The organism is Paenibacillus sp. FSL F4-0125, from assembly GCF_038008565.1.
Lineage (GTDB): Bacteria > Bacillota > Bacilli > Paenibacillales > Paenibacillaceae > Paenibacillus_AQ.
In genome coordinates, this window is the sequence record NZ_JBBOZJ010000001.1 from 1 (window position 1) to 57,671 (window position 57,671).

Annotated in this window: 46 protein-coding genes, 6 rRNA genes and 1 riboswitch (1 of these 53 running past the window's edge); of the genes, 48 read left to right on the forward strand and 4 right to left on the reverse strand. The window is 45.7% G+C overall.

Annotated elements, in window-relative coordinates; translation table 11 throughout:
* The 6 genes from dnaA (at position 1) to gyrB (ending at position 6,328) form a co-directional block, all read left to right on the forward strand.
* Positions 1-1,347, forward strand: a complete 1,347-nt coding sequence (gene dnaA, locus NST74_RS00005) for a chromosomal replication initiator protein DnaA (protein ID WP_042123043.1) — start codon at positions 1-3, stop codon at positions 1,345-1,347.
* 197 nt (positions 1,348-1,544) lie between these two features.
* Positions 1,545-2,687, forward strand: a complete 1,143-nt coding sequence (dnaN, locus tag NST74_RS00010) for a DNA polymerase III subunit beta (protein WP_042123045.1) — start codon at positions 1,545-1,547, stop codon at positions 2,685-2,687.
* A gap of 48 nt (positions 2,688-2,735) precedes the next feature.
* Positions 2,736-2,966 carry a S4 domain-containing protein YaaA gene (gene yaaA, locus NST74_RS00015; RefSeq protein WP_042123047.1) on the forward strand — a complete coding sequence of 77 codons (231 nt, stop codon included), beginning with the start codon at positions 2,736-2,738 and terminating at the stop codon, positions 2,964-2,966.
* Between the two features lie 20 nt (positions 2,967-2,986).
* Entirely contained in the window at positions 2,987-4,105 is a 1,119-nt protein-coding gene (gene recF, locus NST74_RS00020; protein WP_042123050.1) for a DNA replication/repair protein RecF, read from the forward strand.
* Between the two features lie 16 nt (positions 4,106-4,121).
* Complete coding sequence (remB, locus tag NST74_RS00025) at positions 4,122-4,370, forward strand: extracellular matrix regulator RemB (protein ID WP_036677731.1); 249 nt, start codon at positions 4,122-4,124, stop codon at positions 4,368-4,370.
* Positions 4,371-4,417: 47 nt separating this feature from the next.
* Positions 4,418-6,328, forward strand: coding sequence for a DNA topoisomerase (ATP-hydrolyzing) subunit B (gyrB, locus tag NST74_RS00030; protein ID WP_042123053.1), 1,911 nt, complete (start codon positions 4,418-4,420; stop codon positions 6,326-6,328).
* Between the two features lie 124 nt (positions 6,329-6,452).
* Here gyrB and NST74_RS00035 read toward each other — a convergent pair whose 3' ends face one another.
* Positions 6,453-7,328: a YheC/YheD family protein gene (locus tag NST74_RS00035; RefSeq protein ID WP_341109937.1), complete on the reverse strand. Its 876-nt coding sequence runs from the start codon at positions 7,326-7,328 to the stop codon at positions 6,453-6,455.
* 354 nt (positions 7,329-7,682) lie between these two features.
* On the opposite strand from NST74_RS00035, the gene gyrA reads away from it, so the two are divergent.
* From gyrA to NST74_RS00115, 16 genes are all read left to right on the forward strand, one after another.
* A complete protein-coding gene (gene gyrA / locus NST74_RS00040; protein WP_341109938.1) occupies positions 7,683-10,223 on the forward strand; it encodes a DNA gyrase subunit A in 2,541 nt (846 codons plus the stop codon).
* 269 nt (positions 10,224-10,492) lie between these two features.
* Positions 10,493-11,593, forward strand: a complete 1,101-nt coding sequence (locus tag NST74_RS00045; RefSeq protein WP_341109939.1) for an HD-GYP domain-containing protein — start codon at positions 10,493-10,495, stop codon at positions 11,591-11,593.
* 431 nt (positions 11,594-12,024) lie between these two features.
* Positions 12,025-13,582: ribosomal RNA gene (locus NST74_RS00050) — 16S ribosomal RNA — on the forward strand.
* 260 nt (positions 13,583-13,842) lie between these two features.
* A 23S ribosomal RNA gene (locus NST74_RS00055) occupies positions 13,843-16,771 on the forward strand.
* Between the two features lie 133 nt (positions 16,772-16,904).
* Positions 16,905-17,021: ribosomal RNA gene (gene rrf / locus NST74_RS00060) — 5S ribosomal RNA — on the forward strand.
* The 16S, 23S and 5S rRNA genes sit together here, the layout of an rRNA operon.
* A 155-nt stretch (positions 17,022-17,176) precedes the next feature.
* Positions 17,177-18,793 carry an ABC transporter substrate-binding protein gene (locus NST74_RS00065; protein WP_341109940.1) on the forward strand — a complete coding sequence of 539 codons (1,617 nt, stop codon included), beginning with the start codon at positions 17,177-17,179 and terminating at the stop codon, positions 18,791-18,793.
* On the forward strand, positions 18,790-19,779 hold the full coding sequence (locus NST74_RS00070) for an ABC transporter permease (RefSeq protein ID WP_341109941.1): 990 nt from the start codon (positions 18,790-18,792) through the stop codon (positions 19,777-19,779). The genes NST74_RS00065 and NST74_RS00070 overlap by 4 nt, the downstream gene beginning before the upstream one ends.
* The gene (locus NST74_RS00075) at positions 19,776-20,642 is read left to right on the forward strand and encodes an ABC transporter permease (protein WP_341109942.1); all 867 of its coding nucleotides are present in this window, start codon (positions 19,776-19,778) and stop codon (positions 20,640-20,642) included. Before NST74_RS00070 ends, NST74_RS00075 begins: the two co-directional genes overlap by 4 nt.
* Positions 20,639-21,406 carry an ABC transporter ATP-binding protein gene (locus tag NST74_RS00080; RefSeq protein ID WP_341109943.1) on the forward strand — a complete coding sequence of 256 codons (768 nt, stop codon included), beginning with the start codon at positions 20,639-20,641 and terminating at the stop codon, positions 21,404-21,406. The genes NST74_RS00075 and NST74_RS00080 overlap by 4 nt, the downstream gene beginning before the upstream one ends.
* Positions 21,397-22,170: an ABC transporter ATP-binding protein gene (locus tag NST74_RS00085; RefSeq protein WP_341109944.1), complete on the forward strand. Its 774-nt coding sequence runs from the start codon at positions 21,397-21,399 to the stop codon at positions 22,168-22,170. The genes NST74_RS00080 and NST74_RS00085 overlap by 10 nt, the downstream gene beginning before the upstream one ends.
* A complete protein-coding gene (locus tag NST74_RS00090; protein ID WP_341109945.1) occupies positions 22,167-23,231 on the forward strand; it encodes a pyridoxal-phosphate-dependent aminotransferase family protein in 1,065 nt (354 codons plus the stop codon). Before NST74_RS00085 ends, NST74_RS00090 begins: the two co-directional genes overlap by 4 nt.
* A 2-nt stretch (positions 23,232-23,233) precedes the next feature.
* Positions 23,234-24,385, forward strand: coding sequence for an amidohydrolase family protein (locus tag NST74_RS00095; protein WP_341109946.1), 1,152 nt, complete (start codon positions 23,234-23,236; stop codon positions 24,383-24,385).
* A 532-nt stretch (positions 24,386-24,917) separates the two neighbouring features.
* A 16S ribosomal RNA gene (locus NST74_RS00100) occupies positions 24,918-26,475 on the forward strand.
* Positions 26,476-26,735: 260 nt separating this feature from the next.
* A 23S ribosomal RNA gene (locus tag NST74_RS00105) occupies positions 26,736-29,664 on the forward strand.
* A 132-nt stretch (positions 29,665-29,796) separates the two neighbouring features.
* A 5S ribosomal RNA gene (rrf, locus tag NST74_RS00110) occupies positions 29,797-29,913 on the forward strand.
* Positions 29,914-30,168: 255 nt separating this feature from the next.
* Positions 30,169-30,582: a hypothetical protein gene (locus tag NST74_RS00115; RefSeq protein WP_042123070.1), complete on the forward strand. Its 414-nt coding sequence runs from the start codon at positions 30,169-30,171 to the stop codon at positions 30,580-30,582.
* Between the two features lie 75 nt (positions 30,583-30,657).
* Here NST74_RS00115 and NST74_RS00120 read toward each other — a convergent pair whose 3' ends face one another.
* Positions 30,658-31,182 carry a hypothetical protein gene (locus NST74_RS00120; protein WP_042123072.1) on the reverse strand — a complete coding sequence of 175 codons (525 nt, stop codon included), beginning with the start codon at positions 31,180-31,182 and terminating at the stop codon, positions 30,658-30,660.
* 208 nt (positions 31,183-31,390) lie between these two features.
* Between NST74_RS00120 and NST74_RS00125 the strand changes: the two genes are divergently transcribed.
* The 10 genes from NST74_RS00125 (at position 31,391) to rsmI (ending at position 39,103) form a co-directional block, all read left to right on the forward strand.
* A complete protein-coding gene (locus NST74_RS00125) occupies positions 31,391-31,576 on the forward strand; it encodes a sigma factor G inhibitor Gin (RefSeq protein WP_042123074.1) in 186 nt (61 codons plus the stop codon).
* Positions 31,577-31,785: 209 nt separating this feature from the next.
* The gene (locus tag NST74_RS00130; RefSeq protein ID WP_341109947.1) at positions 31,786-33,327 is read left to right on the forward strand and encodes an aminotransferase class I/II-fold pyridoxal phosphate-dependent enzyme; all 1,542 of its coding nucleotides are present in this window, start codon (positions 31,786-31,788) and stop codon (positions 33,325-33,327) included.
* Entirely contained in the window at positions 33,328-33,969 is a 642-nt protein-coding gene (tmk, locus tag NST74_RS00135) for a dTMP kinase (RefSeq protein ID WP_042123078.1), read from the forward strand. It begins immediately after the preceding gene.
* 123 nt (positions 33,970-34,092) lie between these two features.
* Positions 34,093-34,422, forward strand: a complete 330-nt coding sequence (locus NST74_RS00140) for a cyclic-di-AMP receptor (protein ID WP_042123080.1) — start codon at positions 34,093-34,095, stop codon at positions 34,420-34,422.
* A gap of 49 nt (positions 34,423-34,471) precedes the next feature.
* Positions 34,472-34,915 carry a YaaR family protein gene (locus tag NST74_RS00145; RefSeq protein WP_042123083.1) on the forward strand — a complete coding sequence of 148 codons (444 nt, stop codon included), beginning with the start codon at positions 34,472-34,474 and terminating at the stop codon, positions 34,913-34,915.
* A gap of 17 nt (positions 34,916-34,932) precedes the next feature.
* The gene (holB, locus tag NST74_RS00150) at positions 34,933-35,907 is read left to right on the forward strand and encodes a DNA polymerase III subunit delta' (protein ID WP_341109948.1); all 975 of its coding nucleotides are present in this window, start codon (positions 34,933-34,935) and stop codon (positions 35,905-35,907) included.
* A gap of 139 nt (positions 35,908-36,046) precedes the next feature.
* Entirely contained in the window at positions 36,047-36,847 is an 801-nt protein-coding gene (locus NST74_RS00155) for a PSP1 domain-containing protein (RefSeq protein WP_042123087.1), read from the forward strand.
* A gap of 31 nt (positions 36,848-36,878) precedes the next feature.
* Positions 36,879-37,244 (forward strand): DNA replication initiation control protein YabA, encoded by a 366-nt coding sequence (gene yabA, locus NST74_RS00160; protein WP_042123089.1) that lies wholly within the window; start codon positions 36,879-36,881, stop codon positions 37,242-37,244.
* 177 nt (positions 37,245-37,421) lie between these two features.
* Positions 37,422-38,195, forward strand: coding sequence for a tRNA1(Val) (adenine(37)-N6)-methyltransferase (locus NST74_RS00165; protein ID WP_042123091.1), 774 nt, complete (start codon positions 37,422-37,424; stop codon positions 38,193-38,195).
* On the forward strand, positions 38,192-39,103 hold the full coding sequence (gene rsmI, locus NST74_RS00170) for a 16S rRNA (cytidine(1402)-2'-O)-methyltransferase (protein ID WP_341109949.1): 912 nt from the start codon (positions 38,192-38,194) through the stop codon (positions 39,101-39,103). The genes NST74_RS00165 and rsmI overlap by 4 nt, the downstream gene beginning before the upstream one ends.
* Positions 39,104-39,264: 161 nt before the next feature.
* Here the strand turns inward: rsmI and NST74_RS00175 are convergent, their stop codons facing one another.
* Positions 39,265-39,519 carry an AbrB/MazE/SpoVT family DNA-binding domain-containing protein gene (locus tag NST74_RS00175; protein ID WP_042123095.1) on the reverse strand — a complete coding sequence of 85 codons (255 nt, stop codon included), beginning with the start codon at positions 39,517-39,519 and terminating at the stop codon, positions 39,265-39,267.
* Between the two features lie 303 nt (positions 39,520-39,822).
* Between NST74_RS00175 and NST74_RS00180 the strand changes: the two genes are divergently transcribed.
* The 13 genes from NST74_RS00180 (at position 39,823) to NST74_RS00240 (ending at position 52,720) form a co-directional block, all read left to right on the forward strand.
* Positions 39,823-41,106 (forward strand): HD domain-containing protein, encoded by a 1,284-nt coding sequence (locus NST74_RS00180; protein WP_042123097.1) that lies wholly within the window; start codon positions 39,823-39,825, stop codon positions 41,104-41,106.
* A gap of 149 nt (positions 41,107-41,255) precedes the next feature.
* Positions 41,256-42,026 carry a TatD family hydrolase gene (locus NST74_RS00185; RefSeq protein WP_042123099.1) on the forward strand — a complete coding sequence of 257 codons (771 nt, stop codon included), beginning with the start codon at positions 41,256-41,258 and terminating at the stop codon, positions 42,024-42,026.
* Positions 42,027-42,223: 197 nt separating this feature from the next.
* Positions 42,224-42,453: riboswitch (cyclic di-AMP (ydaO/yuaA leader) on the forward strand.
* 281 nt (positions 42,454-42,734) lie between these two features.
* Positions 42,735-43,898 (forward strand): 3D domain-containing protein, encoded by a 1,164-nt coding sequence (locus tag NST74_RS00190; protein ID WP_042123100.1) that lies wholly within the window; start codon positions 42,735-42,737, stop codon positions 43,896-43,898.
* 276 nt (positions 43,899-44,174) lie between these two features.
* The gene (gene rnmV / locus NST74_RS00195; RefSeq protein WP_042123102.1) at positions 44,175-44,726 is read left to right on the forward strand and encodes a ribonuclease M5; all 552 of its coding nucleotides are present in this window, start codon (positions 44,175-44,177) and stop codon (positions 44,724-44,726) included.
* Positions 44,723-45,607, forward strand: coding sequence for a 16S rRNA (adenine(1518)-N(6)/adenine(1519)-N(6))-dimethyltransferase RsmA (gene rsmA, locus NST74_RS00200; protein ID WP_042123104.1), 885 nt, complete (start codon positions 44,723-44,725; stop codon positions 45,605-45,607). Before rnmV ends, rsmA begins: the two co-directional genes overlap by 4 nt.
* A gap of 71 nt (positions 45,608-45,678) precedes the next feature.
* On the forward strand, positions 45,679-46,581 hold the full coding sequence (yabG, locus tag NST74_RS00205; RefSeq protein WP_076121194.1) for a sporulation peptidase YabG: 903 nt from the start codon (positions 45,679-45,681) through the stop codon (positions 46,579-46,581).
* Between the two features lie 393 nt (positions 46,582-46,974).
* Positions 46,975-47,250, forward strand: a complete 276-nt coding sequence (gene veg / locus NST74_RS00210) for a biofilm formation stimulator Veg (protein ID WP_019914493.1) — start codon at positions 46,975-46,977, stop codon at positions 47,248-47,250.
* Between the two features lie 182 nt (positions 47,251-47,432).
* Positions 47,433-47,609, forward strand: a complete 177-nt coding sequence (locus tag NST74_RS00215) for a small, acid-soluble spore protein, alpha/beta type (RefSeq protein WP_042123112.1) — start codon at positions 47,433-47,435, stop codon at positions 47,607-47,609.
* Between the two features lie 140 nt (positions 47,610-47,749).
* Positions 47,750-48,604: a 4-(cytidine 5'-diphospho)-2-C-methyl-D-erythritol kinase gene (gene ispE / locus NST74_RS00220; protein ID WP_341109950.1), complete on the forward strand. Its 855-nt coding sequence runs from the start codon at positions 47,750-47,752 to the stop codon at positions 48,602-48,604.
* Positions 48,605-48,680: 76 nt separating this feature from the next.
* Positions 48,681-49,508, forward strand: coding sequence for a pur operon repressor (gene purR, locus NST74_RS00225; protein ID WP_042123117.1), 828 nt, complete (start codon positions 48,681-48,683; stop codon positions 49,506-49,508).
* Between the two features lie 210 nt (positions 49,509-49,718).
* The gene (gene spoVG, locus NST74_RS00230; protein ID WP_020425826.1) at positions 49,719-50,006 is read left to right on the forward strand and encodes a septation regulator SpoVG; all 288 of its coding nucleotides are present in this window, start codon (positions 49,719-49,721) and stop codon (positions 50,004-50,006) included.
* A 281-nt stretch (positions 50,007-50,287) separates the two neighbouring features.
* Positions 50,288-51,679, forward strand: a complete 1,392-nt coding sequence (gene glmU, locus NST74_RS00235; protein ID WP_445668164.1) for a bifunctional UDP-N-acetylglucosamine diphosphorylase/glucosamine-1-phosphate N-acetyltransferase GlmU — start codon at positions 50,288-50,290, stop codon at positions 51,677-51,679.
* Positions 51,680-51,766: 87 nt separating this feature from the next.
* Positions 51,767-52,720, forward strand: coding sequence for a ribose-phosphate diphosphokinase (locus tag NST74_RS00240; protein WP_036678796.1), 954 nt, complete (start codon positions 51,767-51,769; stop codon positions 52,718-52,720).
* Between the two features lie 90 nt (positions 52,721-52,810).
* On the opposite strand, the gene NST74_RS00245 is transcribed toward NST74_RS00240, so the two are convergent.
* Positions 52,811-53,011 (reverse strand): hypothetical protein, encoded by a 201-nt coding sequence (locus tag NST74_RS00245; RefSeq protein WP_341109953.1) that lies wholly within the window; start codon positions 53,009-53,011, stop codon positions 52,811-52,813.
* A gap of 124 nt (positions 53,012-53,135) precedes the next feature.
* On the opposite strand from NST74_RS00245, the gene pth reads away from it, so the two are divergent.
* The 3 genes from pth to mfd all read left to right on the forward strand — a co-directional run.
* Positions 53,136-53,696 carry an aminoacyl-tRNA hydrolase gene (pth, locus tag NST74_RS00250; RefSeq protein WP_341109955.1) on the forward strand — a complete coding sequence of 187 codons (561 nt, stop codon included), beginning with the start codon at positions 53,136-53,138 and terminating at the stop codon, positions 53,694-53,696.
* 142 nt (positions 53,697-53,838) lie between these two features.
* Positions 53,839-54,069 (forward strand): anti-sigma-F factor Fin family protein, encoded by a 231-nt coding sequence (locus NST74_RS00255; RefSeq protein WP_076121189.1) that lies wholly within the window; start codon positions 53,839-53,841, stop codon positions 54,067-54,069.
* 131 nt (positions 54,070-54,200) lie between these two features.
* A protein-coding gene (gene mfd / locus NST74_RS00260) for a transcription-repair coupling factor (protein WP_339288717.1) crosses the window boundary here: on the forward strand, positions 54,201-57,671 show its 5' portion. The gene runs 54 nt beyond the window's last position; the window shows 3,471 of its 3,525 coding nt (coding positions 1-3,471); it begins with the start codon at positions 54,201-54,203; its stop codon lies off the right edge, out of view.

Sequence of the window (57,671 nt, forward strand, 5' to 3'; positions counted from 1 at the left end):
GTGGACAGCCATACTTCCGAATTATGGCAGCAAATTTTATCGATTATTCAAACCAAATTAAGCAAGCCGAGCTTTGATACCTGGTTTAAGGCTACCAAAGCTGTAACCTTCAACTCCCAGGTTCTCATTATTTCGGCACCTACAACGTTCGCAGTAGAATGGCTGGAAAGTCGCTACACCAAACTAGTAGGAGCTACGGTCTACGAAGTTACAGGGAAACAAGTGGATGTAAAATTCGTCATTGAAGAAAGCAAGCCGCCTGAGCTTGTGGTTCAACAATCGGCTCCCACTCCCGTAGTATCACGAGAAGAAGCGCAAACGCATCTACTCAATCCCAAGTACACCTTTGACACTTTTGTAATTGGCTCTGGCAACCGTTTTGCGCATGCAGCCTCACTGGCAGTAGCCGAGGCACCCGCCAAAGCATACAATCCCTTGTTTTTATACGGTGGTGTAGGACTGGGCAAAACCCATTTAATGCACGCCATTGGGCACTATGTTCTGGAACATAACCCAAATAACAAGGTTATTTACATCTCTTCAGAGAAATTCACGAATGAATTTATCAATTCAATCCGTGATAACCGCGGTGAAAGCTTCCGCAATAAGTATCGTAACGTTGACATTTTGCTTATTGACGATATTCAATTCCTCGCTGGAAAAGAGTCCACGCAGGAGGAGTTTTTCCATACGTTCAATGCGCTCCACGAAGAACGCAAGCAAATTATCATCTCCAGCGACCGACCGCCAAAGGAAATTCCCACACTGGAAGAACGCCTACGTTCCCGGTTTGAATGGGGCTTGATTACGGATATTCAACCACCTGATCTAGAAACCCGAATTGCGATTTTGCGCAAAAAGGCGAAGGCAGAGAACCTTGATATCCCTAATGAGGCCATGATGTATATTGCTAACCAGATTGACACCAATATTCGTGAACTCGAGGGTGCATTAATCCGGGTTGTTGCTTACTCATCGCTAACCAACCAGGATGTAACCACTCATTTGGCAGCTGAAGCACTCAAGGATATTATTCCTTCAAGCCGGCCTAAGATGATTACCATCGCTGATATTCAGCAAAAAGTCGGTGAATACTACAATTTACGCCTTGAAGACTTCAAAGCACGAAAACGTACGAAAGCCGTAGCATTTCCACGTCAAATCGCAATGTATCTCTCCCGTGAACTAACGGATTATTCGCTTCCTAAGATTGGCGAGGCATTCGGTGGACGTGACCATACGACCGTAATTCATGCGCATGATAAAATTACACAGTCATTAAAGGTCGATCAGGAGTTGTACAAAGTGGTAAATAATCTTGCGGAGAAAATTAAAAATCCTTCCTAAGAGGAACAAAGAGCCTATACACAATCTATACACATGTGGGTAGGCTTAATTTTATGCTATTTGATAGGGTTATCCACATATTAGACGCCCCTACTACTAATACTATTAAATAACTATAATAATTCATCATGTAAAGACGCGTAATAAAGATCAGCAAATACAACGAAATCCCCAATTTTTCAGCTAGGAGTGAAATCATGAAAATAAGCATTCTTAAAAACGAGCTCAACGAATCCATTCAACACGTATCCAAAGCTATCTCCAGTAGAACAACGATCCCAATTCTGACCGGTATTAAGCTGGAAGTTAGCCATCAAGGCGTCACACTAACTGCAAGCGACACCGATATTTCCATCCAATCGTTTATTCCAGCAGAGAATGACAGCCATACGATCGTGAAGATAGACCAGCCAGGAAGTGTAGTTCTTCCCGCTAAGTTTTTCGTCGAGATTATTAAGAAGCTGCCCTCCAAAGAGATTCACATGGAAGTTAAAGAAGGGTTCCAAACGTATATTTCTTCTGGATCCACGGAGATTCAGATCGTAGGTTTAGACCCTGAAGAATTCCCGGTGTTACCGAGTATTGAGGAGAACGATACTATCTCCCTGCCAGGTGATTTGCTGAAAAATATGATTAAACAAACCGCTTTTTCTATTTCTACCCAAGAGACAACTCCGATTTTAACAGGTATACTGTGGAATCTGGCTGATAATGAGTTTAAGTTTACAGCGACAGACCGTCACCGCTTAGCTACAAGAGCAGCAAGACTAGAAGGTACGGAGAATGTCCAATTTGCAAATATCGTAATCGCCGGTAAAACCCTTAATGAGCTAAGTAAAATTATCCCTGATCAAAATATGCTCGTTGATATTGTGGTTGCGGACAATCAAGTTCTCTTTAAAATCGACAAAGTACTGTTCTATTCACGGATCCTTGATGGAATTTATCCGGATACTTCTAGAATTATTCCAACAACCTACAAAACAGAACTAACTTTGGACACAAAAAAATTAAGCGAATCAATTGATCGCGCTTATTTGCTGTCCCGTGAAGAAAAAACCAATATTGTTCGCATGCAGACGCTTGAGCAAGGCGGCATTGAAATTTCTTCTAGCTCTTCTGAGCTTGGTAAAGTTCGTGAGGAACTTGAAGTCATCGATTTCAAAGGTGAACCGCTCAAAATATCCTTCAACTCCAAATATATGCTCGATGTCTTAAAAGTTATTGAGAGTGAGCAGCTTGTCATAGCATTTACAGGGATGATGAGTCCGATCATTTTGAAGCCACTTGACCAAACGAATAGCTTGTATATCATTTTGCCTTACCGTACAACAAATTAATGCCAACATTCATGAACATGTGGATAAGTGGCTGAAAGGATAAAAACCATGAAAAAAATACTTATCCACAGTGGATATATCAAGCTGGATCAATTCCTGAAACTTTCTGATTGTGTATCCACAGGTGGAATGGCTAAAGCTTTACTGCAAGAAGGACATGTACTGGTTAACGGAGAAGTAGAGGAACGACGTGGAAGAAAGCTGTATCCGGGTGACCAAATTGAAGTGCAGGATAACGGCACCTTTCAGGTTGAAGGTGGAGGAGTTAAAGAGGAGTAGGCTAGGGGAGGAACCATTTCGTGTTTGTTAAAAATATCGGTCTGCAGCATTATCGAAATTACGGGCTGCTGCGTCTGGAGAGCCTGGGCGATGTCAATCTGATTCTGGGTCAGAACGCCCAAGGCAAAACAAACCTCATGGAGGCATTGTTCGTCCTGGCGATGACCAAAAGCCACCGCACCTCGAAAGATCGCGAACTTATTTCATTCGATGCCCCTGGAGACGCTGCTCAGATCATTGCCGAGGTAGAACGTAAGTACGGCGATCTCAAGCTAGAGCTCACCCTTTCTGCCAAAGGTAAAAAAGCTAAGATTAACGGTTTAGAACAACGGCGCCTTAGTGAGTTTGTAGGATCACTCAATGTGGTCATGTTTGCACCGGAAGACTTAGAAATCGTAAAAGGCACACCTGGCATCAGACGGCGTTTTCTCGATATGGAGATTGGCCAAGTCCAGCCCAGTTATCTATTTCACCTCCAGCAGTATCAAAAGATTCTCTTACAAAGGGGCAATTTGCTGAAGCAGTTGTGGGGCAAAGAGGCAGCGGGAAAAGACCTTTTGGAAATCTGGGATGCTCAACTTGTGGAGCACGGTGTTAAAATCGTAAAAAAAAGGAAACAATTCATAAAGAAGCTGCAAATATGGGCTGAAAGCATACACCGGGGGATTACGAACGGCGGAGAAGAACTGAAATTGCTCTATGTCCCCTCTTTCGGCGATCGGGATGAGGAAGATGAAGCTGTCTTATTAGACAATTTTATGTTAAAGTTATCACAAACGAGAGAACAAGAAATCAGGCGCGGCATGACGCTGACGGGTCCCCATCGGGATGACCTGTCCTTTTTTATCAACGGAAGGGAAGCTCAGGTCTACGGTTCTCAGGGACAGCAGCGTACCACGGCTTTATCGCTCAAGCTGGCGGAAATCGAGCTGATCCATGAAGAAATCGGAGAATATCCTGTGCTGCTTCTTGATGATGTTTTATCCGAGCTTGATCCTTACCGACAGACCCAGCTTATTGAAACCTTTCAAAGCAAGGTACAGACATTCATTACCGCTACCGGAATTGAGGGTCTGAATGCCGATAAATTAAAAGGCGCCAGCCTATATCATGTTCATGATGGAAAAGTGGAGTTATAAAGAGCGGAGGAAGATCATGTATATTCATTTGGGCGGGGAGAAGATTATTCGCTCTTCGGAGTTAATTGCAATATTTGATATTTCAATTGAGAAATCTTCCAAGGTGTCTAAGCAATTCGTCATTCACTCTGAGCAGGACAAGAAGCTTGAGCGGATTGGTGAAGAGGAAGCAAAATCTATTGTCGTAACTAAAAATATCGTGTATTACTCCCCCATTTCCTCCTCCACTCTCAAAAAAAGAGCCAAAATTTTGCTCGAGATATAACTTGCGTTTAGTAACAAAGAGATAATCTGAAAGAAGTAGGTGAAGGCATGTCAATGAATCAACCGACATATGATGAGAGCCAGATTCAGGTACTAGAAGGGCTAGAAGCTGTCCGGAAACGTCCGGGCATGTATATTGGTTCCACTAGTTCTAAAGGTCTCCATCACTTGGTGTGGGAGGTCGTAGATAATAGTATCGATGAAGCCCTAGCAGGTTATTGTGACCGGATTCAAGTGATTATTCATGAGGATAACGGGATTACTGTTATCGATAATGGACGTGGCATACCTGTAGGTGAAAATGAAAAACTTAAAAAGTCGACGCTTGAAGTTGTAATGACAGTACTGCATGCAGGCGGTAAATTCGGCGGCGGCGGATATAAAGTATCAGGCGGCTTACACGGTGTGGGTATCTCCGTAGTAAATGCCTTGTCTGAGAAGGTTGTTGTTAATGTTAAGCGTGATGGGCATGTTTATCAGCAGGAATACAGACGTGGTGCACCACAGTATGAGATCAAGGTTGTTGGAGATACGGACGAGACAGGTACGACTACAACTTTTCATCCAGACCCTGAAATCTTTACTGAAACCACAGTCTTTGAATATGCGACATTGCTTACACGTATTCGTGAGCTAGCTTTTCTTAACAAAGGAATCGAGCTTTCACTGCATGATGAGCGCACCGATGTTACCAACGTGTTCAAATACGAGGGTGGTATCGTTGAATATGTGAAATATTTGAATGAGAAAAAAGAAGCGCTGCACGAGGAACCAATCTACGTGGAAGGCTCACGAGATATGATCCAGGTTGAAGTAGCTCTCCAATACAATGATTCGTATACAGAGAACATCTACTCTTTTGCGAATAATATTAATACTCATGAGGGCGGAACGCATGAATCCGGCTTCAAAAGTGCGCTAACACGTATCATCAACGATTATGCCCGTAAAGCGGGTGTGCTGAAGGATGGTAATTCAAATCTGACTGGTGACGACGTGCGTGAAGGATTGACAGCGATTATTTCTGTCAAAATTCCAGAGCCTCAGTTCGAAGGTCAAACGAAGACTAAGCTCGGAAATAGTGAAGTACGCGGAATTGTAGAATCACTGTTCGGAGAGAAATTGCAGGAGTTCCTGGAAGAGAATCCAGCAGTATCTCGCCGTGTCCTTGAAAAGTCGCTTTCAGCTTCACGTGCACGAGAAGCCGCTCGTAAGGCTCGTGAGTTAACACGCCGTAAGAGTGCGCTTGAAGTCAGTGCACTACCTGGTAAACTTGCAGACTGTTCATCCAAGGATGCGTCTATCAGCGAATTGTATATCGTCGAAGGTGACTCTGCGGGGGGATCGGCTAAGCAAGGTCGGGATCGTCATTTCCAAGCGATTCTACCACTACGTGGTAAGATCCTAAACGTAGAAAAAGCTCGCTTAGACCGTATTCTATCCAACGCGGAAATCCGGGCGATCATTACGGCTCTGGGTACAGGGATCAGCGATGATTTTGACCTATCAAAGGCTCGTTACCATAAAGTCGTTATTATGACGGATGCCGACGTCGATGGAGCTCATATTAGAACTCTATTGTTAACATTCTTCTACCGTTACATGCGGAAGCTAGTAGATGCAGGTTATATCTATATTGCACAACCGCCATTGTTCAAGATAGAGCGCAACAAAGTGATCCGTTATGCAGGAAGCGAGAAGGAACGCGATGAGATTATCGCTTCTTTTGGAGAAAATGTTAAAGTCAATGTCCAGCGCTATAAAGGTTTGGGTGAAATGAATGCTACCCAGCTGTGGGACACGACGATGGATCCTGAGGCGCGTATGATGTTACAAGTAACGATTGAAGATGCGATGCTCGCTGATAGTATTTTTGATACGCTGATGGGCGATAATGTTGAACCAAGACGTGATTTTATCCATGAGCATGCGAAAGACGTCAGATATCTTGATGTGTAAGAATAAAATATAAGGATAATGTATAACGTGAAACTTATACTTACTTATATTTTTAACAAAACCTCCGGCTTCTGTTCCTAATGGAATTAGAATGCTGGAGGTTTTTTGATTTCAGAGCTGTTTTTTAGGCCTTGGTGATTTGTTTGTGGCGGGTAGTGTATGGAGATTTTCTAGCTTTTACACGCCCGTATGCTACAGCATAGCGGTGTATTTTACGATAGATAGATTTATCAGGAAATAACTTAAATATAACTATGGATGGAAGGGTGTTGACCTCAAGCAGCCACATATCCATATGCTGATCCATGGCAATATCCAGACCGATTTCTTTAATCCCTGGATAAGTAGTTTCCAATTGGCCTGCAATTTGTACGCCTAAAGATTTTAATTGATTAACGGTGGAGAGTGTTTCAGAAGGGTTCATATGACTTTTTAATAATGTATTTACTGACACAATACTGCCTCCGTTATGATAATTGGTGACAATTTTCTGAGGGGCAGCTACTCTTCCGAGCATTCCTGTCGTTTCCCATACGCCTGACGGACTTTTTTGAGCAAGAACTCGAAGGTCGAAGGGGCGGTCTTGATAACGTAGAAGGTCAATTCCCTTTTGGATCAGGTAGGTACGGTTCTGAATTCGTTTCTGTAAGGCTTCATGCAGCTCTTCGGGGGAGAAGAAAACTTCTGCCGTTTTTGCATATCTTAAAATATATAGGAGCTGTGTTTCTTGTTGTTCTATCTCCTCGTTATCGGTGGTGGCATTTTTTTCAGACTTCCGCTGGCTAGGGCTCAAAATCACCGTACGCTGCTCGGCTCTCATTACACCAATGCCAAAGCTTCCGCGGTCAGGTTTAATATAGACCATTGTATATAACACAAGCATTTCTTTAAGAACACTTAAATCGTATTTACGAGTATCTGGCACATATAGAGATAGAGATTGATTTTGAAGAATGACTTTTGTTTTTGCCCATTTACTTGGGACACGTTGAATCTTCATTATCTTCCTCCTTAACAATTTTTTACAGCGTGTGGTCTTTTGAATTCCTTTGTACAAATCTTGCTTTGGAAGCATAATCTTTGACGGCTGAAAATCAGGACAAGCTACCTAAACAATGGTATAATATAAGGATATGGGGTTTGCCTTATGAAACGATACTAGGATAATAAAACCGTGTTTCTTGTCTTTACAGTCTATGTACTAAAGACATTTGCGGAAAGGGCGAATACCCTAACCAACGCAAAAGAAATCAATATTAGAAGATAAAAGGCTATCATGTTTAATTGTGCTACTTTTGTGAAAGTAATATAATTAAGGGTAGCGGTTTTTTAACTGAAGGAGGTCCAGCAATTCATGGCTGAACAAAATAACCCACAAGTCAAAGATCGGGACATTGGCGTGGAAATGCGTGAATCCTTTATGGATTACGCAATGAGCATCATTGTTAGTCGGGCTTTGCCAGATGTGCGGGACGGACTCAAGCCGGTTCACCGACGCATTTTGTTTGCGATGTCGGAACTTGGAATGTCTGCGGATAAGCCTCATAAGAAATCGGCAAGAATCGTCGGTGAGGTTATCGGTAAGTACCACCCTCACGGTGACTCAGCCGTCTATGAAACAATGGTACGGATGGCTCAGGATTTCTCTATGCGCTATATGCTTGTGGACGGTCACGGGAACTTTGGTTCGATTGATGGTGATATGGCTGCAGCGATGCGTTATACAGAAGCCCGTCTTTCCAAGATTGCAGGCGAAATGCTTCGAGATTTGAACAAAGAAACAGTTGATTTCGCACCCAACTATGATGGTGAAGAGCATGAGCCAGTTGTATTGCCAGCTCGTTATCCGAACCTGCTCGTGAACGGGGTATCTGGTATTGCTGTAGGTATGGCTACTAATATCCCACCGCATAACCTAGGTGAAGTTATCGATGGTGTGCAGGCGATGATTAAGAATCCCGATATCACACCTATGGAATTGATGGAGTATATCCAAGGCCCTGACTTCCCTACGGCTGGATATATTTTGGGTCGTGAGGGCATTCGTCAGGCTTATCGTACGGGGCGTGGTTCCGTGACCATGCGTGCCAAGGCAACAATTGAAGAGAACAACGGTAAGGCTCGCATCATTGTACATGAGCTGCCATATCAGGTAAACAAGGCAAGACTGGTTGAAAAAATCGCAGAATTAGTACGTGAGAAACGGATCGAGGGTATAACGGATCTTCGAGATGAGTCTGACCGTAACGGTATGCGTGTAGTTGTTGAGATGAGGCGTGATGTGAATCCAAATGTTGTGTTGAACAATCTATATAAACACACATCAATGCAATCCACATTTGGGATCAACATGCTTGCCATCGTCAACAACGAGCCGAAAATTCTTAATCTGCGTGATGTGCTCTATCATTATTTGCAGCACCAGATTGAAGTTATTCGTCGTCGTACAATATTTGATCTTAAAAAAGCTGAAGCACGCGCTCATATTCTAGAGGGTCTGCGTATTGCGCTGGATCATCTGGATGAAGTGATTGCTTTAATCCGCGCTTCGCGGACAACGGATATAGCCCGTGACGGATTGATGAGCACCTTTAGCCTCAGTGTAGAGCAGGCTCAAGCAATCCTCGACATGCGGATGCAGCGTCTGACTGGTCTGGAACGGGAAAAAATCGAGAATGAATATAACGAATTGTTAGCTAAAATTGCAGAGTACCGTGAAATTTTGGCGAATGAGCATCTCGTACTGGAAATCATCAGCAACGAGTTGCAGGATATTCGTGATAGATATTCTGATGATCGCCGGACAGAGATTACGGTTGGTGAAGAAAGTATTCTCGATGAAGACCTTATTCCACGTGAAGAGGTTGTTATCACTATTACGCATACGGGATACATCAAACGTCTGCCTGTCAGCACTTACCGCAGCCAGAAGCGTGGGGGCCGCGGAGTAATGGGGATGGACACCAAGGACCAAGATTTTGTGGAGCATCTCTTCGTGAGTAACTCTCATAACTATCTGATGTTCTTTACCGATAAGGGTAAGGTGTACCGGATTAAGGCTTATGAGATCCCAGAGCTGGGTCGTACTGCACGTGGGACACCAATCATCAACCTGATTCAAATTGAACAAGGTGAGAAGATTAGTGCCGTTATCCAGGTGGAAGAGAGCGATAGTGACAAGTACTTGTTCTTTGCTACCCGCGAAGGTATCGTGAAGAAGACTCCACTTGAGGATTACAATAACATCCGCAAAGGCGGACTTATTGCTATTAATCTTCGTGAAGAGGATTCCTTGATTGAGGTTAAGCTGACAGATGGCCAGCAAAATCTTATTATCGGTACGGCACGCGGAATGTCGATTACGTTCTCAGAGAATGATGTTCGTTCTATGGGTCGTAGCGCAACTGGCGTGAAGGGTATTACACTCGATAGTAATGACCATGTCATTGGTATGGACTGTGTCGATAAGGAGCTTGAGGTTCTGATTGTTACTAGCAAGGGTTATGGTAAACGGACACCAGCCGGCGACTATCGTTCCCAGACTCGTGGCGGTAAAGGAATCAAGACCATTAATCTCACTGAGAAGAATGGACCTGTAGTTGGTCTTAAAGTTGTTAAGAACGACGAAGACTTAATGATCATTACTACAAGCGGTACCTTGATTCGTACCAGCATGGATGGAATTTCTACTATGGGTCGTTATGCGCAAGGGGTTAAGCTAATTAACATCCGCGAGGATGATGCTGTGGCTACCCTGTGCAGAGCCGATAAGAATGAAGAGGACGAAATGTCTGAAGATATAGAAGGCCTCGAGAACCAAGTAACAGTTGATGAATCTGGCGATATAGATCAGCCGGAAACAATCGCTGAAGATCAAGAGGATAACTTAGAATAGTTTATATTCAATAAAGAGCAAGGGGTTCTGTAATAGAACCCCTTGCTCTTTTTACTGTGATTAATTAATAGTTAGTTATTTTATGAAATGTAATGAGTAATTTTTAAAAGAATAGTTTTCATTGCACTAGTCGCTTCCTTTTATCCGTACTATAATTAGCCGATAGAGTATAAATCAGTATATAAAGTACTATTTTCTCAGAAATTATCTGTCATATTAGATTTGGGTAATCCTGAGCTTATTGTTATAGAAATTAAGGGGCTGAGTATATGCCAAATGTATTGGTTGGAGAAGTTAAAGCGGGCTCAAAGATAATCAAAGATGTAATTACACCTTTGGGTGGGATTTTGTTTACCAAGGGAAAAATACTACTCCCCCGTGATCTAGAAATTTTGGAAGCTTTCTTAGTTGGGCAAGTGGAGATCGAGGGTGTTCAAGGAGAGGGCAACTCTGATGCTGCCAAAAAAAACTCGAAGCAGACATCACTTAAAGCCGGAGCCATTATAAATGAATCAATGCTGATTAAGAACAATTCCCCACTACACGATGAATATGACAAAATGATCGGACTTATTAGGACAAGCTATCGTTCGGTAACGGCAGCCTCTCTTCCTATTTTTGAGTTGCGGAGTCAGTTAGAGGTACTAATTAGTCATCATTTGAAGGATTATCATGTCTTGAAGTTTTCTCCACGTACGCTAAAAGACGAGGATTACAACTATCACAATGCCGTATTGTCCGCGCTAACATCATATAAGATTGCTCAGTGGTGCGGGTACCCGCAAAAGGATTGGATGCAGATCGCTTTTGCTGGATTGCTGCATGATATCGGAAACGCAAAAGTAGATAGTTCTCTTTTACATAAGCCGGAGTCACTTAATAGTGCCGAAATAGAAGAGGTTCGCAGACATACTACATATGGCTATCAATTATTACGTAATGTCACAGCGATTAATGAAGGGGTAAGACTAACGGCATTGCAGCATCATGAGAAGGTTGATGGGTCTGGTTATCCACTTAAGTTAGAAGGTAGCCAGATTCACTTTTACGCTAAAGTAGTTGCGGTTGCAGATATATTCCATGCTATGACTTTGGAAAGAGCCTATAGAAAGGCACAGTCCCCTTATCTAGTATTAGAGCAGATTATGACAGAAAGCTTTGGTAAGCTTGACCCAGTCGTTGTACAGACCTTTATACAGAAGAGCACTGATTTATTTAATGGAACCAGAATACGTTTGAGCGATGGGCGTCACGGGGAGATCATATTCACTGATCGTGCGAATCCTACACGTCCTATGATTAAGGTAGAGGGTACAATTGTTAACTTAATGTTGGAGCGGGATCTATATATTCAAGAGATTATTGCTTAGTGTAGTAAGTATTGAGAGACTTCAGAGCTGAGGCTGTGCTGCCTAGTGCGTAAGAGTATATTTAGGATCATTGGTAGCACAGTCTCTTATTTATAGATTATATTAAAAAAAAGTGTTGCAATCAATCTCTATACATGATATATTCTAAGTCCGGCCAAGAAATACACATGCCGAGTTCGAAAAAGAACTTAAAAAAGAGCTTGACATTAAATAGCCGAACATGATATAGTATAAGAGTTGCTGCTGAGACATTAAACGGCGCCAACGAGAACTTGATCTTTGAAAACTGAACAACGAGTGAGTAGGAAATCACGAAAGTGAAATCCAAAACTGATGAGTTTCACAGCGTATTTTACGCTTTTGAAATTTCATCGTGAGAATTAATTTTCTCGTCAGATGTTTCAAAATGAGCATATCGCTCTTTTCAATACTAATTGGAGAGTTTGATCCTGGCTCAGGACGAACGCTGGCGGCGTGCCTAATACATGCAAGTCGAGCGGAGTCATTTTGAAAGCTTGCTTTCAAAATGACTTAGCGGCGGACGGGTGAGTAACACGTAGGCAACCTGCCCCTTAGGCTGGGATAACTACCGGAAACGGTAGCTAATACCGGATAATTTCTTTCTTCTCCTGAAGAAAGAATGAAAGACGGAGCAATCTGTCACTGAGGGATGGGCCTGCGGCGCATTAGCTAGTTGGTGGGGTAACGGCCCACCAAGGCGACGATGCGTAGCCGACCTGAGAGGGTGAACGGCCACACTGGGACTGAGACACGGCCCAGACTCCTACGGGAGGCAGCAGTAGGGAATCTTCCGCAATGGACGAAAGTCTGACGGAGCAACGCCGCGTGAGTGATGAAGGTTTTCGGATCGTAAAGCTCTGTTGCCAGGGAAGAACGTCCGGTAGAGTAACTGCTACCGGAGTGACGGTACCTGAGAAGAAAGCCCCGGCTAACTACGTGCCAGCAGCCGCGGTAATACGTAGGGGGCAAGCGTTGTCCGGAATTATTGGGCGTAAAGCGCGCGCAGGCGGTCATTTAAGTCTGGTGTTTAAACCTTGGGCTCAACCTAAGGTCGCACTGGAAACTGGGTGACTTGAGTACAGAAGAGGAAAGTGGAATTCCACGTGTAGCGGTGAAATGCGTAGATATGTGGAGGAACACCAGTGGCGAAGGCGACTTTCTGGGCTGTAACTGACGCTGAGGCGCGAAAGCGTGGGGAGCAAACAGGATTAGATACCCTGGTAGTCCACGCCGTAAACGATGAGTGCTAGGTGTTAGGGGTTTCGATACCCTTGGTGCCGAAGTTAACACAGTAAGCACTCCGCCTGGGGAGTACGGTCGCAAGACTGAAACTCAAAGGAATTGACGGGGACCCGCACAAGCAGTGGAGTATGTGGTTTAATTCGAAGCAACGCGAAGAACCTTACCAGGTCTTGACATCCCTCTGAATCTGCTAGAGATAGCAGCGGCCTTCGGGACAGAGGAGACAGGTGGTGCATGGTTGTCGTCAGCTCGTGTCGTGAGATGTTGGGTTAAGTCCCGCAACGAGCGCAACCCTTAACTTTAGTTGCCAGCAAGTAATGTTGGGCACTCTAGAGTGACTGCCGGTGACAAACCGGAGGAAGGTGGGGATGACGTCAAATCATCATGCCCCTTATGACCTGGGCTACACACGTACTACAATGGCCGGTACAACGGGAAGCGAAGCCGCGAGGTGGAGCCAATCCCATCAAAGCCGGTCTCAGTTCGGATTGCAGGCTGCAACTCGCCTGCATGAAGTCGGAATTGCTAGTAATCGCGGATCAGCATGCCGCGGTGAATACGTTCCCGGGTCTTGTACACACCGCCCGTCACACCACGAGAGTTTACAACACCCGAAGTCGGTGGGGTAACCCGCAAGGGAGCCAGCCGCCGAAGGTGGGGTAGATGATTGGGGTGAAGTCGTAACAAGGTAGCCGTATCGGAAGGTGCGGCTGGATCACCTCCTTTCTATGGAGAATCGTCTTCGGAAGTGGAGACATTCAAATCGGAAGCTAAGCTTCCAAAACTCAGGTTTAGGCCTGTTACTCACTCGTTGCTCAGTTTTGAGAGTTTAAGCTCTCAGGTAAGACTTGATCCTTGAAAACTGGATACCGAAACGAATTTGCGTTTTAGAACATCTTTTAGCAACTTGTGTAAAACAAGTAAATGTTATTAGTGAAATGATTCCAAGAGAGATATCGTATGATATTTTCCTGCGGAAAAATCAAGGTTAAGCTAATAAGAGCACACGGAGGATGCCTAGGCGCCAGGAGCCGACGAAGGACGTGGCGAACAACGAAACTGCCTCGGGGAGCTGTAAGCAAGCTTTGATCCGGGGGTGTCCGAATGGGGAAACCCAGCTGTGGTAATTCGCAGTTACTCATACCTGAATACATAGGGTATGTAGAGGCAGACCAGGGGAACTGAAACATCTAAGTACCCTGAGGAAGAGAAAACAATAGTGATTCCGTCAGTAGCGGCGAGCGAACGCGGAACAGCCTAAACCTAAGAGCTTGCTCTTAGGGGTTGTGGGACGTCTCACATGGAGTTACAAAGGAATATGGTAGGCGAAGAGGTCTGGAAAGGCCCGCGATAGAGGTAAAAGCCCTGTAGCCTAAACTGTGTTCTCTCCGAGACGGATCCCGAGTAGTGCGGGGCACGTGAAACCCCGTATGAATCCAGCAGGACCATCTGCTAAGGCTAAATACTACCTGGCGACCGATAGTGAAACAGTACCGTGAGGGAAAGGTGAAAAGCACCCCGGAAGGGGAGTGAAATAGAACCTGAAACCGTGTGCTTACAAAAAGTCAGAGCCCTATTAATGGGTGATGGCGTGCCTTTTGTAGAATGAACCGGCGAGTTACGTTTAACATGCAAGGTTAAGTCGAGAAGACGGAGCCGCAGCGAAAGCGAGTCTGAATAGGGCGATTGAGTATGTGGACGTAGACCCGAAACCGTGTGATCTACCCCTGTCCAGGGTGAAGGTGCGGTAACACGCACTGGAGGCCCGAACCCACGCACGTTGAAAAGTGCGGGGATGAGGTGGGGGTAGCGGAGAAATTCCAATCGAACTCGGAGATAGCTGGTTCTCCCCGAAATAGCTTTAGGGCTAGCCTCGGTATAAGAGTAGTGGAGGTAGAGCACTGATTGGGTGCGGGGTCCGCAAGGATTACCAAGCTCAGTCAAACTCCGAATGCCATATACTTATTGCCGGGAGTCAGACAGTGAGTGCTAAGATCCATTGTCAAAAGGGAAACAGCCCAGACCATCAGCTAAGGTCCCCAAGTGTGTGTTAAGTGGGAAAGGATGTGGAGTTGCACAGACAACCAGGATGTTGGCTTAGAAGCAGCCACCATTGAAAGAGTGCGTAATAGCTCACTGGTCGAGTGACTCTGCGCCGAAAATGTAACGGGGCTAAACACACCACCGAAGCTATGGCTAGATACGTATGTATCTGGGGTAGGGGAGCGTTGTATGTGGGTTGAAGGTGTACCGTAAGGAGCGCTGGACAGCATACAAGTGAGAATGCCGGTATGAGTAACGAAAAGATCAGTGAGAATCTGATCCGCCGAAAGCCCAAGGTTTCCTGAGGAAGGCTCGTCCGCTCAGGGTAAGTCGGGACCTAAGGCGAGGCCGAAAGGCGTAGTCGAAGGACAACAGTTTGAAATTACTGTACCACCGTAATCCGCTATGAGCGATGGGGTGACGCAGGAGGGTAGTGACGCGGACTGATGGATATGTCCGTCTAAGCAGTGAGGCTGATGTGTAGGCAAATCCGCACATCGTTAAGGCTGGGCTGTGATGGGGAGCGAAAATTATAGTAGCGAAGGTCATGATCTCACACTGCCAAGAAAAGCCTCTAGCCAGGAGAAGGTGCCCGTACCGCAAACCGACACAGGTAGGCGAGAAGAGAATTCTAAGGCGCGCGGAAGAACTCTCGTTAAGGAACTCGGCAAAATGACCCCGTAACTTCGGGAGAAGGGGTGCCCCGGTAGTGTGAATAGCACGAGGGGGCCGCAGTGAAAAGGCCCAAGCGACTGTTTAGCAAAAACACAGGTCTGTGCGAAGCCGCAAGGCGAAGTATACGGGCTGACGCCTGCCCGGTGCTGGAAGGTTAAGGGGAGTGGTTAGGGGTAACCCGAAGCTATGAACCGAAGCCCCAGTAAACGGCGGCCGTAACTATAACGGTCCTAAGGTAGCGAAATTCCTTGTCAGGTAAATTCTGACCCGCACGAATGGCGTAACGACTTGGGCGCTGTCTCAACGAGAGATCCGGTGAAATTTTAATACCTGTGAAGATGCAGGTTACCCGCGACAAGACGGAAAGACCCCATGGAGCTTTACTGCAGCTTGATATTGAATTTGGGTACGATCTGTACAGGATAGGTGGGAGCCGTAGAAATCGGAGCGCAAGCTTCGGTGGAGGCGCCGTTGGGATACCACCCTGATCGTATCTAGGTTCTAACCTAGTGCCCTAATCGGGTACGGGGACCGTGTCAGGCGGGCAGTTTGACTGGGGCGGTCGCCTCCTAAAGAGTAACGGAGGCGTTCCAAGGTTCCCTCAGAATGGTTGGAAATCATTCGAAGAGTGCAAAGGCATAAGGGAGCTTGACTGCGAGACCTACAAGTCGAGCAGGGACGAAAGTCGGACTTAGTGATCCGGTGGTACCGCATGGAAGGGCCATCGCTCAACGGATAAAAGCTACCCTGGGGATAACAGGCTTATCTCCCCCAAGAGTCCACATCGACGGGGAGGTTTGGCACCTCGATGTCGGCTCATCGCATCCTGGGGCTGAAGTAGGTCCCAAGGGTTGGGCTGTTCGCCCATTAAAGCGGTACGCGAGCTGGGTTCAGAACGTCGTGAGACAGTTCGGTCCCTATCTGTCGTGGGCGCAGGAAATTTGAGAGGAGCTGTCCTTAGTACGAGAGGACCGGGATGGACGTACCGCTGGTGCACCAGTTGTTTCGCCAGAAGCATGGCTGGGTAGCTACGTACGGACGGGATAAGCGCTGAAAGCATCTAAGCGTGAAGCCCCCCTCAAGATGAGATTTCCCAATTAGTAAGACCCCTTGAAGACGACGAGGTAGATAGGTTGGAGGTGGAAGTGCAGTAATGCATGGAGCTGACCAATACTAATCGGTCGAGGGCTTATCCTATACTTAAAACGCAAATTCAATTCGGATTCAGTTTTCAGGCGATCAAGCCTGTAACCAATAAGCTGCATGTCCTTTATAAGGGCTGATATTTTCTCGCAGTGATTTCGAGAAGCGAAAGCTTCGAAAAATCATGTTTGGTGGCGATAGCGGAGGGGTTCCACGCGTACCCATCCCGAACACGACCGTTAAGCCCTCCAGCGCCGATGGTACTTGGACCGAAGGGTCCTGGGAGAGTAGGACGTTGCCAAGCACGCAAGACCACTGTTGAGTCATCGACAGTGGTCTTTTTGTTGTATCTATTTCCTTAAAGAGTTGGTACGATTTAAATTTTGTTTGACAGACTACAGTGTTTAACCCATAATACAATTCATACTAAACATATAAGAATTGTAGGGGGAACGGATTATGTCATATTTTAATTTATCTTTTAAGAAGTCGATTCTGTTTGGGGCAATATCTATTTTGCTATTGATGGTAATTGCAGGTTGCTCCGGATCTAATAATAAGGCTGATTCCAATAAGGAAGCAACGGAAAATGCGAGTGCGGCAACTCAGAGTCCTCAAACGGCAGAGACGGCAGAAGGAGGCACCTTCGTCTATGGACGGCCTGCTTCTGTAACCTCGCTGGATTTGCATAATCAGATTACATCCAACAATGCTTTTGCTATCGATAAAGTATTTGAATCATTAGTTGCTTTTGACAGCAAGGGTGAAATTGTAGATTGGCTTGCGAAGTCACATAGTATCAGTGAGGATGGATTGACGTATACTTTTGAACTTCGTGAGGGTCTGAAGTTTTCAAACGGTACGGATGTGACTGCGGAAGATGCCGTATTCTCCCTTGAGCGGCACTTGAAGGTTGGCGGCCCGCTGGCAATATCCGCTAAGGTTGATACAATCAAAGCACAAGATAACAAAACGCTTGTTATTACGCTTAAAGAACCTTATACACCATTTATCTCAGAGCTGTCCAATTTCTCGAATGGCATCCTACCTAATAATTTTGGTGGAGTTTCCGAAGAAGAATTCTTCAAGAAACCAATCGGAACGGGACCTTTTGTCGTTGAATCATGGGACACTGCGGGTGATCTGAGCTTCACTAAGAACAAATTTTACTGGCAAGAAGGTAAACCATATATTGATAAGCTTGTTTATAAGTTGATTGAGGACGATAGCCAAGCGATCAACCAGCTGAAGGCTGGGGAAGTTAATGCTATTGAATCTTTGGCCTTGCAAAATGCTAATGAGATCAAAGATGGAGTCGACACTAAAGTAATTACTAACGGTAGTTGGGTGACAGAGCAATTATTCTTTAATACGCTGGATGAGCATTTTTCGGATGTACATGTCCGCCGTGCACTGGCTCTGGCGCTTGACCGTGAAGGCTTGACCAAAGCGTTAACCTTTGGATATGCACAAACAGCAAACTCATTACTGCCACCAACGATTCCTTATAACGCCAATGATACAATCAAGGCTCTGAACTTCAATGTCGAGGCAGCCAAGGAAGAGCTTGCTAAATCGGCTTTCCCTAATGGTTTTACTACCAAGTTACTTGTAGCCTCCGGTAATAGTACAAGAGCGCAAGAGGCACAAATTATTCAGGCAGCGGGTCAAACCATCGGGATTAAAATTGAGATTGAATCGATTGAGCTTGCCACTTTCCGTGAACGATTCTTTGCTTATGATTTCGCGGCAATGCTGAATAGCGGTCAAGCTGATTCCCCGGAAGCAAACTCGATTATTGCCTTCCAAACCGATCCGGAGGGCTTCAGCAAATCTTATTGGACCCATTATACGAATGATGAAGTAACGAAGCTTCTATATGAGGGCCAAAAAACAGCGGATGGCGATGCTCGTGCGCAAATCTATACCAAGCTGCTGCAGACACTTGCTGATGAGGTACCGTATATTCCGCTTTATTATCCAGATGTTTTGAAAGGTATTCGTTCTTCAGTGGATGGTCTAGTTGTGCTACCTAATGGTAGCGCCCGTTTCGAAGATGTCCGCATCAGCCAATGATGAATCTTAAGCAGGTGTTAAATCAACCTAGAGGAAGTAAGGACTCTTACAACTGGCTTGTAATATCGCTTATAAAAGCATTGGCAGTGATCTGCTGCGTAATGATAGCCGTCTTTTTCATCATCCGAATTGTACCCGGAGATCCAGCTAAAATGATTTTGGGAGAATACAGTACCCCTGAGGCGCTCAAGAGTATGCATCATACTCTTGGGCTCGACCTCCCTTTATGGGAGCAGTTCATGCGATTTGTGAAGACGCTGTTTACGCAAGGAGATACTGGAAACTCCATTATTATGGGGACGTCAACAAGAGAATTGATCACACAGCGGGCTCCTGTTACTTTATTGCTCATAGTGATGGCCTGTGTGTTGGCAATTGTCGTATCACTTCTGCTTGCTACGGTAGCTGCTACGCATAAGGATAAACTGCTGGACCATTTAATACGTATATTTCCTACAATAACTTTGGGTATGCCAATCTTCTGGGTTGGCTTACTTTTAATTTTGCTCTTTAGTGTCCGGCTTGGCTGGTTTCCCGTTGGGGGAGTTAGTGAAGGGTGGGTTGGAACCTTGCACAGTCTTGCACTTCCGGCAATCACCGTTGCTTTTTCACAGATTCCTACACTGGTCCGTTCCTTAAGAGCGCAGATGCTTGAAGTGTTAGAATCGGATTTTGTAGTCACCCTTAAAGCCGCGGGAATACCAAATAGGGTTATTCTATTTAAACATGTGCTGCGCAATTCTGCTCTTCCTACACTGATGCTGATGGGTGTGAATATTTCTTATCTAATCGGCGGCACATTGGTCGTTGAACAGGTGTTTGGAATAAAGGGAATTGGCAGCTTGCTGTTTACTTCAATTTCGAAACGGGACTTTCCAGTTATTCAAGGAATAGCACTTTATTGTGCGCTATCTGTTGTGATCATCAGTCTCTTGATTGAAATCATTTCTTGGTGGCTTGATCCCAGAACGAAGGGAAAACAATGAAAACGATAAGACTAGAGCCACAATTGTATGAAGGCAACAAGATGACAAGCGGCTTAAAGCGCATATGGAATACCCCTTCTTTGTTAGTAGGAATGATTATGTTTGCAGCCCTTATTCTCTTAACTGTGTTTATACCGTATATAAGTCCCTATGATCCATCCGAGCAAAATTTGAGTGTCTTTCTGCAGCCTCCGTCGGCTGAACATTGGCTAGGAACCGATCAACTTGGGCGTGATCTGTTTACTAGACTGGTCTATGCAGCGAGGACTGATCTGAAAATCATGGTCTTGGCAGAAATCATTCCCTTTTGCACAGGTGTATTCCTAGGAATGCTAGCAGGATATTACGGGAAATGGGTTGATGCAGTTATTTCGCTGTTGTCAGATACATTCATCGCTTTTCCTTTTTATCTGATCGTTATTATCGTTGCTTTTGCCAGTGGAGCAGGAGAACGAGGTATTTATATTACGTTTATCCTTGTAGGTTGGATTGTCTTTGCCCGTGTCGTCAGAGGTCTCAGCGCATCTTTCCGCAATCAGGAATGGGTGGCGTCTGCTCAAACATTAGGGCTACCCGGAGTAAGAATTATTTTGCGTCATCTGCTTCCCAATGTACTTCCTCAAGCCGTAGTCGTTCTTATGACAGATATGATTGGATTGCTTGTCGCTATTGTGACGCTAGGGTATCTTGGGATCGGCATTACACCGCCAACTCCAGACTGGGGGACAATGATCTCGGATGGACAGCCCTTCATCACTACAGCTTGGTGGCTATCGGCTGTTCCAGGATTAGCAGTGGTGTATACAGGAATAGCTTTGTCGCTCCTAGGTGATGGTCTGGCAGACTTATGGAGGAAAAAATGATGTCTACACAACCCATTTTAGAAATAGAGCAACTAACACTGGCAGCGAAGACAAATGAGAGATTAGTCAACAATGTTAGCTTTTCGCTGGGCAAAGGAGAGAGTCTAGGATTAGTAGGTGAGTCGGGCTCGGGAAAATCGCTTACACTGCGTGCAATTCTGGGGCTACTTCCAAACGGTGTTGAGCAGATAGGTGGCACTATTAAGAGTGATGTAAGCAGTGCGATGGTTTTTCAAGATCCAAGAGGTGCGCTTGATCCGCTCTGTATGGTTGTTAATCAGCTGGCTGAAGTCGTGTATTACAGACAGAGAGTAAGCCGAAAGGCTTCCCGAATGATTGCGCTGGAACTGCTCGAAAGGCTTGGTCTCCCCGAATCTTTAAAGAAAAAGGACCGGTATCCGAGTCAGCTGTCAGGCGGTCAATGTCAACGGGTAGTCATCGCTTTGGCACTGGCATGTAAGCCAGGTATTCTTCTCTGTGATGAGCCGACGACAGCACTGGATGTCACGGTTCAACGACAAATTATTAAAACGATCACGAACCTCCAGCAGGAGCTGGGATTTGCCATGGTTTTTGTTACGCATAATCTCGCGATTGCAGCCAACTTGTGCTCACGCCTATGTGTAATGAAACAAGGGCAGATTGTTGAGCATGGCGCTACCCTTGATATTTTGCAAAATCCATCCGACCCTTACACACAGATGCTGATTGATTCGGTGCTTCCTTTGCCAGAGCTTGAAGGGAGTAGAGACTCATGGAACTAGCCTTGCAAATCAAAGATTTAACTGTTCATTATGGCGGCTTTACTGCGCTGGATTGTATTAATCTGAATCTTGAGCAGCATACCACTCTTGGGCTTGTTGGAGAATCTGGATCAGGAAAATCTACGCTGGCACGAGTAATTGCTGGACTGATTGCCCCGCATGGGGGAAAGATCCTGTTAGGTACCCAAGAGTTAAAAAAGAAAAGAAGCCGTGAGCAGCGAAAAATAATCCAGATGATCTTTCAAAATCCGGATGCGTCGCTGAATCCTAAACATTCGATTAGAGAGATTCTTTCTGAGCCCTTATTGTTTCATAAAATTGTGGGACGTACGGGTGTCGAGCAGAGAAGTAAAGAGCTGCTGAACCAAGTTCATTTGGAGCAAAAGGCATTAGACAAATTCCCACATGAATTTTCTGGGGGGCAGCGTCAACGGATAGCGATCGCCCGCGCATTAAGCGTTGAGCCCAACATCCTGATCGCGGATGAACCTACAAGCGCGTTGGATGTATCTGTGCAGCTAAGTGTGCTCGAACTGTTCAATGCACTAAAAGCTGAACTTGATCTCACCATGCTTTTTATTTCTCATGACTTAGGAGTAATCAATGCAATTAGTGATACAGTTGCAGTCATGCGGCATGGGAAGCTTGTGGAGCAGAGTCCGAAAGATCAATTCTTCATCCGACCTAAACATGAATACAGTTACGAGCTGTTGTCGGCGGTTCCCAAAATGCCAAAATCAAGTACATCAGGAGGTTTCTTATGAGCCCAGAACAAGAACATAAAGGATATGTGCCACTTTCAATGGCTGAGCACAATAAGCTTACACATTTGATTTCCGACATCTTGTTTACTGAGCATCCACCGGTTATTATCCCAGCTGAGGCAATTCTGGGGATCGAGGCCGTGGCTGCCGGAATAGCCGCACCTGGTCGAACTATTGTAAATATAGTAACAGGTCCCTACGGAAGTTTATTTGGAAAATGGCTTGAGCGGGGAGGAGCAACGGTTGTTGAAGTAAAGGTTCCTTTTGATGAAGTGGTCACTGGCAACCAGGTTGCTTCCGCAATTAAAGAGTTTAGCCCTTGTGCCCTTTCCTTTGTTCAGGCTGAAGTGGTTACAGGTGGATCTAATCCGGCTAAAGAAATATTTAAGATTGCAAAGGAGTTCAATCTCATTACTGTAACGGACTCGGTTTCTGCGGTTGGGGGAGAGGCGTTACTGGTCGATGAATGGGGAGTTGATTTTGCTGTGATAGGCGCGCAAAAAGCTTTGGCTGGACCTAACGGTGTTAGCGCCGTCAGTATTTCACCACGTGGCTGGGAATTTCTTGAGTCTAATAAAAATGCACCGCGTAACTCCATTCTGTCCTTGCTGGATCTCAAACCTTCGTTGGATGGGGCCGCGCCACTACGAGTTGCTCCAAATATTCCTACACTGGAGGCTAGAGCCTTGATTCAAGCTTTGATGCGAATTGAAGAAGAAGGATTGGATCAAGTAATCAAACGCCATGAGAGAGCTGTTGCAGCTGCTGTAGCTGGTATCCAATCCTTGGGGCTTGAACCTTGGCAGAAGGATAGCAGACATTATTCTACACTGACTACAACGGTACGGATTTATGGAAAGCAAGATTTGCAGATCGAACAGCCCATAGGAATTGTAGCTCCCGGAGACGGAGAATTATTTGGCCTTCTTCTACGAATTAATCATTTTGGAACAAATGCTGCTCGGCAAAGTGTGGAGGAAGCTATATTAACACTTGCTGAGTTGTTGAAAGAAGACCCTGATCAGGCATTACAGGCTGTTAGGCAGGCTTGGGGGGAATGAAGATGATTCATAAGCAACCAGAGTTACAGACATTTAAGGATATTTATATAGCAGGTATCGAAGGCAGACGTTTTGATGTTGTAATCAAAGATGGGCGTTTTTCATCTATAACTGAAGCGGAGCCACATAAAGGTAACTCAACGCTTAAAGATACAGATCTATGGATAAGTCCAGGTATTATTGATCTTCATACGCATCTTGCTTGGACAGACTTTGATCATGCGGACCAATTGAAACGCGATACCCACGAGATTGAAACCATGCAGGCGCAAGCTTTTGAAGCTACTCTTAGGACGGGTGTAACGACTGTACGGGATGCAGGTGGAATTCTGCCAAGCACAGTGCAGCATCTTGTTTATCAGTATCAACAGCCTTTAAGAGTGGAGACCAGTAGCGACATGCTTGGAGCAGCAGATGCTCGTGGTCTTAAGCATTTGGAACAACGGATGGCGGAAATCTTTGCAACAGGAGCGGGCTGGATAAAAATCATGGCCACAGGCGGTCTTGGAGCACCTACTGAGAAGGTCGTTGATCCGATCTTCTCCGAAGAAGAGTTCTCATTTATTGTTCGTAATGCACATGCCCATGATAAAAAGGTGTTGGTCCATACCTGGGGAGGCGTGACGATAGACTGGTCCATCCAGTCTGGCGTGGAATCTATAGAGCACGGGATGTTTCTAACAGAGGATCAGGCGGGAAGACTTGCTAACACGGGGGTAGCTTTTGTACCTACTACATCCATCTATCGTATTGCTGCAGATCCGAAAGGTGTTCTAGCATTGAACCCTATCATTTGCGAACGAGCTGCCCGTGCTGCCGAATCACATTCCAAAGCTATTAATTATGCCAAAAGAGAAGGTGTAAGCATTGGATTCGGCACAGATTATGCCACACCTGCACTACATGGTTATAATCTTCAAGAACTGGATACGTTGATTGATTATGGTTTATCTCGAAGAGAAGCGTGGCAGTCTGCAACAAAAAACGCTGCTGACATTCTAGGTAGTGGCAACGAGCTGGGGCAAATTGCAGAGGGGTTTATTGCAGATGCTGTTGTTTTCAAAGTGAATCCGTACGAGGCCCACAATGCAGAGGTACTTCGAAAGAGTATCGTTACCGTGGTTACTGGAGCGAAGGAAGCAGATTTAATCTAGATTCGTCTAAGCTATTTTTCTAAAACAACTGATAACCTTGCAGTTGTTTTTCTTTGTAGTTTATAGAAAATTATAATTACCTTTTCATATTTCATATATAGGGTATACATTCCTTCTTATGCCGCTAAGTAAGGAATGTATGTAAGGCGGCAGAATAGAAGGCTGAGAGGATTCTTTAATACATGATGTACTTGTAAAACTTTTATAAAAAAAGTGTTGCATTCAATCTCTATACATGATATATTCTAAGTCCGGCCAAGAAATACACATGCCGAGTTCGAAAAAGAACTTAAAAAAGAGCTTGACATTAAATAGCCGAACATGATATAGTATAAGAGTTGCTGCTGAGACATTAAACGGCGCCAACGAGAACTTGATCTTTGAAAACTGAACAACGAGTGAGTAGGAAATCACGAAAGTGAAATCCAAAACTGATGAGTTTCACAGCGTATTTTACGCTTTTGAAATTTCATCGTGAGAATTAATTTTCTCGTCAGATGTTTCAAAATGAGCATATCGCTCTTTTCAATACTAATTGGAGAGTTTGATCCTGGCTCAGGACGAACGCTGGCGGCGTGCCTAATACATGCAAGTCGAGCGGAGTCATTTTGAAAGCTTGCTTTCAAAATGACTTAGCGGCGGACGGGTGAGTAACACGTAGGCAACCTGCCCCTTAGGCTGGGATAACTACCGGAAACGGTAGCTAATACCGGATAATTTCTTTCTTCTCCTGAAGAAAGAATGAAAGACGGAGCAATCTGTCACTGAGGGATGGGCCTGCGGCGCATTAGCTAGTTGGTGGGGTAACGGCCCACCAAGGCGACGATGCGTAGCCGACCTGAGAGGGTGAACGGCCACACTGGGACTGAGACACGGCCCAGACTCCTACGGGAGGCAGCAGTAGGGAATCTTCCGCAATGGACGAAAGTCTGACGGAGCAACGCCGCGTGAGTGATGAAGGTTTTCGGATCGTAAAGCTCTGTTGCCAGGGAAGAACGTCCGGTAGAGTAACTGCTACCGGAGTGACGGTACCTGAGAAGAAAGCCCCGGCTAACTACGTGCCAGCAGCCGCGGTAATACGTAGGGGGCAAGCGTTGTCCGGAATTATTGGGCGTAAAGCGCGCGCAGGCGGTCATTTAAGTCTGGTGTTTAAACCTTGGGCTCAACCTAAGGTCGCACTGGAAACTGGGTGACTTGAGTACAGAAGAGGAAAGTGGAATTCCACGTGTAGCGGTGAAATGCGTAGATATGTGGAGGAACACCAGTGGCGAAGGCGACTTTCTGGGCTGTAACTGACGCTGAGGCGCGAAAGCGTGGGGAGCAAACAGGATTAGATACCCTGGTAGTCCACGCCGTAAACGATGAGTGCTAGGTGTTAGGGGTTTCGATACCCTTGGTGCCGAAGTTAACACAGTAAGCACTCCGCCTGGGGAGTACGGTCGCAAGACTGAAACTCAAAGGAATTGACGGGGACCCGCACAAGCAGTGGAGTATGTGGTTTAATTCGAAGCAACGCGAAGAACCTTACCAGGTCTTGACATCCCTCTGAATCTGCTAGAGATAGCAGCGGCCTTCGGGACAGAGGAGACAGGTGGTGCATGGTTGTCGTCAGCTCGTGTCGTGAGATGTTGGGTTAAGTCCCGCAACGAGCGCAACCCTTAACTTTAGTTGCCAGCAAGTAATGTTGGGCACTCTAGAGTGACTGCCGGTGACAAACCGGAGGAAGGTGGGGATGACGTCAAATCATCATGCCCCTTATGACCTGGGCTACACACGTACTACAATGGCCGGTACAACGGGAAGCGAAGCCGCGAGGTGGAGCCAATCCCATCAAAGCCGGTCTCAGTTCGGATTGCAGGCTGCAACTCGCCTGCATGAAGTCGGAATTGCTAGTAATCGCGGATCAGCATGCCGCGGTGAATACGTTCCCGGGTCTTGTACACACCGCCCGTCACACCACGAGAGTTTACAACACCCGAAGTCGGTGGGGTAACCCGCAAGGGAGCCAGCCGCCGAAGGTGGGGTAGATGATTGGGGTGAAGTCGTAACAAGGTAGCCGTATCGGAAGGTGCGGCTGGATCACCTCCTTTCTATGGAGAATCGTCTTCGGAAGTGGAGACATTCAAATCGGAAGCTAAGCTTCCAAAACTCAGGTTTAGGCCTGTTACTCACTCGTTGCTCAGTTTTGAGAGTTTAAGCTCTCAGGTAAGACTTGATCCTTGAAAACTGGATACCGAAACGAATTTGCGTTTTAGAACATCTTTTAGCAACTTGTGTAAAACAAGTAAATGTTATTAGTGAAATGATTCCAAGAGAGATATCGTATGATATTTTCCTGCGGAAAAATCAAGGTTAAGCTAATAAGAGCACACGGAGGATGCCTAGGCGCCAGGAGCCGACGAAGGACGTGGCGAACAACGAAACTGCCTCGGGGAGCTGTAAGCAAGCTTTGATCCGGGGGTGTCCGAATGGGGAAACCCAGCTGTGGTAATTCGCAGTTACTCATACCTGAATACATAGGGTATGTAGAGGCAGACCAGGGGAACTGAAACATCTAAGTACCCTGAGGAAGAGAAAACAATAGTGATTCCGTCAGTAGCGGCGAGCGAACGCGGAACAGCCTAAACCTAAGAGCTTGCTCTTAGGGGTTGTGGGACGTCTCACATGGAGTTACAAAGGAATATGGTAGGCGAAGAGGTCTGGAAAGGCCCGCGATAGAGGTAAAAGCCCTGTAGCCTAAACTGTGTTCTCTCCGAGACGGATCCCGAGTAGTGCGGGGCACGTGAAACCCCGTATGAATCCAGCAGGACCATCTGCTAAGGCTAAATACTACCTGGCGACCGATAGTGAAACAGTACCGTGAGGGAAAGGTGAAAAGCACCCCGGAAGGGGAGTGAAATAGAACCTGAAACCGTGTGCTTACAAAAAGTCAGAGCCCTATTAATGGGTGATGGCGTGCCTTTTGTAGAATGAACCGGCGAGTTACGTTTAACATGCAAGGTTAAGTCGAGAAGACGGAGCCGCAGCGAAAGCGAGTCTGAATAGGGCGAATGAGTATGTGGACGTAGACCCGAAACCGTGTGATCTACCCCTGTCCAGGGTGAAGGTGCGGTAACACGCACTGGAGGCCCGAACCCACGCACGTTGAAAAGTGCGGGGATGAGGTGGGGGTAGCGGAGAAATTCCAATCGAACTCGGAGATAGCTGGTTCTCCCCGAAATAGCTTTAGGGCTAGCCTCGGTATAAGAGTAGTGGAGGTAGAGCACTGATTGGGTGCGGGGTCCGCAAGGATTACCAAGCTCAGTCAAACTCCGAATGCCATATACTTATTGCCGGGAGTCAGACAGTGAGTGCTAAGATCCATTGTCAAAAGGGAAACAGCCCAGACCATCAGCTAAGGTCCCCAAGTGTGTGTTAAGTGGGAAAGGATGTGGAGTTGCACAGACAACCAGGATGTTGGCTTAGAAGCAGCCACCATTGAAAGAGTGCGTAATAGCTCACTGGTCGAGTGACTCTGCGCCGAAAATGTAACGGGGCTAAACACACCACCGAAGCTATGGCTAGATACGTATGTATCTGGGGTAGGGGAGCGTTGTATGTGGGTTGAAGGTGTACCGTAAGGAGCGCTGGACAGCATACAAGTGAGAATGCCGGTATGAGTAACGAAAAGATCAGTGAGAATCTGATCCGCCGAAAGCCCAAGGTTTCCTGAGGAAGGCTCGTCCGCTCAGGGTAAGTCGGGACCTAAGGCGAGGCCGAAAGGCGTAGTCGAAGGACAACAGTTTGAAATTACTGTACCACCGTAATCCGCTATGAGCGATGGGGTGACGCAGGAGGGTAGTGACGCGGACTGATGGATATGTCCGTCTAAGCAGTGAGGCTGATGTGTAGGCAAATCCGCACATCGTTAAGGCTGGGCTGTGATGGGGAGCGAAAATTATAGTAGCGAAGGTCATGATCTCACACTGCCAAGAAAAGCCTCTAGCCAGGAGAAGGTGCCCGTACCGCAAACCGACACAGGTAGGCGAGAAGAGAATTCTAAGGCGCGCGGAAGAACTCTCGTTAAGGAACTCGGCAAAATGACCCCGTAACTTCGGGAGAAGGGGTGCCCCGGTAGTGTGAATAGCACGAGGGGGCCGCAGTGAAAAGGCCCAAGCGACTGTTTAGCAAAAACACAGGTCTGTGCGAAGCCGCAAGGCGAAGTATACGGGCTGACGCCTGCCCGGTGCTGGAAGGTTAAGGGGAGTGGTTAGGGGTAACCCGAAGCTATGAACCGAAGCCCCAGTAAACGGCGGCCGTAACTATAACGGTCCTAAGGTAGCGAAATTCCTTGTCAGGTAAATTCTGACCCGCACGAATGGCGTAACGACTTGGGCGCTGTCTCAACGAGAGATCCGGTGAAATTTTAATACCTGTGAAGATGCAGGTTACCCGCGACAAGACGGAAAGACCCCATGGAGCTTTACTGCAGCTTGATATTGAATTTGGGTACGATCTGTACAGGATAGGTGGGAGCCGTAGAAATCGGAGCGCAAGCTTCGGTGGAGGCGCCGTTGGGATACCACCCTGATCGTATCTAGGTTCTAACCTAGTGCCCTAATCGGGTACGGGGACCGTGTCAGGCGGGCAGTTTGACTGGGGCGGTCGCCTCCTAAAGAGTAACGGAGGCGTTCCAAGGTTCCCTCAGAATGGTTGGAAATCATTCGAAGAGTGCAAAGGCATAAGGGAGCTTGACTGCGAGACCTACAAGTCGAGCAGGGACGAAAGTCGGACTTAGTGATCCGGTGGTACCGCATGGAAGGGCCATCGCTCAACGGATAAAAGCTACCCTGGGGATAACAGGCTTATCTCCCCCAAGAGTCCACATCGACGGGGAGGTTTGGCACCTCGATGTCGGCTCATCGCATCCTGGGGCTGAAGTAGGTCCCAAGGGTTGGGCTGTTCGCCCATTAAAGCGGTACGCGAGCTGGGTTCAGAACGTCGTGAGACAGTTCGGTCCCTATCTGTCGTGGGCGCAGGAAATTTGAGAGGAGCTGTCCTTAGTACGAGAGGACCGGGATGGACGTACCGCTGGTGCACCAGTTGTTCCGCCAGGAGCATGGCTGGGTAGCTACGTACGGACGGGATAAGCGCTGAAAGCATCTAAGCGTGAAGCCCCCCTCAAGATGAGATTTCCCAATTAGTAAGACCCCTTGAAGACGACGAGGTAGATAGGTTGGAGGTGGAAGTGCAGTAATGCATGGAGCTGACCAATACTAATCGGTCGAGGGCTTATCCTATACTTAGAACGCAAATTCAATTCGGATTCAGTTTTCAGGCATCAAGCCTGTAACCAATAAGCTGCATGTCCTTTATAAGGGCTGATATTTTCTCGCAGCGATTTCGAGAAGCGAAAGCTTCGAAAAATCATGTTTGGTGGCGATAGCGGAGGGGTTCCACGCGTACCCATCCCGAACACGACCGTTAAGCCCTCCAGCGCCGATGGTACTTGGACCGAAGGGTCCTGGGAGAGTAGGACGTTGCCAAGCAGATTAAGCCATTGTTGATAATATCAGCAGTGGCTTTTTTATTTTTTTATTATGCGACTGTTTAAGGCTAGTAATAGTATTAGAATAGGTTACTGTGGAATGACATTTTTGTTACCGACGCCGCGTTGGATACAAGTATAATAGAAAAGTGCTAATAGTTAGCAAATCTTTAATACGAAGGAACTACTCATAAATTCTAACTTTGAATTTTCTTGTGTCTTTAGATGCATTGTAGAGGTAAGGAGGATTTAAGGCATGAAACAATTTAAAATATTTAGTTTAATAATGATTTCTTGTATTTTAACTTTAATACTAGCAAGTTGCGGGACCAAAGAACCTACGTGGGATACTTTTGAGGGTGCACTGAATGAGAAAAGCTTCCCTGTCCCCCATGAGGCCAACTCGCCCGACCAGACTACTACTAATGTTGCTATGGATTATGTACGTTATTCTTTACCTGGCCTAAAGGAGAAGAATGGTATTCCGGATCCTTATATGGAGGCTATTAAAGCTTGGGGCTGGACCGAAGAGGAAGATGATGATAGTGACTCTTCAGGTGTTTTTTTAAAGGATGGGTTAACGGTTCATTTAACAGTGCATGATGATTATTTTGTAGTGATGATTCCTAAAGAAAAGAAGACCTCTATTAAAGGCCTTAAGACCAAATAAACAATCGCCATCCATAAAGGATGGCGATTTATTTTTTAATGTGAAAATGGCATGAGTTATATTAGGGACTGCCCTTTACTGAGAGTAATAGGATACATCGGTTGGATTGAATTTCAGCATGCCTCCCTGACCCTGTTTATTCAATCTCAGCAGTGTATAAAGACGGGGCAGTAAGAGCCATAAGTGGCAAGTGATCAGAGATACTGTAAATGCTGGTGGTGACCAAAAAATAAAGAGTGCTGCAATACAAAGGCCGATATAGAAGTTATGTAGTTGTACTTTTCGGAATATACGGTAACTAATGTGTTGATCAGGCATGAACCCCAGCCAAGGCAGTTTAAATGAGACAGACCACCTTTTTGAAATGGGATGCCCTGAGATTAAAAGAACCGAGCGTGAAATGACATATTGAACCCAAAAGGCTACAGGCGCTGCTATGACGATGTAGAGAATGCTCCACCAGGAAAGAAAAACGGTTTCAAGCACAAGGACTAATAGGGGAAGCATAATATAAATAGGCAGCAGGCGTGCCGTTAGATTGATTTTTTTAATTAGTTTATATTGATAGAATGTAGCTGCACCTTTGGTAGTGGGTTCCATAGATAATAGTCTAACCTCCTCGTGAATTCGTATGTTCTTAATATCGGCGATTAGCTGTATTTTATTAAACTGGGGCGGAAATTCACCGATATAACGGCAACGGAATATATATAATGCACGATACAAAGGATATGAAAAAACTATGAAAAGGTTTAAAATGATAGAAGGTGTATCATACTGTTCTTAAAAGAGTCAAGGTGGGATGGTTATGGAACAGCAAACCGGGCAAGCTTGTATCATTTGTGGACAGGTAAAAGAGGAAGGTATTGTGATTGTCTCGCATTTTATTTGTGAGGAATGTGAGGCTGAGATGATACGTACCGAGGCTGAGGATGCCAAGTACCGTTTTTTTATCGGCCGGATGAAGAAGATCGGATTGCAAAAGAACGCTTAAGTAGAGTAACTCTGTTAAATGATGCGGTTAAGAGAGCAGTCTGGATGAAAGATACGATGGCTGCATTAGTGATATTTAGTATACGGCTTCCTCGTTCTTCAGGCGGGAGAAGCCGTTTTATTGTCCGTGGGGTTGCTTTTGTACTGAAGCATAGGCGTTTATGAATATTTACGTTAAAATAGAAGGAACCCTATGGGAAGGAATTTAATATGAATAAATTACAACGTTGTAGGGCGCCTATATACGAAATGCTGGAACAATATAGAATTATGGGTAATAGATCATATCATGTGCCAGGTCATAAAAATGGAAAGGCATATGATGGCGTTGAAGGCGCTGGCTTTTTAGATGAGGTAATGAAGTATGATGTTACGGAAATTTCCGGAACGGATGATCTTCATCATCCTGAGGGAGTTATCAAGGAAGCGCAAGAGCTGGCAGCAGATTGCTTTGGAGCAGAGGAAAGTTTTTTTCTAGTGGGTGGGAGTACAGCCGGCAATCTTGCACTTATTCTAACCGCTTGTCCCGAGCCTGGAATGCTTATGATCCTTCAACGCAATGTGCATAAGTCAGTCATTCATGGGCTAATGTTGGCTGGAGTGCGTGCTGTTTTTCTGGAGCCGCTGATTGACCCTCTTAGCGGCTTAGCAGTGGCGCCGTCGGCAGAAGCTGTTAAGGCTGCACTTGCAGCATACCCTGAAGCCGTAGCCGTACTAGTAACCATGCCGAATTATTACGGCATGGGGAGTGATCTTGCGCCCCTCGCGCGTATCTGTCACGACAGCGGTGTACCGCTGCTTGTGGATGAGGCGCATGGGGCGCATTACGGGCAGCACCCGGCGCTGCCTGCCGGGGCACTAGCTTGTGGCGCGGACGGTGTCGTGCAGTCCACGCACAAGATGCTCACAGCGATGACCATGGGCGCTATGCTGCATGTTCAAGGGCCGCGGCTCGACCGCGCCCTGCTCCGGCAGCGGCTCGCCATGGTGCAGAGCTCCAGCCCATCATATCCTATGATGGCGTCGCTGGATCTTGCCCGGCGGCTGCTGCACAGCCGGGGCAAGGATGCCTTCACGGCGGGGCTGGCCGCCGTGGACGTCCTGAAGCGCGGGCTCGCGGAGCTGCCGCGCTATGGGCAGGTGCAGCCGGCAGAGCCGCTGCACCCAAATACGCCGCCTGATTCTATGGCGGCGTACGTGACACAGGACCCCTTCAAAGTCGTCATTTATGACGCCACCGGGGTCCTGAGCGGCTTCGAGCTGCAGCGCAGGCTCGAGGCTAAGGGCTGTGTGCCGGAGATGAGTGATGACCGGCACGTAGTGCTGCTGTTCAGCCTTGGATCAAGGGCTGAAGATGCAGAACAATTGCTGCTGGCGCTGCGGGAAATAGATTCGGATCAACCTTCCGAATCACCGCATACGCTTAGCAAACCAGACGCTCGTAATATTTCCACGTGGAACAATTTCGATTCTTTACAAATCTCAGAGCCTGTCTCCTTTTCATTGAAGCCAGTGTTAGCTAGTGAGATTGAAAGCATTGATCTTGAATGTAGCGTGGGGAGAGTGGCGGCGGAGATGGTTATTCCATATCCGCCGGGGATCCCGATATTATATCCGGGTGAAGTGATCACAAATCAGATACAAAGAAGGCTGGCTGGTTTAGCCAAAGGAGGCGCCAAATTTCAGGCTTGTGCTGATCCGGTCTTACAGCGTATTGAGGTATACAACATTCAGAAGGGCGGAGAAGCATAAGTGGGAAAAGAAGGTTTCTTCATTACATTAGAAGGGGGCGATGGCTCCGGCAAAACAACGGTATTAGGTAGAGTAGCAGCCTATTTACAGAATCGGTCCATGCCTTATCGAATAACACGTGAACCCGGTGGCGTTGAAATTGCCGAGAAGATTCGCTCTATTATTCTAGATCCTGCCCATACAGCAATGGATGCGCGCACAGAGGCATTGCTATACGCTGCATCAAGAAGCCAACATCTCGCCGAAGTCGTTGAGCCGGCGCTTAGAGAAGGGCTTACAGTGCTCTGTGACCGCTTTGTGGACAGCAGCCTTGTTTATCAAGGACATGCGAGAGGGCTTGGAATTGAAGAAGTATGGAGTATTAATCGCTTTGCGATTGGAAACCGTATGCCGGATCTAACCTTTTATCTGGATGTGGATCCAGAGATAGGGCTGTCACGGATTGCAGCGAATCAAGAACGGGAAGTGAATCGCCTGGATCTGGAGAGTCTTTCCTTTCATCAGAAGGTTCGCGAAGGCTATCAATTATTAGTTGAAGCAAATCCGGACAGAATAGTAGTTCTAGATGCTAATCGCCCTATTCATATGGTAGAACAAGATATCGTGAGAACACTTGAAGAGAGAGTATTAAAGGGTTTTTAGGGTGTTTTGTCTAATATACTAAGAGAAGTGACATATAACTAGGCGTTTGTTTATCAAGCAAGGGTTACTACGAGAAACGCTATGTAGTAATACACCATAAAAGTATTGGGAGGGAATGCGAAGATGAAGTTGATCATTGCAATTATCCAGGATAAGGACAGTAACCGGTTGTCCAGCGAGCTAGTCAAAGCCAATTTCCGTGCTACTAAACTTGCAAGTACTGGTGGCTTTTTACGGGCGGGTAATACGACATTTATGATCGGGGTAGAAGATGGTCAGATTGAATCCGTATTGACCGTAATCCGTAACAGCTGTAAAGTGCGTGAGCAGTTGGTCACTCCAGTAACACCGATGAGTGGTACAACGGATTCGTATTTGCCGCTTCCTGTCGAGGTGCAAGTGGGTGGAGCTACTGTATTCGTACTTCCTGTAGATCGTTTTGAACATTATTAAGTATAATATAAATTAGCAAGTCATTTACAAAAAGGGCGGTAGATAACCTTTGAAGATCAATCCGGGGTATAGGCCCTTAAAGAGTGAGATGACAAATACAGAAGGGGCTAATAAACCCGTTCAGCAAAAAACGTTCTCTGACGTTTTTCAGCAGCAAAGTGAGCAGAAAACCAAAGATGAACTAAACCGCCAGATCAAAGAAATACAGTCTCAAGGGGATCGTTTATCTAAGTCCATGACGATTCGTGAACTCACCATTTACCGGATGATGATCAAAAGGTTTCTGGAAGAAACGGCTCGAAGAGGCGTTACTCTGAAGGAAACACGCGGTTGGGATCGACGTGGCCGTGGCAAGCGTTACAAGCTGCTTGAGGAAATTGATTCGGCTTTGCTATCTATGGCAGATGATTTGCTGAATAGTGAGCAAGGCCGGATAGATCTTTTGGGACGTGTTGGAGAAATTCGCGGGTTGTTAATCAACCTTTCTTTTTAAAGTTTTGGGAGGAAATTATGCCTTTTCATGATATAGTAGGCCAGGAGAACGCTAAGCGGCTTCTCCAAAATGCCTTGCGCAAAGAAGCTGTGAGTCATGCTTATTTATTTTCAGGACCGGCAGGCAGTGGACAGATGAAAACGGCGCTGATGTTTGCCCAAGCAATATTCTGTACCCAGAGCAAGGACGATGCCTGTGGGGAATGCCTGGAGTGCCGGAAAGTAGAGCATGGAAACCACCCTGATTTGTCACTGCTGCAGCCAGATGGAGCAAGTATCAAAATAGATCAAATCCGTGAGCTGCAGCGCGTCTTTTCCTATCGGTCAGAGGGTGTGAATCCGAAAGTTTATATTATAGATGGAGCAGACAAAATGACAGTCCAAGCTGCCAATAGTCTGCTGAAATTTCTGGAGGAGCCACCGGCTCCGGCTGTTGGAATCTTAATTTCTGATAATAGCCGTTCCTTATTGCCAACGATTCAGTCGCGGACTCAGCGGATTCCATTTAGTCCGTTAAATCCGGATATTATGCTGCAAGCTCTGGCAAGTGAGGGCGTTCCTATACCCTTAGCTCGATGTGCAGTATCACTTAGTTCAGGACTTGATGGTTGCAGGAAACTTTTGGAACAGAATTGGTTTGCAGAAATGAGAAATGTAATGTTACAATTAGCTAAGGAGTCCTTAGGCAAGGGCAGCTCCGCGGTAGCAACTGCTGGGCAGAAGCTGTTCAAGACCGGGCTCGCTGAACATTTGGATATCTTCTTCAGCATGTTCCATCTGTGGTTTAAAGATATGCTCTACTTCCTGTACCGTAAGCATGAGAGTATCGTTTTCATAGATCAGTTAGACTTTATTTCCAGGCATGCCCGTGAGCGGAGTGCGGAACAATGGGTGGCTTATATGGGATTTGCCGCAGAGAGTACTAAGAAGCTGCGATCCAATGCCAATGCCCAGTTGTGTCTGGAGCAGTTTTTAATCCGACTGGAAAGTTAAAGGATTAGTTATGATATATCCTCCGGATGTCGCTTTACCTGGAAGTATCGTTTTAACCGACGAGGAAGGACAAGCATGAATCATCAGGGAGCGGACATGCCCATAGGTTCCTTTTACCGGCAAACAAGGGGGTTAATTTTTGTACAGCGTAGTAGGTGTCCGTTTTAAAAAAGCGGGTAAAATATATTATTTCGATCCACTTGATTTTCCGATTGAACGGGATCAATATGTTATTGTGGAGACAGCACGTGGGGTTGAATACGGTAAAGTTGTCGTAGGCAAAAAAGAGGTGGAAGAATCCGACGTAGTGTTGCCCCTCAAAAAAGTGATGCGTATTGCCGGAGAAACCGACGCACGCGTGGTTGAAGAGAACAAAGGGGCCGCTAAAGAGGCGTTTACCACCTGTTTAAATAAAATACGCGACCATGGTCTCAAAATGAAGCTCGTCGATGTAGAGTTTACTTTTGACCGTAATAAGATTATATTTTACTTTACGGCCGAAGGACGGGTCGACTTTAGAGAATTGGTTAAAGATCTAGCAAGTATCTTCCGGACCCGCATTGAGCTACGGCAAATTGGGGTGCGTGATGAGGCCAAAATGCTTGGTGGACTTGGACCTTGTGGACGAGTGCTTTGTTGTTCATCTTGGTTAGGGGATTTTGAACCCGTATCCATAAAAATGGCCAAGGATCAGAACCTATCACTTAATCCGACGAAGATTTCAGGACTTTGTGGACGTCTGATGTGTTGTTTGAAGTTTGAGCATGACAATTATGAGAGTGTAAAGGAAGAAATGCCAGCGGTCGGCAAGATTGTCGTGACCTCATTGGGTGATGGCAAAGTAGTAGGACTTAATGCCGGAAGCCGTACGGTTCATGTACAGTTGTTTGAAGTGGGCAAAGTTAAGGAACTTCCAATGGATGATGTTGTCGTCAAGTAAACCATTATAAGGTTACTTTCGGGGTGGAAACTTGGAGAAGAAAAATATTTTTGCACACATGCAGGATATGGAAGCACAGATGGAAACGATGCGCGCCAATCTTGGAGAATGGAAACAGACGGTAAAAGAGCTGATGGAAGCTAATCAGAGGTTAACTCTGGAGAATGAACAGCTTCGCAAAATTTTAAAGCGGGATGCACCTTTGGATCCTACCGTAGATTCTGCGGAGGCGGAAGCTCTTTTAGCTGCCGGAGAGGGAACAGAAGAGGTTGTCGGGGAAGGTTATGACAACTTGGCCCGGCTTTACCATGAAGGCTTTCACATCTGTAATGTTTATTTTGGACATTTACGCACGGAAGGTGATTGTCTGTTCTGTCTTTCTTTTCTTAATAAATGAGGATATCCAGCCGTAGGAGATTGATCCTACGGTTTTTTTTGAATTTTGGCTAAATGAGGTTAACAAATTCAATGAAGCTTAGCTCAACAAAACAAAGCATATGCTTCCGAAGCAAGTTTTGTCTCAGTGATATATTCAATGAAGCTTAGCTCAACAAAACTTTTAGGAGATTATTACATGACTAATTCTTATAACGATATACCTGTTCCACTGTTACCAACGGAGCGGGTGGATGATTTACTAACGCATGATTTACGAATTATTCAAAGCGACGAAGTATTTAGCTTTTCTATGGATGCTGTACTGCTTGCCCGTTTCGCCAGCGTTCCGCCACGCGGGAGAGTCCTGGATCTTTGTACTGGAAACGGTGTAATACCTATTCTGATGACAACCCGAACAAAAGCTTCTATAGAAGGGATTGAAATTCAGCCCCGTTTAGCGGATATGGCTCGGCGTAGTGTGGCTTTGAATGGACTTCAGGATCAGGTTGTGATCCATGAAGGTGATTTACGTGAGTTATATAAAGTAGCAGGGCATGGCGTATATGATGCGATAACGGTTAATCCTCCTTATATGCCGCTTAACGGTAGTGACCTAAAGCTGAACACGCATCAAGCTATGGCTCGTCACGAAATAGGGTGTACACTGGAGGAGGTCATTCAAGCCTGTGTGCGACTAGTTCGGACCGGAGGAAAGGTAAGTATGGTTCACAAGCCACAACGGTTGGTGGACATTATTAGTCTTATGAGAAAATATAGGCTAGAGCCTAAGATTATTCGCTTTGTACATCCACGTGCGCATCTGGAAGCCAACATGGTATTAATTGAAGCGATGCGTGACGGCAAACCAGAGGTTCGTTTACAACCACCACTCATTGTATATAATGAGGACAATCAATACTGTCCAGAAATTATGGACATCTACTACGGTGCTAAAGAGGGTAAATCATGACGATATCATGCCAAAGCAGTTTCCAAAACAATAACAATACACATAAGCAGGAATCAACAGGTTCACTCTTTTTGGTGGCAACACCCATCGGTAATTTAGAGGATATGACCTATCGCGCTGTTCGCACATTGCAGGAATGCGATATTATAGCTGCTGAGGATACAAGACAAACTCGAAAATTGTTGAGCCATTTTGAAATTACACCTTCTATGCTGTTCAGTTACCATGAGCATAATAAGGCTGCCAGTGGACCTGAACTTATCCGCTATATAATAGAAGGAAAAAATTTGGCTCTCGTCAGCGATGCCGGATTACCAGCCATTTCTGATCCTGGTGCAGACCTTGTAGCCCTTGCCATAAGTCACGGTATACCAGTGATTCCTATCCCTGGAGCTAACGCAGCTTTGTCAGCTTTAATTGCTTCTGGTTTGCCTACGACTACTTTCACTTTTATCGGTTTCTTACCACGTGAACGTAAAGATATCCGTGCGGTATTAAGCCCTCTTCGTTCGGCGCAAGGGACTATACTGTTCTATGAGTCTCCACATCGAGTGGTGAAGACGCTGGCTCATCTCCAAGAAGCATTCGGCAATCGAAGAATTGTACTGGCTCGTGAATTGACGAAGAGATATGAAGAGTTTCTACGTGGGACGATTGAGGAATGTACGGATTGGCTTGCTGAACATCCACCGCTTGGCGAGTATGTAATCGTCGTTGAAGGTGAGAGTAAGGAAGATGCCGAATTGGCAGAATCAGCTTGGTGGCGCCAGTTAAGTATTGAGGAGCATGTTGCACATTACGAAGCGGCAGATTTACCACGTAAAGAAGCCATGAAAAAAGCAGCTTCTGATCGTGGTGTCGCAAAGCGGGAGATTTATAACGCGCTTCTTGATAAAGCTGAGCAGTAAGTGTTATAGACCGGTCCTAATACTGAGAGGCTAAGAATACAAAGTTGCGGGAAACTGAAGTAAAAGCAGAAAAAAAATACCTCCCGCGGTCACGGGAGGTCAAGGAGATATGAAAAGGTTAGAATTAACAATTTGATTAGTTCTATTATATACTATTTATTTTAGTTTGTCACAGGGGTAGGAATAGTAGAAATGCATTCATGACAAACTATTTTTCCTTTAAAGTAAGTTACGTTCTCAGCGTTGCCGCAGAAAATGCAGGCAGGCTCATATTTCTTAAGCATAATGCGCTCACCATCAACGTAAATTTCAAGTGCGTCTTTTTCACCAATACCAAGAGTACGGCGCAATTCAATGGGAATAACTACCCGACCAAGTTCATCTACTTTTCTTACAATTCCTGTTGATTTCATCATAACAATCGTTACTCCTCTCAATGTCCCATAAACGCCATTATTCGACATTGTTCACTGTTTTATGATATTCATAATACCAACGATTCCCAAAACAGTCAACCTTTTTTCATATGCTAAATAAGAACTTTTTCACAAAAACTTTGAATTGCCTATCATAATCACGAATTCTAAAAAAAGTGTAAAAATAAACTTTGTCGATTTACCAAGACTAAAATCGTCATAATTCGACAAAGTACGACATAATTATTTATTATATACTTAAATTGGTTAAAATCATATTAAATTTAAAAAGGAGTTGATCTCATGAAGCAGCCGCTCACAGAAGAAAAGGTTTTCAAAGATCCGGTTCACAACTATATCCACGTGCAGGATACTATTATTTGGCGACTAATAAATACAAAGGAGTTTCAGCGTCTACGCCGAATCCGCCAGCTGGGTACCTCGTATCTGACTTTTCATGGTGCAGAGCATAGTCGGTTTTCTCATTCCCTTGGGGTATACGAAATTACACGTAGAATCATTTCACAATTTGAACGAAGCGGGTATAAGGATTGGATTCCTGAAGAAAGTCTGCTGACCTTGTGTGCGGCTTTGCTTCATGATCTGGGACATGGTCCATTTTCTCATTCTATAGAAGAAGCTTTTGAAATGAACCATGAGGATTGGACTTGTCGTATTATTCTGGAGGACACAGAGATAACTGAGATCTTGCGTGATGTGGAGGAGGATTTTCCTCGTAAAGTAGCTTCAGTGATCTCCAAAACTTATGAGCATGAAATCGTTGTTAATCTGGTTTCCAGTCCGCTAGATGCTGATCGCATGGATTATTTGTTGCGTGATGCGTACTATACAGGTGTAAACTATGGAACGATCGATATTGATCGGATTTTGAGAATGCTGCGTCCTTATAATGGTCGGGTTGTGGTAAAAGAATCGGGAATGCATGCAATTGAGGATTATTTAATGTCGCGTTATCAAATGTACTGGCAAGTATATTTTCATCCGGTGACACGCAGCTCTGAGATTATTTTACGACAAATTTTCCGTAGAGCTAAGGAGCTTTTCCAAGAGGGGTACCATTTTAGTTTTATGATTCATCCGCTGGAGGATTTGTTCCGTGGAGAGGTGACAGTGAAGCAATATTTAATGTTGGATGAGGCGCTGGTACAGACGGCTTTTATGCAGTGGACGCTTGAAAAAGATGAGCTATTAAGCGACTTGTGTACCCGTTTTATTCATCGTAAACTGTATAAATATGTTGAGATGGAGAATCTTGATACAGATATGATTACTGAAATTCGCAGCAGTTTTGCGGCAGCGGGACTTCACCCGGAATATGACTTGGAGATTGATTTTCCGACAGATTTGCCCTATGATGTGTTCCGTCCGGGAGAAGCCTTTGACAATAAGCAAATCTTGCTGCTTGATCGACATGATCAGCTGAGGGAAATTTCAGAGGTGTCGGATATTGTACGCTCTATTAGCGGCATTCATCGTGGCAGGTATCATCTGTATTTTCCTCAAGATAAGTTGAGACAAGCGCTTACACGATTGCCATCTTCAATAGCAGAGATTTTTGCAAAATAATACAAGAAAATATGGGATTTTTGACAAGAAGAAACGATGTTTTCGTCTTTTGAAATCAATAACTGCTTCTCGTAGAAATAGACGATACAATAGATGGCGTGAAATTCACACTGTCTTATGTTAAAAAACAACAAGGAGTGACGGCAAAAATGTTTCTGTTTGACACACATACGCATCTGGATGCACCTCAATTCGACGAGGATCGCGAAGAAGTTATCGCTCGTGCTGTAGAGGCTGGCGTTAGTAAGATGATTAATATCGGATTTAATCGGGAGACGATTCCCTCTACGATGAAGCTGGCAGAATCTTATGATTATATTTATGCTGCAGTGGGCTGGCATCCGCAGGATGCGATAGATATGAAAGAAGGAGATCTCGATTGGATCGCTTCTCTGTGCAGTCATAAAAAAGTGGTGGCTATTGGGGAAATTGGACTGGATTATTACTGGGACACCTCTCCCAAGGACGTGCAACATGAGGTTTTTCGCAAGCAAATCGGACTAGCCCGTGAACTAAAGATGCCGATTTGTATTCATGACCGTGATGCCCATGAAGATGTTGTACGGATTTTGCGGGAAGAAAAGGCAAATGAGGTTGGAGGTGTAATGCACTCATTCTCAGGAAGCTGGGAAACGGCAAAAATGTGCTTGAATCTTGGTTTTCATTTATCGTTTGGAGGACCCATTACGTTCAAAAATGCACGAGTGCCAAAAGAAGTGCTTGCGCAGACCCCGTTAGACCGATTATTGATCGAAACGGATGCTCCATATTTGACTCCTCATCCCTTCCGCGGGAAGCGAAATGAGAGTGCTCATGTGAAGTTGGTAGCAGAGGCGGCAGCTGAAATTAAAGGGCTAACATGGGAAGAATTGGCTAAAATTACGTATGCGAACGCACTGGAACGATTTGGGATTGAGTGAAAACGGGAGTAAAACAGGCGAAAAATAGAGAATGGCCGATATATTAAACTTTTTTAATATAAAAACGGCTGAATATTACAATATTTTAACCAAATTTTTGCTTAAACGTGGTTGAATCGTCCTTTACAACATGCATCAAAACAGGATATCATCTTTTCAGTGATGTGAGCTGTGTTATAGTGACAGCCACTGATTCATGGATCGTCTCGCTGAGTCTCCGTATGGAGAACGGGGGAACCAATATTGACCTGTCGCATGCCTGTATTTTGAATACGGCTTCGACGTGCCACAGGACAGTATTTGATTTCTTCACGTGGTCTTTGGGGTGAATTTAAGGGCAACCGCCATGAGCGGGTGACCTGAAATAGGGCGTCTCTCTTTCGTCCGAACCCGACAGCTAACCCCGTAAGCGCAAGTAAGAGAGGCAACCTCGTGCACAAGCATTCTCTATTCTGAATTTGGAGAAGCCACGAAAGAGTCCTCAATTGAACTCTTTTTAGGCTTTTTTATTTTTGAATAAATAGAATGTTGCCCACATACTGTTATATAACAGGGGTGGGAGTAGCTGTGCCGAGCAGGCGATCCATGAGCAGGAGACGCTAAGTTATTAAGTGCGTGTCCTGTGACAATCTCAAATAGTTTCGTCAAAGGAATTCAGTCCTCATGATATACAATTGACGACGGGGCTATGTAAGGAGGATGGAGAGAATGGGCGTATTCCAACCAGAAGTATCCCATGATTCGCAGTCATCCAGCAGGTCTTTCGCACTACGGTGGGAGCAAGTAAATACTCGCGTACTTTTACTTGCAGGCGTGATTTCAGTCGCTATCGCGCTACTTATTCTGCTGTACGTACACGGTCAAAGTAACAAACAATTATTTTTAGTAATAGACGGGCAGACACAGACGCTTGAAACGCGAGAAGCGCTTCTTGGTGATGTGCTGGAGAAAGAGCAAATTTCGCTGCAGCCGCATGATGAACTATCTTTAGGTCTGAGTGATGAAATAAAAGACGGTGACCGTGTCGTTATCAATCGTGCGCAGAAAATTAGCCTTATTGCGGACGGAGCAACAAAAACGTTATATACAACCGAGGATACAATCGGTAAAGCAATTGACAAAATGGGCATCACCCTAGAAGGTCATGATAAGATTTTCCCTTCGTTAGACACCGCCATTTCTGCCAATATGGAGATTAAGATTGTTCGCATCAACAAACAGACTGTACAGCGGACAACTAACTTACCCTTCAGAGTCATCAAGACAGCAGACCCCTCCCTTACTGTGGGAACAGTTAGAGTGGCACAGGCAGGCAAACCAGGCGTCATGATTCAGCATATTGAAAAGATCTACCAAGACGGAGAACTGGCCTCTATGCGCATGATTGGTAAGGAAGTACAAACGGTAACGAAAGATAAAGTTATTGCCGTTGGTACCAAACCACTTCCTAAGCCGGCTGTAGCTAAGACTACAACAACTTCCAAATCAAACACTACTTCCAAAACGGCTAAGGTTAGCGCCAAGACTAATAACGTCACAAGCAAGGCTGGCGTAGACTTTGAGTACAAGAAGATGATTAAGAACGTCTCCATGACAGCTTATTCATCAGAAGAGCCAGGTATAGGTACCAAAACTGCCTCCGGAACACGCGTAACGGAAGGTCGTACAATTGCAGTAGACCCGAATGTAATCCCTATTGGCTGGTGGGTATATATTGAGGGGCTTGGATTCCGCCGAGCTGAAGATACTGGCGGTGCCATTAAAGGCAATAAAGTAGATGTCTATTACGATTCACTGAGCCATGTGCGTAATTTCGGTCGTAAATCACGTACCGTTTATGTGATTGGACCTGTGAAGCCGGAGTTAAATTAGTTCGGAAGCTTTTGCAAATTATTCTTTGATAAGCTATAGTGATGATAACCGTTAAGGAACGCCAGATGATCATTTCGTTGATCGCAGAGCAACCGCTCATCACTTATAAATTCTTTAACCAAAAGAAGAGGAGCGAAACCTCTTCTTTTTTGCTTTTTTTAAATATAAGGAAATATAAGTTTCACGTTATACTTTAGCCTTATATTTCTCGTTTAAACGCTTGCCGTCCTTGAAAGGACGCCGAAGGCGTTTACACTTGGGAAGGAGTCAAGAGATATGATTAAGGAATTAATTGTCGTTGAAGGTAAGAGTGATACCGTCGCTGTTAAACGCGCTGTAGAAGCAGATACGATCGAAACAGGGGGCTCGGCGGTAGACCGGACCGTAATTGCGAAGATCGCGCTTGCTATGGAGCGTAGAGGGGTGATTATTCTTACAGATCCGGATCACGCGGGTGAACGAATTCGTAAGATTGTGTCCGCAAAGGTGCCGGGCTGCAAGCATGCTTTCATTCCGGAGAAGGACGCAACCCGTAAGGGAGATATCGGTGTGGAGAACGCCTCTCCAGAGGCGATTCGTCATGCGCTACGAAACGTACATACCTCTTTTGAAGGAGCACCTGCAATCATTGGAATTGACGATCTAATGGCCGCTGGAATGCTTGTACACCCTCGGGCAGCTGAAAGACGTATGGCACTTGGTAATTTGCTTGGAATCGGATATTGTAATGGCAAGCAGCTGTACAAGCGGCTGGCGATGTTTGGAATTACGCGGGAGGAATTTGCCGGAGCTCTCGCCCAAATTGATCAGGGGGGCATTACTTCATGAGTGGTAGAGAGGAAATTTCAACGCCAAAACGGACAAAAGAGATTATTCAACGTTATGGATTTAAGTTCAAGAAGAGCTTAGGACAGAATTTTTTGATTGATCAAAATATATTGGACAAGATTGTAGACGCTGCTGGGCTAGATAGCGACTCAGGGGCTCTAGAGATCGGTCCTGGGATTGGAGCACTGACGGAGCGTTTGGCGCTAACAGCCGGTGCGGTAACCGCTGTGGAGATCGACCGTAGGTTGATCCCTATTTTAAGGGACGTACTTTCCCCTTACCCGCATGTTAAGGTTCGTAATGATGATGTTCTGAATGTAAACCTGCAGGAGCTGTTTAAGGAAGACTTTTCATCCGTGAACAAGGTAAGCGTAGTTGCCAATTTGCCGTATTATGTGACTACACCGATCCTGATGAAGCTGCTCGAAGAGAAGCTTCCGCTTGATAACATCGTTGTAATGATTCAGAAAGAGGTTGCGGAGCGTATGGCTGCTTCTCCGGGAGGGAAGGAATACGGAAGCCTTAGCATTGCCGTGCAGTATTACAGTGAGCCTGAGCTCGTCTGCATTGTGCCGCGTACAGTATTCATTCCTCAACCTAATGTGGAGTCGGCTGTAATCCGTCTAAAGGTAAGAGAGCGTCCACCGGTAGAAGTTGAGAGTGAGAAGCATTTCTTTGAGGTCGTCCAAGCTTCTTTCACACAGCGTCGCAAAACGATTGCTAACAATCTCAAGGCTCGTTACTTCCCTGAAGAGGGACGTGAACGTCTGGAGGCTTTACTTGCAGAAGCTGGTATTGAACCAACCCGCCGCGGAGAAACGTTAAGTTTAGAAGAATACGCCCGATTGAGCGGTGTTCTGTTGGCTGCTGGAATCGTATAAGCTAAAAACACGGCTAGTTATGAACCAACTGAGGTCTTTGCCCATACGATGGGGTAGAGGTGGTGGTTGTAATGAATTTAGGAGACTTGGTCGTTCGTAAATCGTATGGCGGTGATTTGACTTTTCGTGTAGATCATATTGTGCAGGACAGAGCCGTCATTAAAGGCACAGATTTCCGTCTGTTGGCGGATTCTCCTCTGAATGACTTGGTTCAAGTGCCTCCTACCCGAATTACGGAACGAGGACAACAAGCACAGATTAAAGCGAATGAATCACTGACACAGCTGCGGAAAGACCGACAGGAGCAAAGTCAGCGGAGCGGGAGCGCTCTATCAGAGGGGGCATGGGCTCCATCGCCCAAGGAAGCTGCTTATTTTGAAGTGCCGGGGAAAGTACTACATCTGGATGGCGATCCGGCGTACTTGAATAAGAGTCTGAGCTTATATGAGCAATTGCGGATCCCTGCTGAAGGTCATCATGTTCATGAGTCCGCAATGGCTGACACTTTATACCGGCTGCTGCCCCGCGTGCGTCCAGATATTGTGGTGATTACCGGTCATGACGGGGTGCTGAAGCAACAGCATACTTACGATCTTCACAGTCTGAGCAGCTATAAAAATTCGCAAAACTTCGTAGCTGCTATTAGGGTAGCTAGGGATTATGAGCGAAATTTTGATGCGTTGACGATTGTTGCAGGTGCTTGCCAGTCACATTTTGAAGCGCTGCTGGGGGCAGGGGCGAACTTTGCCAGTTCCCCTGGACGGATATTGATCCATGCCTTAGACCCAGTATACGTAGCTGCAAAATCGTCGTTCACGCCCATTAGGGATACGGTGAATCTGAGTGATGTTTTGAACAACACCATTAGTGGTAATCAGGGAATCGGCGGTATTGAGACCCGTGGCAGCTTCCGTATTGGGATGCCACGTCTGCAGAACCTGTCGGCACTAAAAGTGACACCTTCTGCGATTTAATTGACAGGGGTAGGTCTATTTTCCAAGGCTAATAGGTAAATTGGAGTGGCCAAATAGAATAATGTGAAGAGAGGGTGAGCGATATGCTGACCCTTTTTTTATGTTCAGAGCATATATATTGGGGCGCCCGCAAAGTACCTGGGCACGGATCGAAGCCCCCACTTTGGGGGATTTATTACGTGAAATAACCGCTATCTTTAAAGAACTAAAAGAATATGTTTTCTTGCTTAGTAGCAATCACATTACAGATAACAAGGATATTAGTTCGCCTCTGATTGCCCGCAAAAAAATTCCGTTGACAACCAAATATTCATCATCTATAATTATTTATTTGCTTTGACAAACGCCTGAGAAAGTTGTATAATGGACAAGAAAAGAGGTGGTCGTCAGGCAATGGCTAATAACGCGCTGTTGGAAATTAAACGCAGTCTCGAAGCTCACGTCGGTCATAAGATCACGTTGCGTGCAAACGGAGGTCGTCGTAAAACCGTTGAACGCACCGGTGTCCTGGAAGAAACGTACCCTTCTGTATTTATTGTAAAACTGGATCAGGAGCAGCAAACATTCAAGCGAGTCTCCTATAGCTATGCCGATATCCTTACTGAATCTGTGGAAATCACAGTTTGTGAAGACGATGGGCAGATGCGGATTATGTATATTAAAGCTTAATGTCTCACAGGCAGCTTCCTTTGGAGGCTGTTTTTTATTTCTACGAGAACCGGTTGTCCTTGATAAAGGACGACCGGTTCTTTTTGGCGGTTAACATGTCCGGTGAATGATCCTTGTTCTTAGCAAGCATACTAATTGAGCAATGGGTTTATCATTTACTTTCATAAGGGAGGAATTCCGTAATGAGCCGAAGAAAACGAGGCACGATGTCGGAAGAACTAAAGACGGAGTTAGCCAAGGAGCTTGGTTTTTACGAAACTGTAGAACGTGAAGGCTGGGGAGGAATCCGGGCAAAGGATGCCGGCAATATGGTAAAAAGAGCAATTCAGCTCGCTGAACAAGCTGCCCGGAAATCTTAATCTTTAGGGTGTGAACATTTATTTAACGAATAAGGGTGCGTCCAACTGGCGACACCCTTTTATTATTGGACTTCATTAGAAGTTTTTCATATAATATGTTAAGTTGTTTTTACGGGAAAAGCTGAAGGTGGGTGAACGCCTTGAAAATGTATGAGAAGGCACCAGCGAAAATTAATTTGATGCTGGATGTGCTGCACAAGCGTGCTGACGGTTTTCATGAGGTGGAAATGATTATGACCATGGTGGATCTAGCAGACCGATTAGAGCTGTCTGAGCTGCCAAGGGATACTATTATAATATCAAGTCAAGCGGGTTATATTCCTCTAGATGAGAAGAACCTGGCCTTTCAGGCGGCTAGGCTTATTAAAGAGCGTTATAACGTGAAGAGTGGTGTACATATCCATCTGGACAAAAGAATACCGGTCGCTGCTGGCCTGGCTGGCGGAAGCAGTGATGCAGCAGCTACACTACGCGGCCTTAATCGGCTGTGGCGCCTAGGCATACCTTCACAGGAGCTACAGGAGCTTGGTGCTGAGCTTGGTTCAGATGTGCCGTTCTGCGTTACAGGCGGTACTGCCTTGGCAACAGGTCGTGGCGAAAAGCTGACGCCGATTAAGAACCCTCCGCAATGCTGGGTAGTATTGGCTAAGCCACCTATCAATGTATCGACTGCGGAAGTATACGGACGCGTTCGGAGCAATAATATAGCTGTTCATCCTTCGGCTAGAAGGATGCAGGACGCGATCGAAGCTGGAGATTTTGGGGGCGTGTGTAATCATCTGGGCAATGTGCTTGAGGATGTTACCTTAAAGCTGCATCCAGAGGTACAGCAGCTCAAAGAGGCGATGGTTAAGCTCGGAGCAGACGGAGTCTTAATGTCCGGCAGCGGTCCTACAGTGTTCGGTTTAGTGTCCAAGCAGTCTAAAGTAGCAAGAATTTATAATGGACTGCGAGGGTTCTGCAAGGAAGTCTACGCAGTGAGATCACTCAATTAGTATGCTTCTCTTGTGTAAACCCGTACAAAAGTGATATATTTTTCATAAAATATTCGGTTTTGGCGAGGAGCATTCCGTGAAGAAATTAAAAAGAAGCCAACGTTTGGTAGACATGACTCAGTTTTTACTTGAGCGGCCACATGACCTACTGCCGCTGTCTATATTTGCCGATCGGTATGGAGCGGCTAAGTCCTCCATCAGTGAAGATTTGGCAATCATAAAAGAAGTATTTGAAGGTGAAGGCATCGGTGAGCTTCAGACCTTAGCCGGCGCAGCAGGTGGAGTACGTTATATTCCTGTTATGCCTAAAGAAATGGCGCTCTCTTTTGTTAAACGTTTATGTGTGCAGCTAGAACAGACAGATCGGATACTGCCCGGTGGTTATTTGTATATGTCGGATCTGCTTGGACTGCCATCTTTGATGGAGCAGGCGGGGAAGATCATCGCAACGGCCTTTTATGGATCGGAAATCGATGTGGTGATGACAGTAGAAACTAAGGGGATTCCGTTAGCCTATGCAACGGCAGCACAGCTCGGCTTGCCAGTAGTACTGGTACGACGTGACCATCAGGTTACAGAAGGCTCGGCAGTAAGTATTAACTATGTATCTGGATCACATAAGAGCATACACACCATGTCTCTTTCCAGACGTGCACTCAAGGAGAAATCGCGGGTACTCATCGTAGATGACTTCATGAAGGCAGGCGGAACCGTTCGAGGGATGGTCGATTTACTGGGAGAGTTTAATGCCGAGGTTGCTGGAGTGGGTGTATTAGTTGAGTCAGGCGCAGTAGAGTCGGAAGAACGCCTGTTGCATGACTATGTGTCTTTAGTAAAGCTGAGCGAGGTCGATTCGAAAGAGCGGCGGATTTCAGCGCATCCGGGTAACTATTTTTCCTCTTGATGGTTTGACGTTTTTACGTTTTCAAAAAGCGTGGAAATTGTCGAAAACGTAAGGAATATTAAGAAAATCACCCGATGCATGTCGAAAACAACAGATCCTAAAAAATATATTTCTTTTTTAGGTATTTTATGGAATCAAAAAGAAGGAATTCGCTTTGCTGTGTGGAATTATACACCAAGTCTCTGATGGAAAAAGGTGGTGAACACACACATGCAAATTACGGATGTCAGACTCCGCCGCGTTAACTCTGAGGGGAGAATGAAAGCAATCGCATCCATTACAATCGATAACGAGTTTGTTGTTCATGACATTCGCGTCATCGATGGTAATAACGGGATGTTTGTTGCAATGCCCAGCAAGCGTACACCGGATGGCGAATTCCGCGATATCGCTCACCCGATCTCTTCGGGAACACGCGAGAAGATTCAATCCGCGGTTTTAGCCGAGTACGATCGCGCCGCTACTGAAGAAGAAGAAGTTATTGAAGAGGGAGCTTAGGCTGCCTCGGAAGACGGCTACCTTTTGGGTGGCGTAGGATCCGCCGTTTTTGATAAGATCATACCGAATACACTTCAGGACTTAAGCAGCTTGATCTTGCAAGAAAAGCTACCGCTAGTGAAGGATTTGACGACATCTTCGAAAGGCAGCGATAAATGCTTTTCTAACATGGGGTTTATAGAAAAGGGAACCATGACTTCATGGTTCTCTTTTCTTTTTGCCCGGAATGAGATATATTCAGTAGTGAGTTCAAGAGTAGGAGGTTGGCATTCTTGAAAAGAATGGCTATAGTTCTTGCCGCAGGTCAAGGCAAGCGAATGAAATCTAAATTATATAAGGTGCTGCACCCCGTTTGCGGTAAGCCAATGGTAGGGCACGTGCTTGATACAGTAAAAGCTACCGGATGCCAGCGCACCGTTGTTGTTGTTGGGCATGGCGCAGAGAATGTTAAGGCCTTTGTAGGGCAAGGTGCGGAATACGTGCTGCAGGAAACTCAGCTCGGTACTGGTCACGCTGTCAAACAGGCTAAGGATTTGCTCGGTAGTGAAGAGGGAACAACGATTGTTGCCTATGGTGACACTCCGCTTATTACATCGGAGACGCTGATAGGATTAATGGCTCTGCATGAGGAACGTCAGGCAGCAGCGACTGTATTAACTGCAGTAATGGATGATCCATCCGGGTTAGGACGGATTATTCGTAGTGAAGATGGCGGTTTATTGAAGATTGTAGAACAGAAAGATTGTAATGCCGAACAGGCTGCTATTCATGAAATTAATACAGGAATTTATTGCTTTGATAACATTAAATTATTTTCAGCGTTAGAGAAGGTTACTAACAGCAATAATCAACAAGAATATTATTTAACAGATGTTATCAGTATTCTGCGTGAGCAAGGTGATCTTGTTCTAGCTTTTCAGACTGAGGATGCTAACGAGTCTATTGGTGTTAATGACCGTCTAGCTTTGTCAGATGCGGAAGCAATTATGCGTCAACGTATCAACCGCAAACATATGCTGGGTGGCGTAACCATAATCGATCCTGCCTCCACTTATATCGGAGCAGATGTGGTCATTGGTTCAGATACAACGATCTATCCAGGAACCATCTTGAAGGGGAAAACTGTAATCGGTGAGAACTGTGTGATCGGACCGGCAAGCGAAATCGAGGATTGTCAGATCATGGACGACGCAACGATTAAGCAGTCTGTATTGAATCAAGCACAAGTCGGCGCACGGACTACCGTTGGGCCTTTTGCCTATTTGCGTCCAGGTTCTATACTTGGAGAAGAAGTGAAGGTTGGAGATTTCGTCGAGATCAAAAATGCTACGATTGGTGACGGCTCTAAGGTGTCACATCTTAGCTATATTGGCGATGCATCTGTGGGTAAGAATGTAAACGTCGGTTGCGGTGCGATTACTGTTAACTATGACGGGTATAATAAATCTACGACAACAATTGAAGACGATGCCTTTATCGGCAGTAACGTTAACCTTATTGCACCAGTTTCTGTGGGCAAAGGGGCTTTTGTTGTAGCTGGTTCGACAATTACGCGTTCCGTTTCAGAGAACGATCTTGCTGTTGCTAGAGTAAGACAAGAGAACAAACCGGGATATGCTGAGAAGATACGTTCCCGTGCAAAAGCGAAGAAAGACCACTCGAGTCCATCGTAAAGCGTTGCTAAGAAGCGCCGGACGGACTTTTATTTCCGCGCCGGCGCCTTTGGAAAGCTAAATTCCGTCACGGAGGGTTTAAATTTTATGACTTATTGTGATTCCAAATTAAAGATTTTCACTTGTAACTCCAATCCTAAGCTAGCTAGTCAAATTGCTGATTACATCGGAATTCCGATGGGTGAATCGCATACTACAAGTTTTAGCGATGGGGAAATTCAGGTCAAGCTGTCAGAAAGCGTTCGGGGTTGTCATGTGTATATTGTTCAATCCACCTGCGGCCCAGTTAATGACAACCTAATGGAGCTTTTAGTTATGGTAGATGCACTCAAACGCGCCTCCGCAAAAAGCATCAATGTGGTTATCCCTTACTATGGTTACGCTCGCCAAGACCGTAAAGCTCGTTCCCGTGACCCTATTACGGCCAAGCTGGTAGCAAATTTGATTGAAAAAGCCGGCGCTCACCGTGTAATTACGATGGACCTCCATGCTATGCAGATTCAGGGATTCTTTGATATTCCAGTGGATCACTTGCTGGGAGTACCAATTCTGGCTCAATATTTCCGTTCCAAACAAATTGAGAACCCAGTTGTCGTATCGCCAGATCACGGCGGTGTAGTACGTGCAAGAAAGCTTGCTGATTTCCTGAACGCTCCGCTTGCAATTATAGACAAGCGTCGTCCAGAGCCGAATGTCAGCGAAGTCATGAACATTATCGGTAATATTGAAGGCAAAACAGCCATTTTGATTGATGATATTATCGATACTGCCGGAACCATCGTACTTGGTGCTAATGCTTTGATGGAAGGCGGCGTGAAGGAAGTATACGCTTGCTGTACACACCCAGTATTGTCTGGTCCTGCTCATGAACGTCTGGAGAATTCTCCAATTAAAGAGATTATCGTGACGGATACCATTCCAATTCGCAGCGCGAACCCAACCTCTAAGCTCAAAGTGTTGTCCGTGGCTCCACTTATGGGTGAGGCAATTATCCGCGTCCATGAAGAGTTGTCGATTAGTAAATTGTTTGAGATTGAATAAATATAAATCAATGATATAGTACAAAAGGGTTACACCTCCGTAGTCGGAGATGTAACCCTTATCGGCGTGATGCAGGTGGAAGCGCTGGTTTCAATATCCGGCGCGGGAAACAAAGGTGAATATGCTGCGGTTATAGAGAGTCCCTTGCAGCTCCACAAATCCTTCGTCCACTGCTGTCAATACACCGATGTCAATGTGCACGTCGCCTCTGTATATTTCCACAGGCACAGCATATTGGATATGGTACTGGAAATCACGTTGATGTGTTAAGATTCCACCTGGATGTAACATTGGTTATCACCTGTCTTCGGAGTATAATTTCGCTCTGGTTGCACAGAGATATGTAGATAAGATCTATTGTACCAAAAACGGACTTCTCTTGCTGGGAGCCCGAATGGAAAGGAAAGGTTCGATAATGAAATGGATTGTCGGATTGGGAAATCCGGGAACACAATATGCGAAAACAAGGCATAATGTTGGCTTTATGGCACTAGATGAGCTTGCGGCCCAGAACGGAATTTCTTTCAACCAAAGCAAATGTAAATCCGTAATCGGTGAAGGCGTGATTGGTGGAGTCAAAACGGTATTGATTAAACCGATGACCTTTATGAATTTATCCGGTGAGGCCGTTCGTGCTTATATGGATTATTACAAAGTCAAACTTGAAGATATGATCGTTGTTTACGATGATCTGGATACCGAAATTGGAAAAATCCGATTGCGCTATCAAGGAAGTGCTGGTGGACATAACGGAATTAAATCGATCATTCAGCATGTAGGTACACAAAGCTTTAATCGGGTACGAATGGGTATTTCCCGTCCTGAACCGGGTTTTGCGATAGTGGATTATGTTCTCTCGCCTTTTCCTAAAAAAGAAGGGGATCCACTGAAGCAAATGATCCTTAATACTTGTGATGCATTGGAGTTCAGCTTGCATAATTCATTCGAACAGACGATGGCTAAATTCAATGGCTGATCTGTATAAGTTTTCGGGGCTCCCCGCAAAGTACCTGAATCAGCATCGAAGCAAAGTCCCCACTTTGTGGGGTTATTTTAAGGCTAAAGATGATGTTCGCCGGACATACTGAAGGTATATAGTACCTTCAGGAGGCATATAGATGGCAATAAACTATGTTTGTAGGCACTGCAAGACATCTCTAGGCAGCATTAATAGAAGTGATGTTACAGAAGTGCAGTTGGGCCTTCATTCCTTGACCCCTGCGGAGCGCAGAGATATAATAGCGTATAATTCAGAAGGTGAGATCACGGTAAAGGTGACTTGCGACTATTGCAAGGAGGCTTTAGAGCACAATCCGGAGCTTAGCCTGCTGACAAGTCCGCTTCAGTAGGTGGAAGCGCCTGTCTCTATCGTCATCCGCAAGCCTTGGCGTTACAGCTGAGGCTTCTTTTCGATTCCAATCATAACAGGTGACGGCGGCTTTGGCCTCCGTTAGCCTGTTTAGTAAGAGAGGTGCGCCTGTTGTTACAAGGTATTATAGAAGCTTTTTCCAAGGATCCCGATTTCCAGTCTATCACCCAAGGTGTCGCTGCAGGTATGAAAGAGCAGCTCATATCGGGGCTTACAGGTTCTGCTAGACAGATTATGCTTGCAGCACTGCATGAAGAGACGGCTCGTCCTTTGCTTGTGGTGACTCATAATATGTTTTCGGCTCAGAAAATGGCCGATGATTTACAGGAAGCGCTTTCGCCGGAACGAGTTCTGCTCTATCCAGCTAATGAACTTGTGGCTGCGGAAGCAGCTGTATCAAGCCCTGAGACTCTGGCTCAGCGTATTGATGTGCTGACCAAATGTGCTCAGGGCTTCCGTGGTATTGTTGTAGTTCCTTACTCAGGAGTGCGCAGACTGCTTCCTGCTCCTGAGGTTATGGCAGAAGCGCAGGTTACGGTTTCCCAGGATGGAACGCTCGCTCTGGATGAATTCTTGATGTCCATGATCGAGATGGGTTATGAAAGAGTAGAGCGGGTTGAGAACCGTGGTGAGCTAAGCGTACGTGGAGGAATTATTGACTTTTATCCAATGACTTCTCCCTTGGCTTATCGGGTTGAGTTATTTGATGATGAGGTTGATTCCATAAGAACTTTTGATCCAGTGGACCAGCGTTCTATTGATAAGGTACGTAGTGTGAAGATTACACCGGCTAAGGAGATTATAGCGAGTAGGTTTCGCCAAGAAGCTGCTTCCGCTGAAGCATCAGTTAGGCTGGAGCGACAGCTCGAGAAGATGGCGGATCGGCAGGCTAAGCTGCGGCTTAAGGAAGAAATAGGCCGTGAGCTGGAGATGTTGCGTGAAGGGACCTATTTCCCTGAAATCTATAAATATATCAGTCTTTTATATCCTGAACGCTCTCATTTATTTGATTACATGGTGGAGGATACGATCCTTATTCTCGATGAGCCGACAAGACTGCTTGAAACAGCGAAACAACTCGAACGAGATGAGTCGGAATGGAACCTGCATTTGATGCAAAATGGCAAAACATTGCCGGATCTGGATCTCTCTGTCGAAACAGATGTTGTGATGTACAAACGTCCGTTTCAAAGCCTGTTTATGTCGATCTTTTTGCGTCAGGTCCCGCATATTCAACCACAGAACATTCTTGGGTTTATTAGCCGTGGGATGCAGGATTTCCATGGTCAGATGAACGTGCTTAAATCAGAAATGGAGCGTTGGCAGAAGTCCGGTGTAAAGGTAATGATGCTTGCGAGCAGTGAAGAACGGATTGAACGTGTGCGCAGAGTCCTCTATGACTACGGCATTGATGAGCCAACGATCGTACAAGGAAATCTGGGTTCTGGCTTTGAACTGCCTTCTATTCATTTAGCCGTTATCACGGAAGGAGAGCTGTTCTCTCAGAAGCAGCGGAAGGCACGTAAGATCTCCAAGGGAATAGATAATGCTGAACGGATTAAGAGTTATACTGAGCTGAAAATCGGCGATTATGTCGTTCATCAGAACCATGGTATCGGTAAGTATATGGGGATCGGTACGCTGGAGGTCAGCGGGATTCATCGCGACTACATGCATATTTTATATGCGGGCGGCGATAAGCTCTCCGTGCCGATTGAGCAAATTGACCTGATTCAGAAATATGTCGGTTCAGAAGATAAAGAGCCGAAAGTATATAAACTAGGCGGTAATGAATGGACACGGGTGACTAATAAGGTCCGCTCTTCCGTTCAGGATATTGCTGATGATCTAATAAAATTGTATGCTGAACGCCAAAGTGCTGCAGGATATGGTTTTGAGAAGGATACGCAGGAGCAGCGTGAATTTGAAGAGATGTTCCCCTATGAGGAGACTCGGGATCAGCTTAGAGCGATTGAAGAGATTAAGAAGGATATGGAGCAGAATCGTCCGATGGACCGGCTCCTTTGTGGAGACGTTGGTTATGGGAAGACGGAGGTAGCTATCCGAGCAGCTTTTAAATCAGCGATTGAAGGTAAACAGGTAGCTGTTCTGGTACCGACAACGATTTTGGCTCAGCAGCATTATGAGACCTTCCGGGAACGCTTCGCTAATTATCCGTTGAATATTCAAGTTCTAAGTCGTTTCCGCAGCCGCAAGGAGCAGAATGAGACGATTAAAGGCGTTCGGGCGGGAACAGTTGATGTGGTTATTGGTACCCACCGTTTATTGTCTCAGGATCTTGTATTCAAGGACCTCGGCTTATTGATTGTGGATGAAGAACAGCGGTTTGGTGTGACACATAAAGAGAAGCTGAAAAAGTTAAAAACGAATGTAGATGTTCTTACCCTAACAGCAACTCCAATTCCTCGTACACTGCATATGTCGATGCTGGGAGTGCGTGATTTGTCTGTCATTGAGACACCACCAGAGAACCGTTTCCCCGTGCAGACTTATGTGGTTGAGCATAGTCAGACACTTACGCGGGAAGCAGTAGAGCGCGAATTAGCTCGCGGCGGTCAAGTCTACTATCTCTATAATCGTGTGCAGGGCATTCAAGAAATGGCCGCTCAAATTTCCATGCTAGTTCCTGAGGCTAGGGTAGGCATCGGACATGGTCAAATGTCGGAAGCTGAGCTTGAGAAGACGATCCTTGATTTTCTTGATGGAGAATACGATGTGCTGGTCAGTACAAGTATTATTGAGACGGGTGTAGATATTCCTAACGTAAATACACTTATTGTGCATGATGCGGATAAGATGGGCTTGTCTCAGCTGTATCAGTTGCGTGGACGTGTAGGCCGGTCCAACCGGATTGCGTACGCCTATTTCACGTATCAACGGGACAAGGTTCTGACGGAAGTGGCAGAGAAGCGGCTGCAGTCTATTAAGGAATTTACGGAACTCGGTTCTGGTTTCAAAATAGCGATGCGAGATTTATCTATTCGCGGTGCCGGCAACTTACTTGGCGCAGAACAGCATGGTTTTATTGCGTCCGTAGGATTTGATCTATACTCACAAATGCTGGCGGAGGAAATTCGCAAGCGTAAGGTTACTGTACTTGGTGAGGAGGATACGTCCCTTAAAGAAGGCAATACTGTCATTGATTTGTCGATTGACGCGTATCTGCCATCCGAGTATATTTACGACAGTATCCAGAAAATTGAAATCTACAAAAAAGTTGCGGCAGTGACATCCTTCGATGATGCTTCTGAGCTTGAGGATGAGCTCTTGGATCGGTTCGGAGAACTGCCTGAAGCAGTTGTTAATCTACTAACTGTGGCTCGTCTGAAAGTGTATGGAAAAATGTATGGCATTGATTCCATGATCAGACGTGGTGATGATGTTACCCTGAATTTCTACGAGGGGAGTCTTGGCGCTCTGGATACAGCAAAACTCGCTAAAGTTGGAAATAGCTTCGAAAGACGTGTACAATTCGATAGAGATGCTAAAGCCAGTATCCGAGTTAAATCGAAAGATTTAAGTGATAAGCAGCTGCTTGACTTGCTTGAACAGTTTCTTAAG

Bases quoted from the DNA above. Each gene is read 5' to 3' on its own strand.
- dnaN (WP_042123045.1), top strand. From the start codon at position 1,545: ATGAAAATAAGCATTCTTAAAAACGAGCTCAACGAATCCATTCAACAC.
- yaaA (WP_042123047.1), top strand. From the start codon at position 2,736: ATGAAAAAAATACTTATCCACAGTGGATATATCAAGCTGGATCAATTC.
- remB (WP_036677731.1), top strand. From the start codon at position 4,122: ATGTATATTCATTTGGGCGGGGAGAAGATTATTCGCTCTTCGGAGTTA.
- gyrB (WP_042123053.1), top strand. From the start codon at position 4,418: ATGTCAATGAATCAACCGACATATGATGAGAGCCAGATTCAGGTACTA.
- NST74_RS00035 (WP_341109937.1), bottom strand. From the start codon at position 7,328: ATGAAGATTCAACGTGTCCCAAGTAAATGGGCAAAAACAAAAGTCATT.
- gyrA (WP_341109938.1), top strand. From the start codon at position 7,683: ATGGCTGAACAAAATAACCCACAAGTCAAAGATCGGGACATTGGCGTG.
- NST74_RS00045 (WP_341109939.1), top strand. From the start codon at position 10,493: ATGCCAAATGTATTGGTTGGAGAAGTTAAAGCGGGCTCAAAGATAATC.
- NST74_RS00065 (WP_341109940.1), top strand. From the start codon at position 17,177: ATGTCATATTTTAATTTATCTTTTAAGAAGTCGATTCTGTTTGGGGCA.
- NST74_RS00070 (WP_341109941.1), top strand. From the start codon at position 18,790: ATGATGAATCTTAAGCAGGTGTTAAATCAACCTAGAGGAAGTAAGGAC.
- NST74_RS00075 (WP_341109942.1), top strand. From the start codon at position 19,776: ATGAAAACGATAAGACTAGAGCCACAATTGTATGAAGGCAACAAGATG.
- NST74_RS00080 (WP_341109943.1), top strand. From the start codon at position 20,639: ATGATGTCTACACAACCCATTTTAGAAATAGAGCAACTAACACTGGCA.
- NST74_RS00085 (WP_341109944.1), top strand. From the start codon at position 21,397: ATGGAACTAGCCTTGCAAATCAAAGATTTAACTGTTCATTATGGCGGC.
- NST74_RS00090 (WP_341109945.1), top strand. From the start codon at position 22,167: ATGAGCCCAGAACAAGAACATAAAGGATATGTGCCACTTTCAATGGCT.
- NST74_RS00095 (WP_341109946.1), top strand. From the start codon at position 23,234: ATGATTCATAAGCAACCAGAGTTACAGACATTTAAGGATATTTATATA.
- NST74_RS00115 (WP_042123070.1), top strand. From the start codon at position 30,169: ATGAAACAATTTAAAATATTTAGTTTAATAATGATTTCTTGTATTTTA.
- NST74_RS00120 (WP_042123072.1), bottom strand. From the start codon at position 31,182: ATGGAACCCACTACCAAAGGTGCAGCTACATTCTATCAATATAAACTA.
- NST74_RS00125 (WP_042123074.1), top strand. From the start codon at position 31,391: ATGGAACAGCAAACCGGGCAAGCTTGTATCATTTGTGGACAGGTAAAA.
- NST74_RS00130 (WP_341109947.1), top strand. From the start codon at position 31,786: ATGAATAAATTACAACGTTGTAGGGCGCCTATATACGAAATGCTGGAA.
- NST74_RS00140 (WP_042123080.1), top strand. From the start codon at position 34,093: ATGAAGTTGATCATTGCAATTATCCAGGATAAGGACAGTAACCGGTTG.
- holB (WP_341109948.1), top strand. From the start codon at position 34,933: ATGCCTTTTCATGATATAGTAGGCCAGGAGAACGCTAAGCGGCTTCTC.
- NST74_RS00165 (WP_042123091.1), top strand. From the start codon at position 37,422: ATGACTAATTCTTATAACGATATACCTGTTCCACTGTTACCAACGGAG.
- rsmI (WP_341109949.1), top strand. From the start codon at position 38,192: ATGACGATATCATGCCAAAGCAGTTTCCAAAACAATAACAATACACAT.
- NST74_RS00175 (WP_042123095.1), bottom strand. From the start codon at position 39,519: ATGATGAAATCAACAGGAATTGTAAGAAAAGTAGATGAACTTGGTCGG.
- NST74_RS00180 (WP_042123097.1), top strand. From the start codon at position 39,823: ATGAAGCAGCCGCTCACAGAAGAAAAGGTTTTCAAAGATCCGGTTCAC.
- NST74_RS00185 (WP_042123099.1), top strand. From the start codon at position 41,256: ATGTTTCTGTTTGACACACATACGCATCTGGATGCACCTCAATTCGAC.
- NST74_RS00190 (WP_042123100.1), top strand. From the start codon at position 42,735: ATGGGCGTATTCCAACCAGAAGTATCCCATGATTCGCAGTCATCCAGC.
- rnmV (WP_042123102.1), top strand. From the start codon at position 44,175: ATGATTAAGGAATTAATTGTCGTTGAAGGTAAGAGTGATACCGTCGCT.
- rsmA (WP_042123104.1), top strand. From the start codon at position 44,723: ATGAGTGGTAGAGAGGAAATTTCAACGCCAAAACGGACAAAAGAGATT.
- yabG (WP_076121194.1), top strand. From the start codon at position 45,679: ATGAATTTAGGAGACTTGGTCGTTCGTAAATCGTATGGCGGTGATTTG.
- veg (WP_019914493.1), top strand. From the start codon at position 46,975: ATGGCTAATAACGCGCTGTTGGAAATTAAACGCAGTCTCGAAGCTCAC.
- NST74_RS00215 (WP_042123112.1), top strand. From the start codon at position 47,433: ATGAGCCGAAGAAAACGAGGCACGATGTCGGAAGAACTAAAGACGGAG.
- spoVG (WP_020425826.1), top strand. From the start codon at position 49,719: ATGCAAATTACGGATGTCAGACTCCGCCGCGTTAACTCTGAGGGGAGA.
- glmU (WP_445668164.1), top strand. From the start codon at position 50,288: ATGGCTATAGTTCTTGCCGCAGGTCAAGGCAAGCGAATGAAATCTAAA.
- NST74_RS00240 (WP_036678796.1), top strand. From the start codon at position 51,767: ATGACTTATTGTGATTCCAAATTAAAGATTTTCACTTGTAACTCCAAT.
- NST74_RS00245 (WP_341109953.1), bottom strand. From the start codon at position 53,011: ATGTTACATCCAGGTGGAATCTTAACACATCAACGTGATTTCCAGTAC.
- pth (WP_341109955.1), top strand. From the start codon at position 53,136: ATGAAATGGATTGTCGGATTGGGAAATCCGGGAACACAATATGCGAAA.
- NST74_RS00255 (WP_076121189.1), top strand. From the start codon at position 53,839: ATGGCAATAAACTATGTTTGTAGGCACTGCAAGACATCTCTAGGCAGC.